The following is a 55626-nucleotide window of genomic DNA, read 5'->3' on the forward strand; positions in this document are numbered from 1 at the left end:
CGCGGTGCCGTGCAGATCATGGCCCCACCCTGGCTCGAGACCGGGGCCCGCACATGGCGGAGCATCACGAAATCCCGCACCCGAATGACGGACGCCATCGGACGCAAAAACATCGCCCGTGACGACCACTAGACGGGTCTACCCCTGGTTCACAGCAGGCTCGATCGCCGAAGGCCTTGTTGCCCTGCACTCGAGGGTCCCCCTCGCCTAGGCTGTAGGCATGGAATTCCGCTATCTCGGTTCATCAGGCCTGAAAATCTCCGAAATCACCTACGGCAACTGGCTCACCCACGGTTCGCAGGTCGAGAACGACATCGCCACGCAATGCGTGCACGCCGCGCTCGACGTGGGGATCACCAGCTTCGACACCGCCGACACCTACGCCAACACGAAAGCGGAGTCCGTACTGGGCGACGCTCTCAAGGGGCAGCGCCGCGAGAGCCTCGAGATCTTCACCAAGGTCTACTGGCCCACCGGCCCCAAGGGCCACAACGATGTAGGGCTGTCGCGCAAGCACATCATGGAGTCGATCAACGGGTCGCTCACCCGCCTGCAGACCGACTACGTCGACCTCTACCAGGCTCACCGTTACGACACCGAGACCCCGCTGGAAGAAACCATGCAGGCCTTCGCCGACATCGTGCGGCAGGGCAAGGCGCTCTACATCGGCGTCAGCGAATGGACCGCCGCGCAGCTACGCGCGGGACACGCCCTCTCGAAAGAACTGGGCTTCAGTCTGATCTCGAGCCAGCCGCAGTACTCGATGCTGTGGCGGGTCATCGAGGATGAGGTCGTTCCGACCTCCCGCGAACTCGGCGTCGGCCAGATCGTCTGGTCCCCCGTGGCTCAGGGCGTGCTCACCGGCAAGTACAAGCCGGGTCAGGCTCCGCCATCCGGCTCACGCGCCACCGATCTCAAGGGCGGCGCCGACATGATCAGCCGCTTCATGAACGACGACGTTCTCAGCCGGGTGCAGAAACTCGAACCGATCGCCGCCGACCTCAACCTGTCGATGGCTCAGCTGGCCGTCGCCTGGGTGCTGCAGAACGACAATGTCTCGGCTGCCCTCGTCGGAGCGTCTCGCCCGGAGCAGGTGCGCGAGAACGTCAAGGCCGCAGGCGTGAAGATCCCGGCCGAGAGCATGAAGGAGATCGACGACACGCTCGGCGACGTCGTGGAACACGACTCGGCGATGACCTCGGCCACCGCGCCGCAGAGTCGTCCGGCGTAGCGCTCGACGCAACAAGCACCCGACGAACATCGCCGTTCCTGCCGAGAGTCCCCCTACCAGCGGGAATTCTCGGCATGAACGGCGACGGTCGGTACGGTCTGGCGTCAGGGCGCGACGACTAGAGAACCTTCGACAGGAACGCCTGCGTGCGCCGGTGCTGCGGGTTCGTCAGGATTTCGTCCGGGTCACCTGCCTCGACCACCACACCGCCGTCCATGAACACGAGCGAGTCGGCGACCTCTTTGGCGAAGCCCATCTCGTGGGTGACCACGATCATGGTCATGCCCGATTTGGCGAGGCCCTTCATCACGTCGAGCACCTCGCCGACGAGCTCCGGGTCGAGCGCGCTGGTCGGCTCGTCGAAGAGCATCAGCTTGGGTTCCATCGCGAGTGCGCGGGCGATCGCCACGCGCTGCTGCTGACCACCCGAGAGGTGCGCCGGATAATAGTTGGCGCGCTCGGCCAGACCCACGCGGGCCAACAGGTCGAGCGCGTTCTGCTCCACCTGCGCCTTCGGCAGTCCCTTCACCCGGATCGGAGCCTCCATCACGTTCTGCAGCGCCGTCATGTGCGGGAACAGGTTGAACCGCTGGAACACCATGCCGATGTCCCGGCGCTGCCGAGCCGCTTCCTTGGGTGCCATCTCGAAGAGCTTGCCGTTGGCCTCCCGGTAGCCGATCAGCTCGCCGTCGACACTGAGTCGACCTGCGGACAGCACCTCCAGGTGGTTGATGCAGCGGAGGAATGTGGACTTCCCCGACCCGCTGGGCCCGACCAGGCACATCACCTCGCCGCGCTTCACCTCCAGTGAGATGCTCTTGAGCACCTCGTTCGAACCGAAGCTCTTCGAGACCTGCTCGGCCAGGACCATGGGCGGGACCGTGACGGATGCCCCGGCCCGCATGTTCACATCGGTCATTTCACGCCTCCGGGGTTGACTGGTGGATCGTCCTGACGCGGCGGCACGATCACTGACGGTTGCCCCGAACCGACGACGGGGACGACCCCGGTGAGGGTTCCCGTTCCGGTGCCCACGGCATCCTTACGGTCCGGCTGCCGGTCACCCACGCCGCGGGCGAACCGCTTCTCGAGGAAGTACTGGCCGACCATCAGGATGGACGTGAAGAAGAGATACCAGATCGACGCGACGATGAGAAGTGGGATCGGGTTGAAGGTCTCCGCGGAGATGTCCCGCGACCGGGTGAAGAGCTCGAAGCTGAACGGCACGGCCGTGACCAGCGACGTGGTCTTGAGCATCGAGATGACCTCGTTGCCCGTGGGCGGGATGATCACGCGCATCGACTGCGGCAGGATCACGCGCGTCATGGTCTGCGACCAGCTCATGCCGAGCGCGGTCGCCGCCTCTTCCTGGCCGCGGTCCACGGCGAGCAACCCGGCGCGCACGATCTCAGCCATATAGGCGGCCTCGTTCAGGGCCAGCCCGATGACGGCGATGGTGAACGTGCTCAGCGCCGCGTTGGTCTCGAAGGAGACCCACGGGTCCATGAACGGGATGCCGACGTCGATGCTCGAGTAGATCAGCGAGATCAGACCCCAGATCGTCAGCTGCACGTAGACCGGGGTGCCGCGAAAGATCCACAGGTAGAACCAGGCCAGGCTCTTCACCACGGGGTTCGGTGAGAGGCGCATGACGGCCAGGACCACCCCGAGGACGATCGCGATCACCATCGAGTACACGGTCAGCTGCAGGGTCACGACGGCCGCCTGCGAGATGCGGCGGTCGAAGAGGTACTTGCCCACGGCCGGCCAGTCGTAGGCCGGCCGGAGCGCGGCGTCGACGACGACGGAGACGAAGATCACGACGAGCAGAACGGCGAACACCATCCGCCACGGATGCCGCAGCTTGATGGCCTTGATGGGCGCCGATCTGGCCGGTTCCACGGCCGGGACAGTTTCCCCGCCCGTGGTCGGAGGAGTTGTGGTGCTCACGCGTTATCCGTTCGACGCCGCGTTGATCGTGATCGTCTCGATCGCACCATCCGCAACGCCCCACTTGTCGAGAATGTCACCGTAGGTGCCGTCATCGACCATTGACTGCAGTGCGGCCTGTACGGCCTTGGTCAGCTCGGAATCCTTCGCGACCACGATGCCGTACGGCGCCACGTCGAAGGTCTCGCCGGCAGCCTGCAGCTTGCCCTCGGTCTGGGCGATTGCGTAGAACGTCACGGGCGAGTCGGCGCTGAGTGCGTCGGCCTGGCCCAGCACGACCGCGTTGGTGGCCTGGTCCTGGGTGTCGTACTTCAGCTTGTCGATCGGCGGCTTGCCGGCCGCGACGCAGGCGTCGCTCTTGGCCGGCACCTCCTCGGTGTCCTCGTAGGTCGTGGCCTGCACGGCGACCTTGAGCCCGCACGCGTTATCGGGGTCGACGTCGTTACCGGTGGCGGAGGCCCACTGAATGCCGGCGACGTAGTAGTTGACGAAGTCGACCTGCTCTTCACGCTCGACCGTGTCGGTGAAGGAGGACGCCCCGATGTCGGCTTTGCCACCGGTGACGCTCGGGATGATGTTGTCGAACTTCGCGACCTGGAATTCCGCGGTCAGGCCCAGCTTGCCCGCGATCGCACTGGCGATCTCAATGCCCCAACCGATCGGCTCACCGGCTTCGTTCTTGAATTCGTTGGGCGCGTACGTAGGGTCAGTGCCGACGACGAGCTGGCCGGAGTCTGCGACCTCGGCCGGCAACAGCGCGGCCGCGGCCTCATCGACGGCGATTTCGCTGCCGGAGCCGGTTGTCGCACCGTCCGTGGCAACCGTGGAGTTGTCCACGCAGCCGGTGAGCAGGAGGACCGTGACGGCGGCGAGAGCCGGGAGCAGGTATTGAGCGCGCATTGCGAAACCTTCTTCGTGGTTGTCGGATGTTGCTGGTTCGTCTTTGAGGTCCGTTAACGGAATTCGACAAATGCGAGCATATAACAGCTCCGAGAAGCCGATTCCGTGCGCAGATAACGTTTTGGGCCAGCCCAACTGAGCGTGGACGGGCATCCTCAGGTCCCAGTATGACCGGAAGCGTGTTTCGCGCGGATTTCACGCCCACGCCTCCGGACGAACATCCGACAACCGGCGTCGGGGCTACCCGAGCGCGTCAGTCGCCGGAGCCGCTTCGGAGAGCAGCGCGTCATAGTCGTCGATGCCCCAGGTGAGAGACAACCCGGTGGGCGGCGAAACCGACGCGATCAACGCGGCACCCACCGGCGATGCGACCGCTCCATTCTGCACCTGCGGCCGGGGCTGCGCGTCGGCCGCCGATAGAAAGGACTCGGATTCTTCCGCAGTCGAACCGAAGTTGACCAGCACGTCGCTGTCGCTCTGCTCGAGCTGCTCGTAGCTCAACGTATGGTTGCAACCGGTACCGGCAGTTCGCGCAGGATCGTGTGGTCGGTCGAAGTCGGATCGGGCGCGAGCAGCGCACTCCAGACGGTCTTCAACGGGATGCCCAGAGCACCGACAGCCAGCGAGGCCACGATCGCCGCGGCCAGAACCAGCAGGGCCGACTGCAGCCCCATCGTCAGCGGGCGTGAGCGCAGGCGAACGCAAAGCCGTCAGGCCGCCGGGCCCCCGGTTTCGACCGGACGATCGGGCAGGTTGGACCACTGCGACCAGGAGCCTGGATACAGAGCCGGCTCGAACCCGGCGATGGCGAGCGCAGCCGCCTCGTGGGCGGCGGTGACACCCGAACCGCAGTAGACGCCCACGGCGCTGTGCGCCGTCAGACCGAGCGCCTCGAATCTGGCGCGCAATTCGTGCGCCGGGCGAAAGCATCCGTCGGCGGTGAGGTTGTCGGAGGTGGGCGCGCTGATCGCACCGGGGATATGACCTGCCCGAGGGTCGATCGGCTCCGCGTCACCGCGGTAGCGCTCCGCGGCGCGGGCGTCGAGGAGCGCGCCGTTGCTCGCCAGGCGGGCGGCGGCATCCGCGTCGAGCACGGGCAGAACTCCGTCCACGAGGCTGACCGTGCCCGGCCGGATCGGTTCCTCGCCGACGGTGACGGGCAGGCCCGCAGCCCGCCAGGCGGCGAGCGCCCCGTCGAGCAGCAGCACGTCGCGCACGCCCGCGTGGCGCAGCAGCCACCACGCGCGGCCGGCCGACACCCCGCCCAGGTCGTCGTAGACCACGACCGTGTCGCCGTCTGCGAGACCCCAGCGGCGCGCGGCGGCCTGCAGCGCCGAGCGGGTCGGCAACGGATGCCGCCCGTCACCCGCATCCCCGCGGGCGGCAAGCTCGGTCTCGAGGTCAACGTAGGCGGCGCCCGGGATGTGGCCGGCCAGATATTCGGCGTGGCCGGGCGGTCCGCCCAGCTTCCAACGCACGTCCAGCACTCGGATGTCGCTTCGCGCCCGGAGCGCCGCTGCCAGTTCGTGGGGCGTGATCAGTATTCGCACGCGCTCACGCTACCTCGGCGGACGTAGACTCGAGTAAGTGAGCAGCTACTGGACCCTCTTGAAGACACCGGGCGTAGCTCGCGTCATCGCCGCGCAACTGACCGCACGTTTCCCGTTCGGGATGCTGTCGCTGGCGTTCTTGATTCATATCGAGCAGGTCTACGATTCCTATGGCGCCGCCGGCCTCGTGCTCGGCGCCATGAGCATCGGCCAGGCCATCGCCGGGCCGCTGACCAGCCGATTGATGGGCCGCTGGGGCATGCGCCCGGTCATCACGGCCACCCTCGTGGTGTGCGCAACCTCCATCGTCACGATGGCCCTGGTCACCATGCCCATCTGGGCGTTGATGGCCATCGGCATGGTTGCCGGGCTGTCCACGCCGCCGATCCAGCCTGCCGTGCGCACCATCTATCCGAAGATCGTCAACTCACGCCAGCTCACGCCGCTTTTCTCGCTGGACGCGTCGGCCCAGGAGATCATTTGGGTGCTGGGCCCGGTGATCGCAACGTTCGTGGCCATCCAGGTCAGCTCGGTCGCCGGCATCCTGCTCGCCGCGGTGTTCCTGATCGGAGGCGGCATCTGGTTCCTGGTGCTGCCCGAGGTCGGCCGCGTGCGCATTCCGCGCAGCCGCCGCAAACTCGGTGTCGTGCTCAAGCGGCCAGCTGTCATGCTCAGCACAATCGTCGGCTTCATGCTGGTGGCCGCCTGCGCCGCGGTCGAGGCCGGCGTGGTAGCTGCGTTCGGCCACGGCAGTTCGGACTCCGGCTGGGTGCTCGGCATCTTCGCAACCGGATCGCTGATCGGCGGCCTCGCCCTCGGGCACGCTCCGATCGGTCCGTGGGCGCTCGCGGGACGCATGCTGATCGTCACCGTCGGCTTGGGCCTCGCCGCCATCGGCAACCTCAGCTTCTGGTGGCTCGCCGCCACTCTGCTGGTGGCGGGCATCGGCATCGCACCCGCGTTCGCCGTGCTGTTCGGCATCGTCTCCGCGAGCGTCAAGTTCAGCGATACCGCGGAAGCCTACGGCTGGGTGGGCACCGGCCAGCTGATGGGGGCAGCCATGGGCTCAGCCATCGCCGGATTCATGATCGACCAGAGCGGTGCCACGGCCGCCATCCTGGTCGCCGCCGGCTTTGCGGCGCTCGGCACGATCATCCCCGCGCTCGGCCGCCGCTGGCACCCTGACCTCCGAGGTCGCGACGCCAGCCCCCTCCCCGACACCGCCCCCATCCAGGTGCAGGTCTCCTGACCGCATCAAGCGCCGCTCGGTGAACTGGCACCTGTGAGTGGTTGGCTACCGGGCCTACCCGTCGAACGTGTCGGTTCATGCCCCGCCGGCGAGATCAACGCGAGGACGAGGTTAGATGGGTACATGACGTTCTCACCGCTGCTCGCCCTCCGTGACGGCCACCGCATCCCCCAGCTCGGGCTCGGCGTCTACAAGATTCCGGATGCCACAGCCGCCGACGCCGTGCAGGTCGCCCTGGAAGCGGGTTACCGCCACATCGACACTGCCGCGCTCTACGACAACGAGGCAGGTGTCGGCCAGGGTGTCGCCCGCTCCGGTCTGCCGCGCGAGGACGTGTTCGTCACCACCAAAGTCTGGAATGACCAGCACGGCTACGACGCCACCCTGCGCGCCTTCGACGTCAGCCTCGGCAAGCTCGGGCTCGATTACGTCGACCTCTACCTGGTCCACTGGCCCGCACCCCGGCAGAACCTCTTCGTCGACACCTGGCGTGCCCTCGAGACCCTTCGTGCCTCGGGTCGCGCCCGGTCCATCGGCGTGTCCAACTTCCATACCCACCATCTGGACCGCCTGCTCGCCGAAACGGATGTCGTTCCGGTCATCAACCAGGTGGAGCTGCACCCGTGGTTGCAGCAGTCCGCCGTGCGCGAGTACGACGCGGCCAACGGCATCCTGACCGAGGCTTGGTCACCGCTGGCCCGAGGCCGCGCGATCGGCAACGAGACCCTCGACGCCATCGGCGCCCGGCACGGGAAGTCGGCCGCGCAGGTGGTGATCCGCTGGCATCTCGAGCTGGGAAATGTGGTGATTCCGAAGTCGGTGACGCCCCTGCGCATCCGGGAGAACTTCGACGTCTTCGACTTCACTCTCACGCCCGCCGACCATGCGGCCATCGCCGCCCTCGATTCCGACGAGCGCACCGGCAAAGACCCCGACGACCTGGACTGACACCGTCACCGGATCGGGCAGGCGGCCGCACGTCGCGGTCGGCTCGTCCCGGTGCGGAGCATCCCGAGCAACGGGCGCTGTCGACCGGAACGATGACAGTCAGGTGCGGTGCTACCAGCGGGGGTGGATCTGGTCGCGCAACATCCGGTCGTAGATGTCCTGCACGCCCGCATTGAAGGCGAGACTGAGCGGGGCGACCGAGGCGGCGGCCGCGTTGCCGCGCGCCTGCTGCACGGAGCGCGCCCCGGGGATGACCGAGCTGACGCCGTCGATCTGGGCCACCCAGGCCAGAGCAGCCTGCGCGGGAGTGACCTCCCCGGGCAGAGAGCCTACGAGCGCCGTGAATTCCGCGGCGGCCGCCAGTCCGGTCTCGTAGTCAACGCCGGAGAAGGTCTCGCCCACGTCGAAGGCGCTGCCGTCGCGGTTGTAGTTGCGGTGGTCGTCCGCCGCGAAGGTGGTCTCTCGGGTGTACTTGCCGGTGAGCAGGCCACTCGCCAGCGGCACGCGGGCGATGATGCCCACCCCTGCGGCGCGTGCAGCAGGCACGACGGCCTCGAGGGGCTTGAGCCGGAATGCGTTCAGGATGATCTGCACACTCGCCAGGCCCGGGCGCTCGATCGCCGCCAGCGCCTGGTCGCAGGTCTCGACGCTCACCCCGTAGGCGGCGATTGCGCCCTCTGCAACAAGCGTGTCGAGTGCGTCGTAGACCTGGTCGGACTCGATCACGTCGGTGGGAGGGCAGTGCAGTTGCACGAGGTGCAGAGTGTCCATGCCGAGGTTCGTGCGCGACCGGTCGGTCCACGCCCGGAAGTTCGCCAGCGTGTAGTTCTCGGCCAGTTGGTCGACCCGGCGGCCCATTTTGGTGGCCACGGTGATCACATCGCCGACGTCCCTTCCGGCGAGGAAGCGGCCGATGATCTGCTCGCTGCGTCCGTCGCCGTAGACGTCGGCGGTGTCGAAGAAGGTGGTTCCGGCGTCGACGGATGCTGCGAGCACCTCGGTCGCGTCGGCCTCCGACACGTCACCCCAGTCCGCGCCCAGCTGCCAAGTTCCGAGCCCGATCACAGAGACGGTTCTGCCGGTTCTTCCGAGGATGCGTGTGTCCATTTACCCAGCCTAGCCACGGAAGCGGCGCCCGGCGGGGTAACGGATACCGTTGCATCCGCGTCGATGACGCGCGCGAGCGCCCGGGCCAATCGTGGGCGGATGAGGTGGTCGTTCGCTTCGACGCGGTGCATGGTGACGTGGCGCATTCGTTCGATCACCGTCATGGTGCCGGCGGCGATGAACGCGTCCAGGGTGCCGTAGACCACGTCGACCGGCACTCGGAGGGTCGCGATGTCGCTGATCACGGTCTGCGATTCGATGCAGTGCTCCAGCGATTTCACGAACGGGGTCCAGGTGCGCTCGGTGAGTTCAAAGATGCCCTTGGGCAGCAGCCGGGCGATGATGGCCGCGTTGGCGAGCGTGAATTCCTTGTTCAGGCGGAGGAAATCGTAGGCGCGCAGGTAGGTGCTCACGCGGGCCCGCACCCACCGGTCTCCGATATCGCTCGGCGACAAGTAGACCGGCGGACCCACGAGAACCACCCGGGACACTCGGGTACGCCGGGATGCGCGGGTGCGCGGCAACGCGGCCAGTCGGGCCGCGATCAGGCTGCCGAGGGAATGACCGACCAGGACGAACGGCTCGCGCAGCTTGAGCGCCCGGATTGTGGCGGCCAACGAGTCCACGTGGTCCTCGAGCCGGTACTCGCAGCCGTCGGGGATCGGCGATTCGCCGAAGCCCAGGATGTCGACGGCAATGACCCGGTGCCGGGGCACGAGCAGAGGCACCAGTTCGCGGAAGGTCTCCGAGGAGGACGCAATGCCGTGCACCAGGATCACCACGGGGCCGGTGCCCTCGTCGGTGGCGATGTGCAACAGCGGCGGGCGCCGCCGGCCTATCCGTTCAGAGAGGGCCGCCCACCAGGTCATGCTTCCAGTATCGCCGCGAAACGTCGCCACGCTCATTCTGCGTCGCCGGCGCAGCACCGCTCGCGCGTCTTGCCGAGACGCGATTGTGATCCAGCGGCTCCGATCGCGGCCGTACAGTGATGCCATGAAGCGATTTTCCCGAGTGACTGCTGTGCTCCTCGGCACACTGCTGCTGGCCGGCTGCTCGGTGCCCGGGGCTTCCATCGGCACCGACTCCGGCGGCTCCGCCACGGCCCCCGGCCTCGCCGAACCCGGCACCGTGAATCCAGGGACCATCGACCCCGGGACCGAGCCGGGCGTTTCCGATGAAGCGCTCGACACGCGCGCCTTCCAGGACGGCAGCACCGGAGAGATCACATCCACCCAGCGCGACGTGATCACCACCGGGATGGTGTCGATCACGGCGGACGACCCGATCGCATCCGTGCAGGATGCAGTCACCATCACCGAGCAGGCCGGCGGACGGATCGACAGCCGCACCGAGAACCCGGCCACGGACAACCAGCCGGCAAGCGCGAATCTCACCCTGCGCATCCCGTCGGACGAACTCGATCGAACGCTGGCGGAGCTCAAGCAGCTCGGCACCGTCAACTTCGTGTCGCTGAACGCGTCGGACATCACCCAGCAGACCCAGGACCTCGACGCCCGGATCACATCGCTGAAGACCTCGGTCGAACGGTTGCTGGCCCTCATGGTGGAGGCCACGACCACCGCCGACCTGATCGCGGTCGAGAACGCACTGTCCGAGCGGCAGAGCGAACTCGAGGGACTGCAGGCGCAGCGGGACTACCTGTCCGACCAGGTTGATTTCTCGACCCTCACGCTCGAGCTGTACTCGACCGGCACGGTGGATCCCGGCACCCCGGATGACTTCTGGGATGCGGTCGCGGCCGGCTGGAACGCCCTCGTGTCCGCCCTCGGCACCGCTATCGTGGGCATCGGCTTCGCGCTGCCCTGGCTGCTCGCCCTCGGACTGGTCGCCGCGATCGTCTACCTGGTGATCTGGTTGGCACGCAAGCGACACACGGCTGCGTAAACTTATTTTGTGCACACGTCTGCCGAACCCTCCCCGCTCGGCGACGAGCTTCTCGAACGCATCCGTTCCCGCGCCGCCGCCCATGACCGGGACAACACATTCCCCACCGACGATCTGGCCGAGCTGGTGGCCTGCGGCTACCTCCGATCGATTGTTCCGGTGGTCTTCGGAGGCCTCGGACGCAGCGCGCAGCAGGTCGCGCGCGACCAGGTCCGGCTCGCCGCCCACGCACCGGCCACCGCACTCGCCGTCAACATGCACCTCGTCTGGACGGGCGTGGCCCGTACCCTGCACGAGCAGGGCGACGACAGCCTGGCCTTCGTGCTGCACGGTGCCGTCACCGGGGAGATCTTCGGCTTCGGCGTCAGCGAACCCGGCAACGACCTCGTGCTCACCGACTCGATCACGACTGCCACCCCGCAGCCGGGTGGCGGCTACCGCTTCACCGGCACGAAGATTTTCACGACGCTGTCCCCGGCCTGGACCCGGCTCGGCACCATGGGCATCGACCGAGTATCAGCTGACGGCCCGAAAATCGTCTGGGCGTTCATCGACCGGGCCGACCCGGGCGTCAGCCAGAAGGATGACTGGGACACCCTGGGCATGCGCGCCAGCCAGAGCCGCAGCACCGTGCTCACCGGCGCATCCGCCCGGCCCGATCAGGTCTTCCGCCGGCTGGATCCCGGACCGAGTCCCGACCCACTGATTTTCGCCATCTTCGCCAATTTCGAGATTCTGCTGGCCGCGGTGTACATCGGCATCGGTCGGCGCGCGGTCGAACTGGCCGTTCTGGCGGCCGGGCGGCGCACCTCGTTGAAGAACGGCGGTCGCACCCTGGGGCAGGACCCGGACATCCGTTGGCGGGTCGCGGAGGCCGCGATGATGATGGATGGCCTGTACCCCCAGATCGACGCGCTGGCGCACGACCTCGACGCCCTGACCGACCACGGCCCGCGGTGGTTCTCCCTGCTGTCGGGTCTGAAACACCGTGCCACCGAGACCGCGCGCCTGGTCGTCGATCAGGCTCTCCGGGTGGGCGGCGGCTCGACCTACTTCGCCGGCGACGAACTCGGGCGCTTGTACCGCGACGTGCTGGCCGGCCTCTTCCACCCGTCCGACGCCGAATCGGCGCACGCCACCGTCGCCGCCGCCTGGCTGGGTCCGACCGATGTCTGACGTCACCCGCACGATCAACGTCTTCGACAGCGCCGCCTACACCCGCTCCGTTCTCGACCTCACCATGCGGCTCGCGGAAGTCATTTTCGCGGCCGGTGCCGGCGCCGAAGACGCCACGGCCGCCATGGAAGCCATCACCCGGGCCTACGGTCTCCGCGGCACCGAGGCCAACGTCACCCACACGATCATCGCACTCACCCACGAGGACCCGGCCACGCACGAGTCCATCACCCGAACCCGCAACGTCAAGTACCGCTCGCTCAACTACGGGAAGCTCACGGCCACCTCCGAGCTGATCGCCGAGATCCTCGACTCGCCGCCCGAGGTCGCCGACGCCCGCAAGCGCCTGGCCACCATCGTCAGCGCCAAGCCGCAGGTGCCCTCCCTCTTCCGCCGGGTGGGCTGGAGCCTCGTCGGGGCCGGGGCAGCCGTGCTCATCGGAGGAGGCGTGGTCGTGTGCATCGCGGCCTTCGTCGCCACGTTCTTCATCGACGCGATCACCACGGCGCTCGACCGGCGCCAGGTTCCCGTTTTCTACCAGAACGTGGTCGGCGGGGCGATCGGGCCGATCGTCGCCGCGATCGTCGCGCTGATCGATCCCTCAGCGAATCCGTCCCTTGTCGTCATCGCGACCATCATCATGCTCCTGGCCGGCGTCACGACGTTCGGCGCGGTGCACGACACCCTGTCGGGCTTCTACCTGACCGGCACGGCCCGGATGATGGAGGCCCTCCTGATCACGGGCGGCCTGGTCACCGGCGTGGCCGGGGCGTCACTGCTGCTGGCCCGCTTCGGGTTCCAACTGCGTGTCGACGCCAACCTCACCCCGACCCTGGCCGATCTGCCGGTGATGCTGGCTGCGGCCATGGTCATCGTCGCCGGATTCGCCCTCGGCGTGCAGGTTCCATGGCGGGCGTTCTGGGTGGTCTGCCTGCTGGGCGCCGTGGCCGAGCTGCTCTACCTGGGCGGCGCGCAAGCCGGCTTCGGGCTGGTCTGGTCGTCGGCGCTCAGCGCCGTGGGCGTGGGTCTGCTGGCCGCGATCGCCGCCCGCATCGTGCGCACTCCCCCACTGGTGATCGTCGTCTCCGCGCTCGTGCCACTGGTGCCGGGGCTGATTCTGTTCCGCGGCCTGCTGCAGCTGTCCGACGGCAACATCGACGGGCTGCTCAGCATGCTGACCGCCGGGGCCGTGGCCGCTGCACTCGCGGCGGGCGCCATCCTCGCCCAATATCTGGTTCAGTTCGTCTGGGGTCCGGCCCGGCGCCTGCAACGCCGGTTCGTGGGACCACTGATGGCCCTGCCGGTGCGGCTCGGCCGCGGGCCCGGAAAGCGTATCTAGCTCGCGCGACCCCGACTTCCCGCTAGCCCCGCCGCGGTGTCCCGACGCATCTCGTGGAGGCGGGCGCACGGTGAAGCGTGTGCCCGCCTCCACAGCGTTCCGCGCGGCGGGAACGCCGGCTAGTTGGGAATGTCAGCCTCGGCCTGGTCGTCCTGCTGGTCCTCGACGAAGCGGTAGGGAATCGGCTCTTCGGTCTCATGCCCGATCTTGAACAGGCGCCGCACGGTCTCCCCGGCCTCCACTGCCTCCAACAGGACCTCTCTCTGGTACTGCCCGTCGACGTACTCGAGTTCGCGTTCCGTTCCGGCGGCGATCACATTGGGTCCGTAGAAGATGGCCTGGTAGGTCGCTTTATCGCTCATAGGGTGTGCCTCTCTGCGCGGTGGAGACGCATGCCTCGAATTCGGGGCGCGTCCGTGCCAGCCTACGGCCGGGCTGGCAGCTTGCACAGGGCCGGGTGCCGGCGAACGCGGGAAGGTGCCGTTTAGCGGCAACCCGCGTAGGGTCGAAGTCACGGTGCCGCTGGGGCTCGGTTCGAAGGAGTACACATGGCTGACAAATCACCCAAAAAGGACGCATCCAAGAAGGTTGCCGGTAAGTCCTTGAAGGAAAAGCGTGCTGACAAGCACGCCAAGGCGAACGAGACGACCGAGAAGGCGCGCAAGGCCTAGCGCCTGCTCCACGATTAAACTCGGGGTGTTGCCGCTCTAACCGCGGCAACACCCTTTTTTTTCGTCCCGAAAGGACCCCTCGATGACCTTGCCCTCCGCGGACACCCGGGTGGAGTACCCGGCTGGTCTGACCCGAACCACCGCTTCGGTGCTGCATGTCCAGCCGCAGTCCGGCGGCCTCGTCGCCGTTCTCCTTGACACCACCCCCGTGCACCCGGTCGACGCAGGCTGGCCCGACCAGGGACCCGACAGGGCCCTGCTCTGCACCGTGGGAACCGAACTGCCGGTGCTGGACTGCATTGTGGGTGCCACCGACGGGTCCGCGCTGTACCTGGGCCGGGACATCCCCGTGCCGAAGGGCATGCCCGGATGGGCCTTCGTCGTCGTTCACCTGGTCCAGGGCGCGGCATTGGACGCAGGCACCGGGCTGGCCGAGGGTCAGACGGTCGAGGTGGTCGTCGACGCCGGCTACCGGCAACGGCTGTCCGCCGGCCACACGGCATGCCACCTCGCCTCCATGGCCCTCAACCGGGCGCTGGCCGACCGGTGGAGGAAGGAGGTGCGCGCCGACTCCCTCGGCAACCCCGATTTCGACGGCACCGCCATCGACGTGTCCCTGATCAGCGAGAACGGATCCGTCGACACGTACCGGCTCGGCAAGTCCCTGCGCCGCAAGGGTTTCGACACCGAGGGCCTGGCCGAGCAGTTGGCTGAGATCGAATCCACGATGAACACGGCCCTTGCCGAGTGGGTGGCCTCGGCCGCGAGCGTGCGCGTCGACCGGGACGGCCCGCTACTCTCCGACCGCCGGTACTGGGTCTGCGAGCTGCCCGCCCACAGCGCGCGTATCCCCTGCGGTGGCACGCACGTGTCCTCGCTGGTCGAACTCGGCGCCGTGCGCGTGGCTCTGTCCACGACCGATGTTGAGGGCACGAGCGTGCTAACCATGGAGACCGTCGTCGGCTGAGCTGTCCCCGCATGCACGCACGCCCACAGGCACGTACGCAGGCAGGCAGGCACCCACGCACGCACTTACGCAGGCACGCAGGCACCCACGCACGCACTTACGCAGGCACGCAGGCACCCACGCCAGCACGCACCCACGCGCGCGCGCACGCCAGCACGCACGCACGCGCTGAATCACTCACTCACTCACTCACTCACTCACTCACTCACTCACTCACTCACTCACTCACTCAAGCGCGTCTCCACCCCTGCCGTACCGCGGATCTCCCCAGCAGCTCCATGATGTGGTCGACGACATTTACCGATATCCCGGGGCACGCGATGCTGTGGGAACCGAGCTCGCTCAAGCCGCCGACCCGAACCCGGATCACCGCCCAGCCAACATCGGCCAGCACAGCGTCTTTCTCGCCCTCTGACGCCTTATTCAGCCCGGATCGGAGCGGTCGTCGCGGTCGGTATCGTCGTATTCCATCACCACCTTCAGGACGGGAATGATGATGTTCGGCCAGGCCTCCGGCATACCGTTCACGGTCTGGCTGATGCACACGGCGTTGACGGTCTACGGCAGAGCACCCGGCGTTGACCTGGTGCGGCTGATGCACCCGGCGTTGACGTGCTCCGGCCGACGGATGCGTTGCCCAGCAGCATCCGCAGCCATTGTTCGGTCATGAATGTGCCCAGCCTCAATCCGGGCTTCATGAATGCCACTCCGCCCTCGAACCGGGCGCTGGGTGCTTCGGCGTTGACCTTGCACTTCGGGCAGCCGAAGCCCACGAGGGCAGCCCGCACTGTGGTGACATAGCGGGAGTGGCCGCGATCGCAGAACCACTCGTAGTCGACTCCGATCTGCGTCTCCTGCCCGAGGTCATCGCGACGCCCCGCGGCCACCGTACGCAAAAGCTGACCTTGGCTGCACTGCGTCTCCGCAAGGAGCGTGCAGATCGGACAGTCGCAGTAGCAAGGCCACGCGGGCATCCGTCGTCGACGCCCCGTGCCCGCAGCGGAAGCACCCGGCCGTGCCACCACCGTCTGCCACACCGGCCACAGTGCCGCCTGCCACACCTGCCGCACCGGCTGCACCGGCCACACCGGCCACACCGGCCACACCGGCCACAATGCCGCCTGCCACACCTGCCGCACCGGCTGCACCGGCCACACCGGCCACACCGGCCACAATGCCGCCTGCCACACCAACAGTCAGGCCAGCCACCCGCACACTCCGCCCTGCGCCTGAGTCGACGCAGGCCCACGCTATCCGCGGCAACTGACACTCGACGATCAGGGGACGCTGTGCGCCAGGGACTTGACCACAGCCCCGCGCGCAAAAGAAGGAGATTTTCGCGACACGCCGGTCGCCCAAGGCACAACACGCCACGACGCCCAAAAAACTCCGCATTTACGTTCGGGCGGAGGCGTTCGGAGGCCAATGCGCGGCCTTCGTGACGGGAGGAAAAAGAAGAAGGCCCCCGGTTTCCCGGGGGCCTTTCAATAATCTATCTCGGTGGAGCTAAGGAGATTCGAACTCCTGACCTTCTCATTGCGAACGAGACGCGCTACCAACTGCGCCATAGCCCCCAACCGCTTATGCAGAATATCACGCGCGGCGACCGAGTTGTGTCAACCCGCTCGGGAGAGCCCGATCCGGTGCGCATTCGTCTGGTGCAGACGCAACCGGTGCAGACGCGACCGGTGCGCATTCGTCTGGTGCAGACGCGACCGGCGCGCATTCGACAACTGCAGATGCGACCGGTGCGGATGCGACTAGCCGACGGCGCGGCGACGGCGCAGCACGTCGTCGAGGTCGCTCATGCCGGGCGCGGTGTCGCCGACGACCCCCATCGACGCGAACCGGCTCGCGGCAGGCGCGGCGAGCGGCGCCGCGGCAGGCGCGGCAGGCGCGGCAGCAGGCGCCGCGACCGTCACACGTTTCAGAGGGGTGACCGCGACCTCGAGGGCCGCGGCGCGGCGGGCGAGTTCAGCCTCGGCGGCAACCCGGCGCAGTTCGGCGGAGGCGTCCACAGATGCCATCGCTGCCTGGGCGACGGATCCGCGCGACAGATGCATCGGCCGTGGCAACGGGAGCGGCGTCCAGCTCGAGGCGACGACGGGCGTCTCATCCAGCTGAACCGGCTCGAACTTCTGACCAACCCGCACGTGAGTCTTGACCCCGGACCCGGCGGCCGCCGCCAACCGGTTGGCCCGGCGTGCCGTGCGCGCCAGTCGGGAGAGGGCGCCGAAAGCGAGGGTGGAAACGACCAAACCGCTGACCAGGGCCGTCCAGGCTCCACCGGTCGCCACCGCGACGATCCCAGTGACGAAGAGCACAGTGCCGACCAGAAGGGTGAGTGAAGTCAGCGCGCGCACCCGACGCAGGCGACGGCCACGCTCGGCCGCCGCAGACAGGGTAGACCCGGACGCCGCGATCTGAGTGCGCACTGTGGCAGCCTGGGCTGCAACGGCCTGTGCGGCGGCGGCACGGTTCGCAGCCGCCAGGGCTGCGGCCGACCGCCGGGCGGCTACCGCGGCATCCGTCACGGCCTTGGCCTCGGCGCGGGCGTCGTCCTCGGCCTGGGCCAGCAGCTTGCGTTGGGTCATCACGGTGCGAGCGTTCGCTTCGAGACGCACCTGCTGCGGCACCTCGGACGTTTCGGCGAGAATGCGCATGGTCTGCTGCAGCCGCACGGCGTTGCGCTCGGTGGCCAGATACTGGCGTCGGCGCGCCCAGGTCGGCATGAGGTAGGTCACCCACAAGGCAGCGGCAACCGCAATCATCACTCCCCCGCCGAGAACCTCGCTACTCATAGTTTCTAAGGTAGGAGGGGCACGGCGTTGCGGGGATGATTACCGAGGGTGTGTCACGGCCAATTACCAGTCTCACCGGTCAGTCACCGTCAACGGATGCGCCGCGGCCGTCCGATCGACGTCCGTCACCCGGGCAGCGTCAGCCGGCACCTGGCCCGACTTCCACCGGCGCAGCACACCCTGACGCACTTCTTCGGCCACCAGACCGAAACAGAAGTGGTCGCGCCAGTCACCGTTGATGTGGATGAACCGGCGGCGCAGGCCCTCGTAGCGAAAGCCGAGCTTTTCCACGACCCGCAGCGACGGCACGTTCTCGGGACGGATGCAGATCTCCATTCGGTGCAGCTCCAACTGGCCGAAGCAGTAGTCGGTGGCCAGCGCCACAGCCGTCGGCGTGATCGCCTTGCCCGCGAATTCCTCGCCCACCCAGTACCCGATGGTGGCCGACGACAGCGAGCCCCAGGTGATCGAGGAGACGTTGAGCTGACCGGCCAGTTCGCCGTCGTATTCGATCACGAACGGCAGCCCGCTGCCGGTGCGCGCGTGCGCGAGCAGGCTTCGGATGCTGGAACGCGTGTCGAAGGACATCGGCGCGTAGGGGCTCGTGGCCTCCCAGGTGCGCAGCCAGCTTCGGTTCTCCATCAGGGAGTGCTCGAGGTTCCTGTCGTCGCGCAACCGGATCGGCCGCAAAGTGACCGGCCCGTCATGAAGCGTCGGTAGTGCGATCGCCACAGTGTGCCCGTCTACTCAATCCCGTAATGGTGTTCCCTTAATGTAGCCGCACACTCCTACTCCAGGGTGGCGACGAACTCGTGCAGCCACGGCCGCAGGTCGGGTCCAAGGTCTTCGCGGTCTACCGCGAGCTGAACGATGGCCTTGATGTAGTCGAGGCGGTCGCCCGTGTCGTAGCGGCGGCCGCGAAAGATGACACCGTACACGCCGCCAGTGGCATCCGGGCTCGCCGCCATCTCTTGCAGCGCGTCGGTGAGCTGGATCTCGTTTCCCTTGCCGGGCAGGGTGTGCTCGAGCACCTCGAACACATCGGGGCGCAGCACGTAGCGGCCGATGATGGCCAAGTTCGACGGGGCATCCGCCGCGTCCGGCTTCTCAACCAGTCCGGTCACCCGAACCACGTCGGGGTCGTCGGTCGGCTCGACTGCGGCGGCGCCGTAGAGGTGGATCTGTGAGGGATCGACTTCCATCAGGGCGATGACGCTCGTGTTGCGGTTGCCCTGCTCGGACAGCATCTTCGCGAGCAGCGGGTCGCGCTCGTCGATGATGTCGTCACCGAGTAGCACGGCGAAGGGCTCGTTGCCCACGTGCATTTTGGCCCGAAGCACCGCGTGCCCGAGACCCAGCGGGTCGCCCTGGCGCACGTAGTGGATGTCGGCGAGGTCGGTGGCGTGGTTGACCTTCGCGAGGCGGCTCTGGTCGCCCTTCTTCTTCAGGATCGCTTCAAGCTCGGTCATCCGGTCGAAATGGTTCTCCAGCGCGTTTTTGTTGCGACCGGTGACCATCAGCACGTCGGTCAGGCCAGCTGACACGGCTTCCTCCACCACGTACTGGATTGCCGGCTTGTCGACGACCGGCAACATTTCCTTCGGCATGGCTTTGGTTGCCGGAAGGAAGCGCGTGCCCAGTCCTGCAGCAGGAATGACGGCCTTGGTAATTGTTGTCCCCATGGTCCCTACGATATCGGCATCTAGGATGAGATATATGGACTCCGACATCGGTCATCGAAAGCGCGCGCTCCGCGCCGAGCTGCGGGAGCGCCGCCAGAACATGACTTCGGTGGAGCGGGATGCAGCCGCAGCCGGCCTCACCCAAAACCTGCAGAGCATCACCCTGGACCTCTCGGCCCGGTCGATTTCCTGTTACCTGTCGAGCCGCAACGAACCGGACACCCGGCCGTTCGTGAACTGGGCGGAGGCCCAGGGAATCCGTGTGCTGTTCCCGGTCTCCCGAGATGATGGCCTGCTCGACTGGACCGTGGGCGAAGACCAAACCGAGTTCGAAGGCCTGTCAGGGGCCCCCGAGGCCGCCGGCAGCCTGCTGGGACCGATCGCGATCAATGACGTCGACCTGATCATCGTGCCCGCCGCCGCCATCGACGCGTCCGGCCTGCGCATGGGCTGGGGTCGCGGCTACTACGACAAGACCCTCGGCTCGATGGATAAGTGCCCTCCGGTGTACGCCGTCGTCTTCGACAACGAGTTCGTCGACGAGGTGCCCCGCGAGGTGCACGACCAGCCGGTCGACGGCCTGGTCACCCCCACGCGCATCATCGCGTTCTAACCTTCACCCACTCCTCTTTTCCACAACTGCCCGTTCCACGAAAGCCATTTCACAATCGGAGATTCCGGCCCTCGAGCCGGTTCCCCCATCGGAGTTCCAGTGCCTACCTATTCCTACCGCTGCACCGAGTGCGACACCGCGTTCGACATCCAGCAAGCCTTCACCGACAACACGCTCACCGATTGCCCCACCTGCGGTGGCAAGCTGCGCAAGGTCTTCTCATCGATCGGCGTGACCTTCAGCGGGTCCGGCTTCTACAGCAACGACGCCCGGTCAGATGCGAAGCGCTCCCTCGAGCGCTCGTCGAAGACGTCGGACACGAAGTCCGAGACCAAGTCGGGCGACGCGGGTTCCAGCTCCTCCAGCTCCTCCAGTTCTTCCAGTGAGAAGTCCGCAGCCCCCACGAAGGACAGCTCGGCCCCCGCGGCGAAGGCCACGGCCAGCAGCAGCACCTCCGCGCCCGCCACGAAGTCTTCATAACCCTCCACTCTCATCCTTCGCCTGTCCCGGCGCCGAAACACCACCGGAGTATCTCCATGATTCAGGGCTTCAAAGAATTCATCATGCGCGGCAATGTCATCGAGCTGGCCGTCGCCGTGGTGATCGGTGCAGCGTTCACGGCGGTGGTCAAAGCCATCGTCACGGGCATTTTCAACCCGCTCATCGCGGCGATCTTCAATTCGGAGAGCCTGGCCGGCACTATGGTCGTTGAGCTTCCGGGCGGCGGGGAGCTGTCGTTCGGGATCGTGCTGGCCGCGGCCATCCAGTTCATGCTGGTCGCGGCCGTCGTCTATTTCGTCTTCGTGATGCCGCTCAACCACGTCAAGCACGCCCAGGAGCGCCGACGTGCAGCCGGGCTTCCCACCCCCACCGAGGCAGCCGCCCCGGAGACCGAACTCGATCTTTTGATGGAGATCCGCGACCTGCTGGCCTCCGGCGCCACCATCGAGCAGGGTCCGAAGCACACCCTTTAGCCGGGCGAGTCCCGACCGCACGGCGGGGCGCTCGCACGCTGATTCCGCCCGGTCCTGTGGACGTGGGACACGACCGAGGCGCGGGCGGGTTGTGGCCAACTCAGGAGATACGTGCGGCCACGCCGAACATCCACTCTGGTTCCGCGCTGGTGCGTGACGGCCGGTGCGGGCGGGCGACGGATGTCCTGAGGTAGCCACACGAGCACGCTCGGCTCAGACCAAGCCGACTCAGTGCAGCCCGAGCCGACTCAATCCGCCCGACCCCCGGGAGAGTCAGGCAGTCGCGCAACGCCTGCGGCCTACTACCAGTGCGGCGGACGGTCCTGTCGAAGCCGGTCGTCGTTGACACCATGGGTTCCCGGTCCACCAGGCTTGGCAGGCACGATACCGCCCTCCTCGCGCAGGACCGGGGGATGTGGATTCGGGTCGGTGTCAGGGGCCGGCGTCAGTCGGGCGCGCCGCGAGATGCCGACCGACTTGACGACCGATTGCCGGGGTACGACGACCGCCGACGTCCGGGCCGCGGCGGATGCCGACGTTCGGGGTTCGGGTTCGGCAGGACCGAGACGCGCGTCAGCCCCCACGGGTTCCCGACGCTCAGACACCAGGTCGGCGCACCGTGCCGGATGGACCAGGCGCGGACGGACCATGCGGTGCCGAACCACGGGGCGCTGAGCCGCCGGCAGCTGGCGGCACCGCCACCCCAGCGAGGGCGGCCACCCGCGCGGCCACCGCATCCGGGTTGCTGAACAGTTCGAAGCTGTGCACACGCAGATAGTGCCAACCGAGACGGCGCAGTACTTCGGGGCGGAGCCTCAGGGACTCGCGCAGGCTCGACCGTCCGACGACGGCATCCGTTTCGACCACGACGGCGCGGCCCGCGTGCGAGCCGGCCAGGGCCAGCTTGCCGCGGTGCCCAAGCGACACGGTGAGGCCGAGCCGCTCGAGCCGGTGCGCCAGGTCGACCAGCATGGCCTCGCTCGCGTCGGGAACCTGTGCCTCGTTGCGGCGGGCCTCGGTCTCGCTGAGCACCTGGGAGAGAGCGAGGATGCCGTGACGCTGGCGGTCCGCATCGATGTCGGATGGGCGGAAGCAGGAGACGATGTCCATGGCACGGCGGGCGCGGGTCATGCCGATGGCGAGGAGCCGTTCACCGCCCGGTTCGCCCAGTGATCCGAAGTTCGTCAAAAGCCGGCCATGCGGGGTGCGGCCGTAGCCGATGGAGAAGATCACGCGGTCGCGGCTCTGCGCCACGGCCTGCTCGAGAGTGAGCACCGTGAACGGCTCGGCGCGGTCTTTCAGGATGAAGTCGGAGAGGTCGGTGCGCTTGGAGAAGGCGGAGAGCACGGCCTGATGCACGCGCACGGAATGGCGCGCGCTGGCCGTGATCACCATGAGCGATTCCTTGGGGCGTTTGACGGCGTGGTCCATGACGAGTTCGACGACCTTGGCGACTTCGGCGTCGACACTCTCCACGGCCCCGGAGTCCGCGTCGGGCATGCCGTGCCCGCCGGCGACGTAGTTGATGGTGAGGCTGCCGTGGCCGAGGTAGCTCCCGGCCCACGGCAGGGAGTCGATCCGCCCGCCATAGAAACGGTGGTTGACCAGTTCCGCGAGGTCTTCGCCGCCGGCGCGGTAGCTGCGGGTGAGCGTGAGGGTCGGCAGCAGCTCGCCGAGCCGGGCGAGGGCCGAGTCGGCGTGCAGAGCGTCGACGTTGGTCTCCTGCGCCGCGCGTTCGTCGGCCGTGGCCGTGATGCCGGTCTCGAACGATGATGGCGTCTGCGTGACCGGGTCGCCGAACGCGACGATCTGTCGGCCGCGACGGATGGCGCCCACGTTCTCGGCCAGGGTTGTCGCACCGGCGTCGACGAGCAGCACGGTATCGAAGCTCATCAGGTCGTCCAGTCCCGCAACCTCATAGGGCGAGGCCAGCCAGACCGGGGCGAGCACGCGGCCCAGATGCGGGGCGGCCTTGTGCAGTCGGGTCGGCGTGGCCCGGTCGGCGCGCAGCAGGCGCCTCAGGTTGTCGGCCTCTTCGGGCCAGTCGACAACACCGATCTTCCAGGTCTCGGAGAGCAGCCAGGCCAGCAGCTGCCCCGTGGTCGAGGCGTGAGCCTCGTCGACCAGGCGGAAGTCCGCTTCGAGCCGGTCGAGCACCTGGGTGTTCGCGTTCAGGAGGGCCTTGTCACCGCTGAGCATGGTTTCGAGAACGGACTGCCACCAGGCGAGCTCGAGCTCGTCGGCGACGTCTTTCTCGGACACATGCCGCTGGGCCAGGTCGGTCATCAGCGGATCGAGATTGTGCTCCCGCAGGGTGGCCAGCAGGGCGGTGCGTTCGTGAAGATTTGCGAGCACCTCACTCTCTGCGGCCAGCCCGGAGATGGCGTGGATCAGTTCCTTGACCGGGCGGTTCGACAGCTGGCGGGTCGTTCCGGCCGCGCCGAGCGGGATGTCGAGGCTCGCGAGGTCTTCGGAGACGCGCTGGTAGGCCACGTGCACATCCGAAATGCCCACCGGAACCTCGGGGGTGACACCAGCCACCACGAACCGCTGCCACAGGGTGCGCTGCTGTTGGATACGACGCAGGCTCTCGTTCATGTCGCTCACGTGCACGCCGGGGCGCAGGTACTCCACGGCGAGTTTGCGCAGGCGGCGGCGGTTGGCGCCTGTCATGTCGGGCGACTCCCGACGGGACGCGGTCGCCGTGATCAGTTCGGTCAGCGACCGGTCGAACACGGCGGGCTGGAACTTGTCGAGCGTTTCCCGGATGTCCAGCAGGAGGCGCAAGTACACACCGAGTTCGGCGATGGTTTCGAACGGGCGCAACCGGGTCTGGCCGACGAGTCCGGCGGCGCGCTCGAGCAGGCGGGGCAACTCGACCTGGTTGACGCGTTTGGCGAGCTGATGGGCTCCCGAGGCGTCGGCCGGGGAGGTGAAGGAGGCTCCGTACCAGGGCGAGTCGCCGGGTCCGTAGCGGAACTCGCCGAGCGCAGCGGCTTTGATCAGAGTGGCGGCGGCGAGTGGCCGGCCCTGGGCCAGACGCTCAAGCGCGTTGCGGTCAAGGCGGGCCGTGGTCGAAGGCGGGGACGGCAGCTGCGCGAGACGCGCCAGCTCGCCGAGGGCGTCGAGCACGGACACCCCGAGGGCCGGGTCGCGCCGGGTGAGCGCCGACCGGTAGTCGAGCAGCACCTTGCGCAGGCGCACGAGCGCGTCATCCACGTCGCCGACCATGGGCTGGGTGGCCTTCTCGTTGCGGGTGATCGACTGGATCAGGTCCCGGCGCAGGGTGCGTGGGGTCACGGCGACCCCGGGCAACCCGACCTGCACCAGGCGGTGTGCGATGCCGTCGAGGCTGGAGCGGCGGGCGCTGACCACGAGCACGCGCTTGTGCTGCGCGATGAGCGAGCCGATCGCGTTCACGATTGTCTGAGTGCCGCCTGTCCCGGGGAGCGTCTTGACGACCAGGGAGTTGCCCGCCGCGATCTGCGCGACAACGTTCTCCTGCTCGGAGTCGGCGTCGAGCAGCAGGGTGTCGGTGGCCGGGGGACGGGAGTCCTGACCGATCGGGACGACGGGGTTGTAGGCGGTCTCGATAGCGCGGCGGGCGTTGTTGTTGCCGGCGACCGCGTCGAGCAGAGGATGGTCCAGCTCGGCTGCATCCGCGGCGAGCGCGCGCCCCACGTCGGCGAACGAGGACGCTACGAGGCGCGGCACCACGTTGAACCAGGGCAGGTGCGAAGTGAGGCCGCGCAGGCGGTCGATCACGGGCTGCGGTTTGAAGGCGCCGTTGGTGACGGCCAGTGCCACGAACGCGTCGGCATCCAGGACGATCTGAAACTGGTCGTTCAGTGCGCGCGCCAACTCCGGGTTCAAAAACGGCTGGCCCTTGAGCTTGAGTTCGAAGTCTCGGCCGTACCGGCGGATCGCGAGCGGGCGCAGCAAAACGGGAGCGCTGTAGTCCACGTCGTTGTGACGCCACTCGGCAAGGCCGATGGCAAGGTTCACCGACTCGATGCCGCGCATGGAGCGCAGTTCGATGCCCTTCTGGGTGATCTCGCCGGCCGCCAACCTGGCGTTCCGCAGGGCGAGCTCGTCGCGGATCAGGTTGGAGAGCAGAGTCGTCTTGCCGGTGATGAACTGGGGCAGGCCGCCCGGGTGCGTGGCACTGAGTTCGATGCGGGTGCGGGGGCCGTCGCTGAAGTGCAACAGCGGGGAACGGCCACCCACCTCGGCGAGTTCGTCGCGCCAGCGCTGCCAGACCGGGTCGGCCACATTGCCCACCGTGAGGGACGGATCGCCCAGGCTGACCGCGTGCGCAGCCACGGAATTGTGCGGGTCGGCAGACGGAGCATCCTGAATCTCCGTCAGGAAGCCGTCGTCATCTAGTTTCTTATCGAGGCGCCACACACTCGACACCATAAGCCAATCACCTCCGATTCCCCGGCAAGCGGCCCGGGATTGCGGGGATTCGGGCCCGAATTGACCTAAATCGGGGCTTCCGGATGCGCGTGTGGCCTCGTTCGATTCCGCTTGCGAGAATGGTGCAATGAAACTACCCCTCGTCGAACTCCACCTGCACATCGAGGGAACTCTGGAACCGGAGTTGCTCTTCGAGCTGGCCGAGCGGAACGCGGTCACGCTGCCGTGGGCCTCGCTGGCGGAACTGCGCGCCCAGTACGATTTCACCGACTTGCAGTCGTTCCTGGATCTCTACTACCGGGCGCTGGACGTGCTGCGGGAACGGGTCGACTTCACCGATCTGACCTGCGCCTACCTCGCCCGGGCGCGCACCGCCGGGGTGCGGCACGCGGAGATCTTCTTCGACCCGCAGGCGCACACGAGCCGGGGAGTGCCGCTCCGGACGGCCCTGGCCGGGGTGCGCGACGCACTGGAGCGGTCAGTCGACGAGTGGGGCATCAGCACACAGCTGATCGTGACGTTCCTGCGCGACCGACCGGCCGACGAGGCGCTGCAGATCCTGCGCGAGATCCTTGCCGGCGAGATTCCGATCGACGGCATCGGCCTGGACTCGGCCGAGGTCGACTATCCCCCCGAGCTGTTCACCGAGGTCTTCGACCTGGCCCGTGCCCACGGTCTACGCCTGGTGGCGCATGCCGGCGAGGAGGGCCCGCCCGACTACGTCTGGCAGGCCCTCGACCTGCTCGGCGTGGAGCGCGTCGACCACGGCATCCGCAGCCTGGAAGACGAGGCGCTCCTCGACCGGCTCGTTCGGGACCGCATCCCGCTCACCGTCTGCCCGTTCTCGAACGTGCGACTGCGCGTGATCGACACCCTCGCCGATCACCCGATCGTGCGGATGATCGACCGCGGGCTGCTCGTCTGCATCAATTCCGACGACCCGGCCTACTTCGGCGGCTACATCGACGACAACCTGGCCGCGCTCGATGCAGAATTCGGCCTGGGCCCGGACCGGCTCGCCCTCCTCGCCCGGAACGGGATCGAGGCGTCGTTCTTGACACCCGCCGCGAAGGCGGCCCTGGCCGACGAGGTCGAGACCTGGCTGGCCACCCAGCGGGAGGCGGCGGGGCCGGCTACAGCCATCCGTTCTTCTTGAACACTCCGTAGAGGCCCACGCCCATCACCAACATCAGGGAGAGGGCGAACGGGTAGCCGAACACCCAGCTGAGCTCCGGCATATGCGTGAAGTTCATGCCGTAGATGGTGCCCACGAGAGTCGGGGCGAAGAGGATAGCCGCCCAGCTGGAGATCTTCTTGACCTCTTCGCTCTGCGCCAGGCTGGTCTCGGACAACCGACGAGTCTCCTCATTCTGGCGCTGGGTGACAAGCGTGCTGTGCACCGTGAGGGCATTGTCGAGGAGCTGGCGGAACGCGTCGCCGCGCTCCACGACCCGCAACGTGTGGTCGAGTACGTCCCGCAGGTGATGGTTGAGTTCCGCGGGGACCTGGTGGGTGGCGAAACCCTTCTGCAGTGACTCGAGCATGCCTACGAGCGGCTGCGTCGCGCGCTGGAACTCGATCACCTCGCGGGAAAGGTCGTAGATGCGCCGCGCCACGGCCTGGTCACCGTCGAAGAGCTGGTCCTCGATCTCGTCGATGTCGTTCTCCAAACCGGCGACGACCGGCCCGTACTCGTCGACGATCTGGTCGAGGATGGCGTAGAGCACGGCCTCCGGCCCGAGGGCCAGCAGCTCCGGCGTCTTCTCCATGCGCTCGCGCACCTTGGCGAGGTCTGGCGACTCGGCGTGGCGGATGGTGGCCACGAAGTCCGGTCCCACGAAGACGTGCAGCTCGCCGAACTCGACCCGTTCTTCCTGATCGAGGTAGCGGGCCGGGCGCAGCACCACGAACAGGATGTCGTCGAATCGCTCCAGCTTCGCCCGCTGATGGCCCTTCAGCGCGTCTTCGACGGAGAGGTGGTGCAGGCTGAATTCGGTCGCGACCGAGCGCACCTCGTCCGGCGAAGGCCGGTACATCCCGATCCAGGCGAAGCCGTGGTGGGCCTTCATCATTTCGAAGGTCTCGTCGAGCGACTCCGGGTTCGCCGCCCGGTGGCCGTTCACATATACAGCGTTGTCGATCAGTGCCACGCGCGCTCTCCTTAGATAACAGCTACCAGTGTCGCACCGGGGGCGTCACCCGCTGACCGGACTCCGGCGGCGGGGAGGTAGGTTGGGGGCGTGAACCCCGACCGAGCCGGCGACGTCGTGGTGGTGGTCGGCGCGCGCAGGACCACGGATGCCGCTGATCGGCTGCTACTGGCCGCCACTGCCGCGTGGGTGCTCGGCGTTGCTCCGCACTCGGTGCAGATCGAGCGCAGCTGCCCGCACTGCGGCGGACGGGACCACGGCCGGCCGCAGGTGGCGCTGTCGTTCGAGACCGGGACCGAGACCGGGACGGGGACCGGCCACCTGACCGCCTCACGACCGCTGCACGTCAGTCTCAGCCGCGCGGGCGGAGTGGTGGCCCTCGCCCTGACATTCCTCGGCCCGGTCGGCGTCGACGTCGAGACCCTGGCGGCCGTGTCCCGAGCCGGGTTCGACGCGGTCGCGTTCGGGACGGCCGAGCTCGCCGCCCTGGCCGGGGTGCCGAGCGCCGACGCCGTGGCAGCCCGGGCCCAGTTGTGGACCGCGAAAGAGGCTGCCCTGAAGTGCACGGGCGACGGGCTCCGGGTGGACCCGCGCGACCTGACCGTCGCACTGCCTGGCAGCGACGGCCCGGGCAACCCCGGCCTGACCGCCTGGCGCGGATCCGCCTTCCCTGTTGACGCCCTGCGATTGCGCGGCTTCGAGCCGGGTGCCGGGCTCGTCGGCACGGTGGCCGTGCTCGCGGAGGACGGGTTCGCCGCGGACGGGCCGACCGTGCGGGTGGTGCCGGCCGCCGACATCCGTCGGTGACACCGAACCGAACGACTCGACGCCGGCTGCGCTCATCCGTCTGCAACGGCGACAACCGTACGGACCGGCCTAGAGCTTGGGCAGCGCCGTCCGGTAGATCCAGCGGTCCACGATGCGGCGGATGTCGCTGCTGTCGGTCTGCACGGTGAAGAACTCGACGAGGTCCTCCGTGGAGACGGAACCGTGGTGGCGTGCCCGCGTGTAGGCGCGCACAGCGCCGAAGAAGACCTCGTCTCCGAGCGACCGGCGCAGCGCGTGCAGGGCCAGCGCGCCGCGCTTGTAGACCCGGTCGTCGAACATGTCGTGCGGGCCCGGGTCGCCCACCACTATGTCGCTCGGCAGCGCCTCGATCTCGGCGCGGTGCACGGCGGCGCTCGCATCCGCGGAGAGTCCCCCGCTGGCCTCCGCCCACAACCACTCGGCATAGCAGGCGAACCCCTCGTGCAGCCAGATGTCCTGCCATCGGGACACGGTGAGACTGTTCCCGAACCACTGGTGGGCCAGCTCATGGGCGATCAGCCGGTCACTGCCGTGCACACCATCGACGTGGTTGCGGCCGAAGATGGCGAGACCGTGCGCCTCGAGCGGGATCTCCAGCTCGTCGTCGGTGACCACGACGGAGTAGCCACCGAAAGGGTAGGTACCAAAGAGCCTGTCGAAGAGGGAGATCATCTCGGGGAGTCGAGCGAAGTCCACGGCCACCTCGCGGGCGAGATTGGCCGGGAAGAAGATGCGCTGGGCCACCGGCGCCGCCACCACGTCGGCACGGCGATACCGACCGATCAGAACCGTGGCCAGGTAGGTGGCCATCGGTTCCTTCACCTCGTAGGTCCAGCTGGTGCGGCCTGACCGGGTTGTGCGGGCGATCAGAGCGCCATTCGACACGACCGTGTACGGGTCTTCGCAGCTGACCCGGATGCGGAACGAGGCCTTGTTGCTCGGGTGGTCGTTGCAGGGGAACCACGACGCCGCGCCAGTGGGCTGCCCGGCAACGAGCACGCCGTCGTCCAGTTCCTCCCAGCCGACCTCACCCCAGATGCTCTTCAACGGATGCGGCGTGCCGCGATACCGCACGGTGACCTCGAACCGCTCCCCCGCTTCGATCGTCGTGGCCACCGTGATCGTGAGCTTGCGCGAGTTCTGGCTGACCTTCTGCGCCCGCACCCCGTCGACGGTGACGCGGTCCACGGTGAGGCCGTCGAAGTCGAGGCAGAATCGGTCCAGGCTCATGGACGCCAAGCCGGTCATGGTCGCCGTTCCGCGCAGCTGGTTGGTCGACACCCGGTAGTCGAGGTCGAGGTCGTAGTGCAGGGCGAGGTACCCGCCGTTGCCGTTGCCCGGCAGGTAAGGGTCGCCCGCCGAGGCAGAGCCGTGGGTCGCGCCGCCCGCGGGCAGCGCCGGCTTGGGCGGCAGGGAGGTGAGACTCTTGGCGGGACTCTTGACAGAAGTCTTGGCGGGACTCTTCGGCGGGGTGCGAGGCATGGGCATCAAGTCTGCCACGGAGGGGCGCGCCAGGGCGAAATCGGGTTGCCCGACCACACTGAGCCGGCCGGCACGCGCTCGCCGCGCATCACCAGCGAGGCAGGTCCCACGGTCGCTCCCTCGCCGATGCCGGCGGCGGGCAGGATCACACTGTGGGGCCCGAGCGTCGCCCCGGCCGCCAGGGTGACCCGGTCAAGCTGCATGATCCGGTCGTGGAACAGATGCGTCTGAACAACGCAGCCCCGGTTGACGGTGGAGCCATCCCCGATGGTCACCAGGTCGGCCTCGGGCAGCCAGTACGACTCGCACCAGACCCCGTGCCCGACGTTGGCGCCGAGGCTGCGCAGCCACACGGCGAGCGCCGGCGTTCCGGCCGCCTTCGCGGCGAACCAGGGTCGGGCGACCATCTCCACGAAGCTGTCCGACACTTCGTTGCGCCAGATGAATGATGACCAGAGCGGATGCTCCGTGGCGTCGATGCGGCCGATCAGCAGCCACTTCGCGACCGTGGTCACAACGGCGGCGACGGCCCCCGCGGCCAGCAGCACCAGGCCCGAGAGCGCAATGGTCCAGCCCACGCCGAGCAGAAGCCAGAGCGCTTCGAGCGCGGCGAGCACCCCCAGGCCGATCAGTGCGGTGACGATGACCGGCACGATGCGCAGTAGCTCCCACAGTGCACGCCAGGTGACGAGCCGGGCCGGCGGGTGGAAGGTGCGGGCTTCGTCGACATCCGTTGCCGTGCGACGCAGCCGTTCGGGTGGGTTGCCCAGCCACGACGACCCGCGCTTCGCTTTGCGCGGGGTGGAGGAGAGCACGGCGACGAGCCCGTTGCGTGGCACGGTGCGCCCGGCACCCGCGATGCCGCTGTTGCCGAGGAAGGCCCGACGACCGACCTTTGCCGGCCCGATGCGCAGCCAGCCGCCGCCGAGTTCGTAGCACGCCACCATGGTGTCGTCGGCCAGGAAGGCGGCCGGCGCGATGGTCGTCAGGGCCGGAATCAGCAGCACGGTGGACGCTTCCACGCCCGCGCCGACCTTCGCGCCGAGCAGGCGCAGCCAGATCGGGGTGAGCAGGCTCGCGTAGACCGGGAACAGCAGCGTCCGGGCGCTGTCCAGAATGCGTTCGGTCATCCAGACCTGCCAGCCGATGCGGCTGCGCACCGGGTAGTACCCCTCACGTAGGCCCACACCGAGCGCGCGCACGGCGAGGAGTACCAGTCCCGCGTAGACGAGGCCGGCGACCGGCACCGCGACCAGGGTCGCCGGGGCGGCCCGGTCGACTGCGTCGGCCAGGGTGGCGGCGTCCCCGATCGCGACGCCAACGAGCAGTGCGCCGACGAGCACCGCGGTCACGGGCAGGGCCGTCATCACGATGGCCCCGGCGGCGAAAGCGGTCAGCCAGCGGCGTCCCCGCGGCGGGCGTTCGGCCGGCCACCCCCCGTGGGCGGCGCCCACCCGGGCGGCCGGGGATCCGGCCCAGCGTTCGCCCGGTGGAATTGGTCCGGACACGGCCGAGCCGGTTTCGATCACGGCACCGGCCCCGATGCGGGCCCCGCCGAACAGGGCGCTTCGTGAGCCGACCGTGGCGCCGGCGCCGATCCGTACCGACCCGATGCGCAACACATCGCCGTCGATCCAGTAGCCCGACAGGTCGGTCTCGGGTTCGATGGCCGCTCCCGAACCGATCGTGAGCATCCCCGTCACCGGCGGCAGGGCGTGCAGGTCGACGTCGGTGCCGATGCGGGCGCCGAGGGCCCGCGCGTAGTAGCTGATCCAGGGGGCACCGGAGAGGCTCACGGCGTCCGAGAGCAGCGCCACCTGTTCGGCCAGCCACAGGCGCAGGTGCACGGAGCCACCCCGGGGATAGTTGCCCGGCTCCACCCCGCGCAGCAGCAGTCGCGCGGCGACGACGGAGACGGCCATCTTGCCGGGCGGCGTGACGAACAGCAGGAACCCGAGAGCCACCCACCACCAGGAGATCGTGGGTGCGAAGGATGCTCCACCCCAGTCGGAGAGCAGGTTGTTCGCCGCCGCAAGGTAGACCAACCATCGCGCGCCAACCAGCACGTGCAGAGGAACCCCCAGCAGGGTGAGGGCCAGCTGGCTGCGCCGGGGCACCGGCAGCACCGTGCGGCCGCTGCTCGGCGCCGTGGGCGCACGCCCGTCGAGTTCGTCGGCGAGGGACCCGATCCGGGGGTAGTCGTAGATGTCGGAGACGCGCGTGTCGGGGAAGCGCTCGCGGATCGTCGACACGAATTGCGCGGCCGAGAGCGAGCCGCCGCCATGGGCGAAGAAGTCAGCGTCCGGGTCGTCGGCCGGCACGCCGAGGATAGCGGCCCAGCCGCCGGCGAGCCAGGCCGCCGTGGGTGTGAGGGCATCCGTTCGCTCGCCGCCCGTGGTCGGCAGCGGCCAGGGCAGGGCAAGGCGATCCACCTTGCCGGAGGTGCGCGTGGGTAGCTCGTCTACGATGTGCAGCAGCGGCACGAGCGCGGCCGGCAATTCCTCGCGCAGGCGGATGTTGGCAGCCGACCGATCGAACACCGCCCCCTCCCCCTGGGCTAGGTAGCCGACCAGAACCTGATTGCCCGCGGGGGTGGTCTGCACGACCGCGGCCGCCCCTGCCACCCCGGGGAGGGCGCGCAGGGCTGCCTCGATCTCGCCCAGTTCGATGCGCCGTCCGCCGAGCTTGACCTGGTCGTCGGCACGCCCGACGAACACGAGTCCCTCACGTTCGTAGCGCACAAGGTCCCCGCTGCGGTAGGCGCGGTGCCAGCCCAGGTCGGCGTGCGGGGCGTACTTCTCGGCGTCTTTGGCGGCGTCGAGGTAGCGGGCCAACCCGACCCCGCCGATGATGAGCTCCCCCGTTTCACCGTGGGCGACGCGGGCGCCGGCGGCATCCACCACGGCCAGGTTCCAGCCGGCGAGGGGAAGCCCGATGCGCACTGGCCCCTCACCGTCGAGCCGGGCCGCGCAGGCAACGACGGTGGCCTCAGTCGGACCGTAGGTGTTCCAGACCTCCCGGCCGCGAACGGCGAGGCGGGCGGCGAGTTCGGGCGGGCAGGCCTCGCCGCCGAAGATCAGCAGACGCACCCGTTCGAGCGATTCCTCCGGCCACAGCGCGGCGAGGGTGGGCACGGTCGACACCACGGTCACCCCATGCTTGATCAGCCACGGTCCGAGGTCGACGCCCGAACGCACGAGCGATCGAGGCGCCGAGACGAGGCAGGCGCCGTTCCGCCAGGCCAGCCACATCTCCTCGCAGGACGCGTCGAAGGCGACCGACAGTCCGGCCAGCACCCGGTCCGCGGGACCGATCGGCTCCGCCTGGAGGAACAGGTCGGCCTCGGCGTCAACGAAGGCGGCGGCCGAGCGGTGCGCCACCGCGACCCCCTTGGGCACGCCCGTGGATCCGGAGGTGAAGATCACCCAGGCGTCGTCGTCGGGGGTGGGCATGGTGCCGATGGTGCCGGCGAGGGCCAGGTCGTCGCCGGGTGCGAGCATCCGTTCTTCGAAGATTTCAGCGTCGATGCCCTCGCGCACGTCGAAAACACCACCGGCTCCGATGACCCCCACGACCCGGGCCTCGCTGAAGACGAGCCGCGCTCGCTCCTCGGGGTCGTCGGCGTCGACCGGCACGTAGGAGGCGCCGACCAGGAGCGTCGCCAGAATGGAAAGGTACAGCTCCCGGGTTCCCGACGGGATCCGGATGCCCACAGTGTCGCCGCGACGCACCCCCCTGCGGCTGAGCTGCTCGGCCTGTTCGGTGACCAGCCGGATCAGGTCGCGATAGTTGACGGCGCCGTCCACGTCTTCCAGAGCCAGGGCGGTCGGATACCGCGCGGCAGTCATGAGCAGGATGTCCACGAGAGTGCGAGCGCGGGGGGTGCGGTCCCCGGCCTCGAGCACGTCCTGGCCGGGCTGAATCGGGGTCAGGGTCACGCAGGCTCCTCAGACGATCGCGGTGCCAGCCACCGCGAGCCACCAGTTTAGAACCCGGAGGTAACGGCAAGGTGTCCTGCTACGTCATCATCAACGACGCATACCGCGGCCTATCGACGCCGTCGTGGTCTGCCCGGCGGCCGGTGTGCCCGGCGGTCAGATCAGACCGTGGCGGCGGAAGGCGTTCCAGACGCCGTCGTGCCGCACCGAGGTGGTGACCTCGTCGGCGTGGGACTTGACGGCATCCGTCGCGTTGCCCATCGCGATGCCCACGCCGCAGACCTGCAGCATCTCGATGTCGTTGCTGCTGTCGCCGATTCCGAGGGCGGATACCGCGTCGAGACCGAGCCTGTCGAGCAACTGCAGAATCGTGGAGCCCTTGTTCACGCCGTTCAGCGTCACCTCGCCACTGCCCCGACCCATGTGCGGGATGGTGCCGGTGATCACATGGAAGTCCGCGCTGAGTGCGGCCGAAACGCGATCGTACGCCCGGAGGTCACCGGCGAGGAACACCGATTTCGCGATGCCCGTGTAGCTGTACGGTCGCACATTGGCAAACGCCTTCAGTTCCGGGTGGTCATCGGTGGCGGTGACGGATTCCGGTATAGCCCCGATTCCGGCCGCACGAACGCTGTCGGCCGCGTAGTACTCCGCGAAACGGTCGCGAACGCCGGGACTCGGGTACAGCTCGTCGAAGGACTGCAGGTAGAAGTCGTACCCTGACTCTTCGTAGAATCCGATCATGCGTGCCACCGCCGCCGCGGGCATGGTGCGTTCGATCACGAGCTCATCGCCGATTTCCGCGAACCCGCCGCCGGAGGTGATGGTGCCGTCGAAGCCGATGTCGCGGATCGCGGGGTAGATCTCGACCGAAGCCCGTCCGGTGCTGAGATAGACCAGATGCCCGTTGCTCCGGGCGGTGCGCACCGCTTCGACGGACGACTCCGCGACCACTGAACCGGTGTCGAGGAGGGTGCCGTCTACGTCAACGAAGGCGATGCGGGGGGAGATCATGGTGCTCCAGACAGGTGTTCTCCGGAACATTGCTTCATCGGAGGCGACCGGAATGGTACGAGCGGCAGTTCGTGTTGGTGCCCCTGGAGGGATTCGAACCCCCAACCGTTTCCTTAGGACGGAACTGCTCTTCCGTTGAGCTACAGAGGCTGGCCAGCCCAGTTTAGCGGTTGTCCGCCAGCGCCGCAGCGCCGCCACCGTGCCGCGGCAGGGGTGGCGGTTACGCCGGCGGGTATAGGAAGAGCGGGACCTCGCTGGGCGAGACAGTGCGCGTGTGGTAGGCGTGACTGCTGTTCCAGTTGTATTCCTCGAGCACAACCGAGCCGTCGCTGTTGACGGATTGCACGTACGCAACGTGGTTGTAGTTGAACCAGGCGACCGCGCCGACGACGGGAGCGTCGCCGGTAGCCCAGCCGTGTTCGGCCCACGCATTGGCCCAGTTGCTCGCGTTGCCGCCACTGGGCGTGAGGTTGCTCCATGTGTAGTTCCATGGGGAGCCGGTCGACCCGGCGTCGCGGTTGAGCCGCCAAGCCACGAAGTCCACGCATTCGCGATAGTAGTAGCCGAGGGGGGACAGCCCGCCGCCCTGATTGTCGGTGGCCTGGTCGAACCAGGGGTAGTCGTCGCCCTCGGCCCGAACGGTGTAGACCGCGAAGTTCGCGGATGCCGACCGGGTCACAGACGCTGCCGCCTCCTCGGCCTGCTTCGCGGAGAGCGCATCGGCGTCCCGCTGGGCCAGCTCTTCGGACGTGGTGGCCGTGAAGCCGTCCCTGGCCACGGTGATGGCGGTGACGCCACTGGCCACCGTGACGCCCTGCGCCTCGCCGGCGACCCGGGTTGAGGTGGCTGCGGCATCGCTTCCGGGCGAGAACGCGTAGGCCGGCAGGCCGGCGGTGAGGAGCATCCCCGGAATGGCGAGAAGGGTCACCGCGATCTTCAACGGGCGTCGGATCCGCGATGTGCGCACCGGACGGCTGATGCCGCGGGGTGCCTGCGACGGAGCCACCGGGTTGAGCCGGCTGGGCCGCGCGACGAACGAGGCGACATCGATTCCCACGGCCTCAGCCCGAGGGACAGCGACCTCTACCGAGAGCAGGGTGTCCCTGCTCACCGGCGTGCTCACGGCGGTGTCGGACTGAGCCTCGGCAGCTTCACGCTGGGCCCGCAGTTCGCGGCGCGAAAGAGGGGAAATCGGGGTCTCTGGCGAACCAGGAGTGCCGGGTACGCCGGAATAGGGCAAGAGAAAATCCTCTGTGGCACCGAGATCGGGGATCGGCGCCTTCCCAACACTAGAGGACGGGAGCGGGGAAGTCACCCTCCCGCGTTACATTTCCGTTACATCCGTCACATTCACAGATCAGGCGGCCGGCGCCAGGAATTCATCCCACTGCGGCAGCGGACGTTCAGCCCCGCGAACCACCCAGGTGGTCCCCGCCGGCAGCCCCGGGTGGAACAAAAGATTCCACCCCATCTCGGCGGGCGTGCGGTCGCTTTTGAGGTTATTGCACCGCAGGCAACAGGCCACGAGGTTGTCCCAGGTGTCCCGACCCCCGCGGGAACGAGGCTGTACGTGGTCGATCGTGCTCGCCGATTTGCCGCAGTACCCGCAGCGGTGTTCGTCGCGGCGCAGCACCCCGCGTCGGCTGACGGGCATGGCACGGGACCGCGGGATGCGCACGTAGCGCGTGAGCAGGATGACGCTGGGTCGATCCCAGGACCCGGAGGCGGCACAGATCGGATGCCCCGAGTCGGCCTGCACGATCGTCGCCTTGTGATTCATGACCAGCACGAGTGCCCGTTTGAAGGACACCACGGCGAGGGGCTCGTAGCCCGCGTTGAGGACCAGTGTGCGCATGCGTTCCCTTTCGAAAAGGGCTGGACGGCTTCCAGCCATTCGAACTACGACGGTCGGCAACAAGGGAGCGAACAGGGAACAAAAAAAGGCGCCGTCACAATGACAACGCCCGACAGGCCACGCAACGTGCTCGACACGCGCAACTCAGATTTGCTCGACTGATCCGCCGCAACGCGAAGCGGCAGCGCACATCCATGGTGTGGATCGTGCGCCGCTCGCGCATTGGCTCTCCCGAAAACTCGCAGAACATCAGAGCATCAGGTTAACCCAGATTCGGCACCCCGCGAAGCGTGGGGCGCCGAATCGGGCGGGTGTTACGAAACATTCACATTCGGATCGGTCGGGCTCAGATGCCGAGGCGAACGATCGTGTACGAGCTGGTCCAGATCGGCTGCACCCGCACCGACGCACCCTCATACGGCGCGTGCAGGATATTGCCGTCGCCAGCGTAGAACCCGTCGTGGCCGTCCATGATGACCAGGTCCCCCGGCTGCGCCTCTGACACGGGAATCTGGGTGCCCGCGGAGCCCTGCCCGGTCGAGGAATGCGGCAGTGAAATGCCGAATTGAGCGTAGACGTACATGATGAATCCGGAGCAGTCGAAGCCCGCCGGGGTGGCCCCGCCGTAGACATACGGAACGCCCTCGTACTGCATGGCGACGCTGAAAACGGATGCGAGGTCGAAACTCGGGTAGGCGGGCGCAGCCAGGTAGTCCGCCGTGGACGGCCCGGAATAGGAGGCGGCGTACGTCGTCATTGCGGCGGCCGCCTCCTGCCGGCGTTCCTCGGCGGCGACAGCCTCGGCGGCGGCTGTAGCCGCGGCCGAGGCCGCAGCGGCCAGTTCCTCGGGCGTCGTGGCCGTGAACCCGTCCCGGGCGACACTGACGGTCGCCGCCTGGGCCGCGACCGCCACGGACTGCGCGCCCGATTGGGTCAACGCGGTCGTGGCGGTGGCACCGTGATCGCCTTCGGAGGGGGCGAACGCATAGGCAGGGATCGCCATGGTCGCGACCAGTCCGCCGGCGAGGGTCATGAACACGATGTTCGCCACCGCGCCACGACGACGGGACCGTTTCGCGGAACGAGGCGGTGACGCTCGATAGTGACTGAGCTCCGCGTGCTGCGAACCGATTGTGATGGAAGCCGAGTTCGGGGCTCGACGGGACAGCTTGTTTCCTGATGCAGCCAAAGTGTTTACCTCCGGCACCTCGACAACACTAGGGAGTTGCCCCGTCCACTGCGCTCATCGCGGGTGAGAAACCGGAGCAAGAGACGGGAGTTAAAGGCGTCTTGATCCGTGCCCGTCGACCGGAATCTGGCCTGTGGGACGATTCCACGCTACGTGACAGTCGGTCGTTTGTCACTCAAAACGCGGTTTTTCCTAACATATTGATAACGAAAACGTGGTCGGCCCGCGCAGTCGGTCGACGAGCGATCAGGCGGATGACGACGGCGTGGCCACGAAGATATGGCCGGCGACCTCACCCGGCAGTTCCAGCCCGTCGGTGAAGCCGTTCACCTGCACGCGCACGTAGGACCCCACGGCGGAGAAGACCCCGGCGGCACCCGGGATTACCCCCGCGCCCTTCAGCTGGGCCAGTAATTCGGGGTCAACCTGCACCGGTTCGCCCAGTCGGCGCACCACGGCCGTGACCGGGGCGCCGGCGCCGGCGACAAGGTCGACCAGGCTGGTGACTCCCGCCATGAAGGCCATGGCCGGTGAATCGCCGAGCTCATCGAGCCCCGGAATCGGGTTGCCGTACGGCGATTCGGTGGGGTGGCCGAGGATTTCCAGGATTTTCCGCTCGACGCGCTCGCTCATCACATGCTCCCAGCGGCATGCCTCGTCATGCACGAACTCCCATTCGAGGCCGATCACGTCGCTGAGCAGGCGTTCGGCCAGCCGGTGCTTGCGCATCACGTGCACGGCTTTACTGCGCCCGTCCACGGTCAGCTCGAGGTGGCGGTCGCCGGAGACAACCACCAGCCCGTCCCGTTCCATGCGCGCCACCGTTTGGGAGACCGTGGGTCCGGAATGCCCGAGGCGCTCGGAGATGCGCGCTCGAAGGGGCACGATGTCCTCCTCCTCGAGGTCCAGGATCGTGCGGAGGTACATTTCGGTGGTGTCGATCAGATCCGTCATGTCCAGCTTTCCTCTCGGCTCTCCACGTACTGCCCAACCTTATCGCCGTGACAGCGGCCATTAGAATCGCCGTATGTCGAACCTGATAATTCCCCCGGAACTTCTGCCTGCTGATGGACGTTTTGGCTGCGGCCCTTCGAAAGTCCGTCAAGAACAACTCGATCACCTCATTAAATTCGGTACGAGCATCATTGGCACCTCCCATCGCCAAGCACCCGTTAAAAACTTGGTCGGGCGCGTGCGCACCGGCCTCGCGGATCTGCTCCGCGCTCCCGACGGTTATGAAGTAGTCATCGGCAACGGCGGGTCCACCGCGTTCTGGGATGCCGCCGCGTTCTCCCTTATCCTCCGACGCAGCCAGAACCTCGTCTTCGGCGAGTTCGGAGGCAAGTTCGCCGCCGCCGCGGCCGCTCCGTTCCTCGAAACGCCCGATGTGATCAAGGCTCCGGCCGGCTCGCGCAGCGAGTTCGTCGTGACCGAAGGCGTCGACGTCTACGCCTGGCCCCAGAACGAGACCTCGACGGGTGTCATGGCACCGGTCACCCGTGTGGTCGCCGACCCCGGCGCCCTGACCGTGATCGACGCCACCAGCGCGGCGGCCGGCATCGACTACGAGGCCGACCAGGCGGATGTCTACTACTTCGCACCGCAGAAGAACCTCGCCTCCGACGGCGGACTTTGGATGGCCCTCTTCTCCCCGGCCGCGATCGACCGGGTGGAGCAGATCGCTGCGAGCGGTCGTTACATCCCCGAGTTCCTCAGCCTCAAGAACGCGATCGACAACTCGCGCCTCAACCAGACCCTGAATACCCCGGCCGTGGCCACCCTCCTGCTGATCGAGAACCAGCTGGACTGGATCAACGACAACGGCGGCCTGGCCTGGGCGTCCGCTCGCACCCGTGACTCGTCATCCGTTCTCTACGACTGGGCCGAAAGCGTCTCGTTCGCGACGCCGTATGTCGTCAATCCGGAGCACCGGTCACAGGTGGTCGCGACGATCGACTTCGACGACGCGATCGACGCCGCCGCCGTGGCCAAAACGCTGCGCGCCAACGGGATCTCCGACACCGAGCCCTACCGCAAGCTCGGTCGCAACCAGTTGCGCGTGGCCACGTTCACCGCGATCGAACCCGACGACGTGCGCCAGCTGGTTGCGTCCATCGAGTTCGTGGTGCAGAACCTGGGCAAGTAGCTCGGCATGCGGTTCTGGCTGAAGGACAGTGAGCGTCGGCCAGACCCGCTGCCGGCCCGCACGGATGCCCGCATGGCTTTCCTTGCGGGCTCCGCCGCCTGGTCAGTGGCGATCGTCCTCGCGGTCGTCTTCCGCGGCGAGCTCGCCGCCGCGGGGGTCGGCTGGTGGCTCTGGGCTGCCGTCATCGGCCTCGGCCTGGGGCTGGCCGGCCTGGCCTGGGTGGCCCTCCGGCGGCGTTAGGCCTTCACCGAAGTCGATCCCGTCGAGCACGTCTTCGCCGCGGTCGTCGTCGAAGTCCTCGTCGCCGAGGGCTAGCGGGTCGCCGTCCGACTCATGATCGTCGTCGTCATCGTCGTCGTCATCGTCGTCGTCATCGTCATCGTCGTCGTCGTCATCCGTTTCGACGTCATCCGATTCATCGTCCTGAACATCCAGCGCGTCCGCTGCGGCTCCGGCCGCCGCGAGTTCCTGTGCCATGCGGTAGTCGGCGAGGCGGTCAGACCACGGCACCCACTCGGGCGCGATCAGAGCCTCATCGCCCGGCGTGAGCTCAGCTTCCAGCACCGTAGGGTCGTCCGCGTCGACGCGAGCCAGGGTCACCGTCCAGCGCCACCCAGGGTAGCCGGCCAGGGTGCAGTCGAACAGCAGCGAGAGCACCTGCTCGCCTTCGACGATATGCCCGAGGGGTTCGCCGATAGTGTGATCCGGTGTGATTTCCAGGAGCGCCGCGCGCGCTTGGTCGACGGCGGCCAGCAGGCGCTCGTCAGCGATCGACTCATGCATCGAGTTCCTCGGCTACCTTGCGCAGCACTGCCGCGATCTTGTGGCTGTGGGCGCTGTCGGGGTAGCGGCCGCGGCGCAGGCTCGCACCGATTCCGTCGAGCAACTTCACGAGGTCCTCGATGATGATGGCCATGTCGTCGGCCGGCTTGCGGCTGAGTTTGACCAGGCTCGGCGGCGCCTCGAGAACGCGAACGGACAACGCCTGGGCGCCCCGCTTACCGTCGGCAATACCGAATTCGAGCTTCGTTCCCGCCTTGACCGTGACGCCGGCGGGCAGTGCAGAAGCGTGGAGAAAGACCTCATGGCCCTCGTCGGAAGTGATGAAGCCGAAACCCTTCTCCTCGTCGTAGAACTTGACCTTGCCGGTGGGCATCTGGACCTCGCTGAATTCCGGGCGCGCGGAATGCGCGCCAACCAGACCCAGCCTATTCGGTCCTACCGGTTCCCGCCCCGTATCCTTGGGTCTGTGACCAATCAAACTCCACACGCCGCGAGCCGGCTCGAACGCATCCTTGCTTACATGGTTGCGGGTGTGGTGGGTGCGTCCATCCTCGCGTTCTTTGCCGTCATCATCGGCACGGCAGTCGGCGCAGGGGCGGACAACGGTTTCGGCCAGGGGGTCTGGCCGGCGGTGCTTGCTTTGCCGCTGTTTGGATTGCCTCTCGGATTCGTGCTGATCATCGTCCTCATGGTGATGACCGGCATGCGTCGCGCTCGTGAGGCACGACAGAATATGGAGTAGCAATGCTCACTCTCGCTTCGCGCCTTCGGGCGCTGGATGACGCAGCGCTGCGTCGCACGATCGATCTCCGCACGGTCTCAGCCACGGGCATCCGTGATTTCTTCGATCTGGCCGAGGCTCTCCTCGAGCCGGACGCAATCCAACGAGTACTGTCGAGGCTCGACCGGGCCACGCTGGCGGTTCTCGCGGTCGCCGGTGAGTCCAGTCAGGGCACAGATGCCGCGCCCTCCCTGTTCGACCTCGCCGAACGCCTCTCTGAGTTCGCGGGTTCGCCCATGGACGTCGCCGAGGTTGCCGGTCGCGCCGCCGAACTTGACGCGCTCATGCTGGCCCGCCTGGCCGACGGGCGGTTCGCCCCGTACTCCGCGGTGACCACGCAACTCCTGTCCTGGCCGACACTCGGCTTGCCGAACGCGCTGGAACTCGCGTCCACGCCCGCGCCCGCCGCGCTGGCCAGCGTCGACAACACCGACACCCGGTTCACCGACCGGCTCGCGGCCGAGCGTGCCTTCGCCGCGGTGTCGTCAATAGCCGAACTGGTCACCGAACTCGCCCGCGAGCCGGCCCGCGAGCTCAGTCGGGGAGGACTCGGTCTGCCCGACACCAAGCGCCTAGCCGCCGTGATGAACGTGGACCTCGAGGCCGTGCCCTCATTCGTGGCCACCGCGTCCCGCGCGGAACTGATCGCCCACTCCGAGGGCTACTGGAATGCGACGGAGGCCGGCGAAGCCTGGCTGCTCGAAGGCACCGCCCGCCGCTGGGCGACCCTCGCCGAGGCCTGGCACGCGGCCCTGCCACCGGATGTGCGGGGCATCCTCGCCCACCGGCCAGGCGTGTCCTGGGGCGAGGTGCTGCGCAGCTACGTGGCGTGGCTCTACCCGGCCGGCGGCCAGTGGATGGACGACCGGGTCACCGAATTCGCCGATGACGCGGAACTGATCGGCGTCACGGCCCACCAGACCACAAGTCCGGCCGGCGCCGCGGTACTGGCCGGTGACCTCGAGGGTGCCATCTCCACGATGTCGGCCTCGCTGCCGGCCACCGGTGGCGCCGTCTACCTGCAGAACGACTTGTCGATCGTGTCCCCCGGCCCGCTCGCCCCGTCGATCGACACGCGCCTGCGCGGGCTCGCCGACGTCGAGAGCCGGGAGCTGGCCCTCAGCTACCGCATCACCGCCACCTCCGTGAATCGCGCCTTGGCGGCCGGGGAGAGCGCAGAGTCTCTGCTGGAGTTCCTGCGCACGGTTTCCCTGACCGGCATCCCGCAGCCCGTCGACTACCTGATCCGTGAGTCCGCCGCCCGCTACGGGCGGGTGCGCGTCGGTCCGGCCGACCCGGCGGATGCCCCGGCCCAGTCGTATGTCCAGTCCGACGACGCAGCGCTGCTGAGCACCATCGCCGTCGACCAGACCCTCGCCTCCCTCGGGCTCATCGCCGCCTCGGGCAGCCGGTTGACCAGCCGGTTTCCTGCCGATGTGGTGTTCTGGGCGCTCAGCGATGCCCGCTACCCCGTCGCAGCCGAGGACAAAGCTCACGAGATCGTGCACCTGCGCCGCCATCAGAGCGGCGCCCGGGTCGTTCCCGTCGAGACGCCCGACCCGGCCATCGCCCTGGTGGAGAAGCTCCGGGCCGCCGACGGTGGCGAGGGCCAGGCAGCGGATGCCTGGCTGGCCCGCCAGCTCGACTCGGCGATCAAGGCGAAACAGACCGTCGTCGTCAGCATCGCGATGCCCGGCGGCGTGGTGGTCGACTACCTCCTCGAACCGGCGAGCGTGGGCGGCGGGCGATTCCGCGCCCGGGACCGCCGGGCCGACATCGAGCGCACCCTTCCCCTGTCCAGCATCATCAGCATCACGCCGGCTCCGTAAGCGGTGCGAGCCTTCTCGCTGACCGGGCGTAGGATTGACGGCTATGTCTGATGGCCCGCTGATCGTCCAAAGTGACCGCACGGTTTTGCTCGAGGTCGCGCACCCTCTCGCCGAGGATGCGCGCCACGACCTGGCCGTCTTCGCCGAGCTGGAGCGTGCCCCCGAGCACATCCACACCTACCGAATCACCCGGCTCGGCCTGTGGAATGCCCGCGCTGCAGGGCACGACGCCTCCAATATGCTGGCCACGCTCGAGAAGTATTCGAAATTCGCGATCCCGCAGACCGTCAGCGTCGACATCACCGAGACGGTCGGCCGGTATGGCCGGCTCGTCATCGAGCGCGACGTCGAGGGTCAGCTCATCCTGCAGAGCAACGATGAGGCCGTTCTCACCGAGATCGCCGGCGCGCGCCGCATAGCCCCCCTCTTGATCGGGCATCCATCACCGGATTCGTTCCTGGTCGAGCCGTGGGCCCGCGGCCAGCTCAAGCAGGAACTGGTGAAGCTCGGCTGGCCTGCCGAAGACCTCGCCGGGTACACGCCGGGCACGCCGCATCCGATCGCCTTGAAGGAAGACGGCTGGGCACTCCGCGACTACCAGAACAAAGCCATCTCCAGCTTCTTCGAAGGCGGGTCCGGCGTGGTCGTGCTGCCCTGCGGGGCCGGCAAGACCCTGGTCGGCGCCGGAGCCATGGCCACCGCCAAGACCAACACGCTCATTCTCGTCACGAACACTGTCTCGGCCCGCCAGTGGCGCGATGAGCTGCTCAAGCGCACGACGCTGGCCCCCGACGAGATCGGCGAATACTCCGGCCAGGTCAAAGAGGTCAAGCCGGTCACGATCGCGACCTACCAGATCCTCACCGCCAAGCGGAAGGGAGAGTACGCGCACCTCGAGCTTCTGGACGCCATGGACTGGGGTCTGGTCATCTACGACGAGGTGCACCTGCTGCCGGCGCCCGTCTTCAAGCTCACCGCGGAGCTGCAGGCCCGCCGTCGCCTCGGCCTCACGGCCACTCTGGTGCGCGAGGACGGTCGCGAGGGTGACGTCTTCAGCCTGATCGGACCCAAGCGGTTCGACGCGCCGTGGAAGGAGATCGAGGCCCAGGGCTTCATCTCCCCTGCCTCCTGTTACGAGGTGCGGATCGACCTGCCGCAATCCGAGAGGCTCAGCTATGCCGCCGCTGCCGATGACGAACGCTATCGGATGGCCGCCACCGCGCCCGCCAAGCTCGACGTCGTGAGGCGGCTCGTCGCCAAGCACCCCGGGGAACGCATCCTCGTGATCGGCCAGTACCTCGACCAGATCGATGAGCTCGCTGACGCCCTGAATGCCCCCAAGCTCACGGGAGCGACCCCAGTCGACGAACGCGAACGCCTCTACCAGGCGTTCCGGGTCGGCGAGGAGAACCTGCTCGTGGTCTCAAAGGTCGCGAACTTCTCCGTCGACCTGCCGGAGGCCACCGTCGCGATCCAGGTGTCGGGATCGTTCGGCTCGCGCCAGGAGGAGGCCCAGCGCCTCGGCCGACTTCTCCGGCCGAAGGAATCCGGCCTGTCCGCGAACTTCTACACTCTGGTCGCCAGGGACACGGTCGACCAGGATTTCGCCCAGAACCGTCAGCGTTTCCTCGCCGAGCAGGGCTACTCCTACACGATCCTCGACTCCCAGAACCTGGACGCTCAGACCGCAGCCGTCTAGCCCTCTCCCCACAGAGAAAAATGGTGTGTGCGGCGGTCAGGATGCGCGTCGGCGGGCGTAGCGCAGGAAGAGCATGTCGCCGGCGGTCAGTACGTGCAGCAGGGACATGTCCCTGCTTGCGGTGTCTCTGCCCAGGGCGATCCGCCCGGCCGGGCCGCCCTCGAGCACGGGGCTGACGGTCAGGCACAGCTCGTCAATGCAGTCCGCCTCGATCAGTGCGCCGAACAGGTGCGGCCCACCCTCGCAGAGAACCTGCACCAGCCCGCGCTCGGCCAGCGCCGCCACCATTTGGCGCGGGTTTACGGCGTCCTCCCCGCACACCAACACGTCGGCCACTTCGGCCAAATCGCGGCGTCGCTGCAGCGGCGATGCCGCGTGCGTCACGACCAACGGGCGCACCGCGGCGTCGGCGAAGAGCGGATGCGACGGGTCGAGGTCCAGCCTCGAGGAGACCACCGCGACCGGCGGCTGGGCACCGAGCCCGGCACCGACCCGCCAGGCGGCATCCGCCGGATCGAGACGGATACCGCCGTACCCCTCGGCGCGCACCGTTCCCGCACCGACCACGATCACGTCGGTGAGTGTCCGGAGGGTGTCGAAGACGAGCTTGTCGTCGGTGTTCCCCAGCCCGCCGCTCATCCCCGCCCGGGTGGCCGCGCCGTCAAGACTGGCGATGAAGTTCACCCGCAGGTGCGGAACCGCCCGGTCCATCACCGCATAACGGATGATCAGCTCCTCACGCTCGAGCATCGTCAGGCCAGGTTGTGGCGCAGATACGCCGGTTCGCGGAAGCCCAGCATCGCCTCGGTCATCCGCACGGCGTCGACTGCGGCGCTCACGTTATGCATGCGCACGATGCGGGCCCCCTGCAGGATGCTGAACACGGCGGCGGCCAGCGACCCCTCCACGCGGGCCCCGCGTTCCCGGTTCAGCGTCTCCCCGATGAAGTCCTTGTTCGACACGGCCACCAGGGTCGGATAGCCGAGCGCGGTGATTTCGGAGAGCCGGCGCGTCAGCTCCAGCGAGTGGCGGGTGTTCTTGTTCAGGTCGTGACCCGGGTCGACGAGGATCCGAGCTGCCGGCACGCCCCGCCCGAGCGCCAGCTCGACCCGCTCACGCAGGAACGCCCCGACCTCGTCCACGACGTCCCCGTAGGCCGGCGCCGGCCACGGTGTGCGCGGCGGCGCCAGGCTATGGGTGATCACGAGCGTGGCGTCGCTGTCCGCGACCACATCGGCCATGACGGGATCATGCACCCCCGTGGTGTCGTTGATCACGTGGGCGCCGGCAACCAGGCTCGCCCGCGCCACGGCGGGATGGAACGTGTCCACGGAGATGACGGCGCCCGAACCGCGGAGCGCCTTGATCACCGGCACGACCCGATCGATTTCCTCCTCGATCGGGATGGCCGGACCGGGCGCGAACTTCGCACCGCCGATGTCGACCCAGTCGGCGCCGTCGGAGATCGCACGCCGCGCGGCGTTCACAGCTTCATCGAGGGCGAAGGTCGCGCCCCTGTCGTAGAACGAGTCCGGCGTGCGGTTGACGATGGCCATCACGGCGACTTCCCGGGAGAAGTCGAACATGCGCCCGCCGATCAGTCGCTGCGGGTGGATCAGGTAGGGCAGCGACGGGCCGGGCCGGGTGATCGCGTTGTCCATGTCAGGTCCTTCAGTCGGGTGCACCGGCGAGTAGTTCGTCAAGTGCAATGCTCTCATCCGCGAGCCGGGACGCGTCGACCCGCACTCCCGTCCGAATGAAGCGCTGCACGGTCTCGTTGACATTCCAGACATTCACATTCAGGCCGGCGACGACCTGCCCGTCCGCCACCCAGAAGGCCATGAACTCCCGGCCGGCCCGGTCGCCGCGGAACACCACCTCCGCGCCCCGCGCCAGGGTTCCGTACCCCGAGTATTCCATCCCGAGATCGAACTGGTCCGTGTAGAAGTACGGAATGGCGTCGTAGCTCACCGCCTGGTCGAGCATGGACCGCCCCGCGGCAGCGCCGGCCCGCTCGGCGTTGTCCCAGTGTTCGAGGCGCAGGTGGTGCCGGAGCACGGGGTGGAAGACGGATGCGACGTCGCCGACCGCGTAGACATCCGGGTCGATCGACCGGAAGGCCGCGTCGACCACGATGCCGTCGTCGACCGCCATGCCCGCGTCCCGGGCCAGCTCCGTGTTCGGCTCGGCGCCGATGCCCACCACGACGACGTCGGCCGGGACGACCTCTCCGTCGCTGAGCAGCACTCCCGTGACATGCCCCCCAGCCCCCATCAGATCCACGGTCCGAGTGCCCGTACGCAGCTCAACACCATTCACGCGATGCAGCTCGGCGAACACTGACCCAACCTCGGCGCCGATCACGGCGGCCAGCGGAGCACCCTCCCGGCCGAGGACCGTGACGGCGTTCCCATATCCGCGGGCGGCGGCGGCGACCTCCAAGCCGATCCAGCCCGCCCCGACGATCACCACGCGCCGGTTGCCCGGCTCGAGTTCGGCTCGCAGCGCCTGTGACTCCACGACCGTGCGCAGGTGGTGCACACCATCCAGTGCGGCACCCGAGCCGGGGAAGCGCCGGGACGACGCACCGGTGGCCAGGAGCAGCTTGTCGTAGCGCACCGCACGTCCCTCCTCCAGGGTGACCTCGTGGGTGTCCAGGGCCAAGCCGGTCACCCGGTTCCCCAGCCGCACGTCGATGCCGCGGTCCCGGTACCATTCGGCCGGGTGCACGTCGATCGTGTCCCGCGCCGAAGTGCCGGCCAGGTAATCCTTGGACAGGGGCGGCCGCACATAGGGGTGCTCGTCTTCCCCGGCGAGCAGCACGATGCCTCCGTCGAACCCTTCCGAGCGGATGGCCTCGGCCGCCCGGGCCCCGGCCAGCCCGGCCCCCACAATTACAAAGATCGGTACGCGCATCTTGGTCTCCCAACCCCGCATCGGCCTGATTTGCCCACCAATCTACCCACCTCGGCGCACCCTCGCCCTTTTCAGTGAACTTCCAGCTAACACGCAGATACTAGGGTCATGACTGACGGTCCCCGCATCCTTATTGTCGACGACGAGCCCAACATCAGGGATCTCCTCACCACGAGCCTTCGTTTCGCCGGCTTCGCCGTTCGCGCCGTCGGCAACGGCGCCCAGGCGATCTCTGCCGTGCTCGAGGAAGAACCCGACCTCATCATCCTTGACGTCATGCTGCCTGATATGAACGGCTTTGGGGTGACCAAACGCCTGCGTTCCGCCGGCTACACCGCCCCCATCCTCTTCCTCACGGCAAAAGACGACACGGAAGACAAGATCACCGGCCTGACGGTCGGTGGCGACGACTACGTCACCAAGCCGTTCAGCCTCGACGAGATCGTGGCCCGGATCAAGGCGATCCTGCGTCGCACCATGCACGCCGACGAAGACGCGGTCATCCGGGCCGGCGAACTCACCATGGACCAGGACACCCACGAGGTCCTCGTGGGCGAGGCACCCATCGAGCTCAGCCCCACCGAGTTCAAACTGCTGCGTTACCTGATGCTGAACCCGAACCGGGTGCTGTCCAAGGCCCAGATCCTGGACCACGTGTGGGAATACGACTTCAACGGGGACGCCGGCATCGTGGAGTCCTACATCTCATACCTCCGCCGTAAGGTGGACGCGCACTCGACGGAACCCCTCATCCAGACCAAGCGTGGCTTCGGCTACATGCTCAAGGCCACCAAGGCGTAGTCCCAGGCAGCGCCCATACACTGGCAAGCCTGATGCATCAGTCACTTACGGAGCGGTGGAGCCGCGTTTCCCTGCGGTCCAAGATCACGGGTGTCACGGTCCTGATGCTCACCCTCGGACTTCTCGTCTCCGGGATCGGCACCATGGCGATGCTTCGTCAGTATGTGGTCCAGCAGGTCGATTCCCAGCTTCAGGTTGACGCCCAGTCCGCCTCGAACAGCTATTCGGCGGCGGCACTCGGCCAGGGCACCACAGCCGTGGTGTCCTCCGACTACTACGTCGCCCTCTACGACGAGCACGGTCGCCTCAAGGACCACACGTGGCGCGATCGCCCCAGCGACGAGCTCCCCCACGTGACGGGCTCGCTCGACCTGCAGACCGTGATGGAACTCGACGGCAGGACGATGACGCTGACGGGCGCGGCGCACGACACCGAATTCCTCGCGGTCGCCGTCCCTCTCGTGATCTCCCCCCAGGGGACCCTGGGAACCCTCGTCATGGCGGTCTCGCTGAAACCGACCGAGAACACCATGGCCACCTACCTCACCATCTTCCTGGGCTTCGGCCTCGGAGTCGTGCTCGTGGGCGCCCTGCTGACCCGGCTTCTGGTCACCACCACCTTCGCCCCCCTGCGCGAGGTTGAGCGCACGGCCGCCGCCATCGCCGACGGCGACTTCAGCCAGCGCCTCGGCGGCGCCACGCCCAATACCGAGGTCGGGCGTCTCAACCGGTCCCTCAACACCATGTTGAGCCGCATCGACCGTCTGTTCAAGGACCGCGCTCGCACCATCGACCAGATGCGCCGCTTCGTCGGTGATGCCAGCCACGAGCTGCGTACTCCCCTCGTGTCGGTGCGGGGATATGCCGAGCTCTACCGGATGGGCGCCCTCCAGTCGCCTGAGGAGATCGCGCAGGCCATGGAACGGATCGAGAAGGAAGCGATCCGCATGGGGGGGCTGGTCGAAGACCTGCTGGAGCTGGCCCGACTCGATGAGACGAAGCCGCTCGCGCCCGCTCCGGTCGACCTGATCCCGCTTGCCCGCGACGCCGCCCTCGACGCCATGGCCTCCTCCCCCGGTCGCACCATCACGGTCATCACACCTATTCCCGCAGAGTTCGAGGACACTACCGATCGCCCGGCCATCGACCTCGCGCACTCCACGGGCGAGGTTCCCGCAGCAAACGCATCGGGTCCGAAGACCGAGGAGACGAGCCCACCGGCGAGCGGTTCCGTCTCCTTCGCGGGCGCCACCCTGGCCCGGCTGCGCACGCGCAAGCCACGCAAGACGGATGTACCGGCATCCATCCCGGAACCGACAGCCGTCGCCGAGCCTGCCACCGTACAGGCCGTGGTCATGGCCGAGGAGAACAAGATCCGTCAGGTCATCACCAACCTGATGGGCAACGCCCTGCGATTCAGCCCGGCAGACAGTCCGGTTGAACTCGAGGTTGCCGTGGACCGACGCAACCAGCGGGCCTCCATCGCCGTCATCGACCACGGCGAAGGCATCCCACCCCAGATCCGCGACAAGATCTTTCAGCGATTCTGGCGTGCCGACACCTCCCGGGCCCGCGAAACCGGCGGCAGCGGCCTCGGCCTGGCCATCGTCGCCTCGATCGTGGCCAGTCACAACGGCACTGTGCAGGTCGTGGACACCCCCGGCGGCGGTGCGACCTTCCGGGTCTGGTTCCCGCTTGCCTGCTCCCCGAGCGCACCCCAACGCGTCGCCCCTGTCCCCACCTCGTAGGGATCAGTCGTCAGCTCGTGACGATCACGGGTGCGCCGCCCACGGCACTCCTCCCCAAGGTCGTGTCGCGCCACGGATGCGACGTTGCGGAGCCATCCCGGCCGCACGCTCAGGTCGGCTCGTAGTCTGCTCTGCACACCCCTGCCGAAAGGACTCCTCATGACCCGCTACCAGGTCGACAGCGAAGCCGTGCTCCACACCACCGCCGTGGCCCGTGCCTCGATCGGACGCATCCAGAGCGAAGTAGCCGGGCTCATCGCCCAGCTGACCGCCCTGGAGGGGTCGTGGTCGGGGCAGGCAGCGACCGCGTTCCAGACAGCCGTCACCGATTGGCGGGCCACTCAGCAACAGGTGGCCCAGAGCGCCGAGGCTCTCAACATGGCTCTGAACCAGGCCGGCCAGCAGTATGCGGAAATCGAACAGGCGAACGCGCGCCTGTTCCTGCGTTGAAGGCACCTTAAACGACGCAGGGCGCCCCCGAAGGAAGCGCCCTGTGTTGTGGAACGGTGAAACAGTCGAACCGTGAAGCAGTCCGGCGGTGGGGACCTAGAAGTCCATTCCGCCGCCCTGGTCGCCGGCCGGAGCCGGGTTCTTCTCCGGCTTGTCGGCGACGACGGCCTCGGTGGTGAGGAACAGCCCGGCGATCGACGCGGCGTTGAGCAGCGCGGAGCGGGTGACCTTTACCGGGTCATTGATTCCGGCGGCGAGCATGTCGACGTACTCGCCGGTCGCGGCGTTGAGGCCCCAACCGATCGGCAGGTTGCGCACCTTGTCGGCGACAACGCCCGGCTCCATGCCGGCGTTCAGGGCGATCTGCTTGAGCGGAGCGTCGATGGCAACCTTGACGATGTTCGCGCCCGTTGCCTCGTCGCCGACCAGTTCGAGCTTCTCGAACGCGGTCTTGCCGGCCTGGATGAGTGCAACGCCACCACCGGCGACGATGCCTTCTTCGACGGCAGCCTTCGCGTTGCGGACGGCGTCTTCGATGCGGTGCTTGCGCTCCTTGAGCTCAACCTCCGTCGCGGCGCCGGCCTTGATGACGGCAACGCCACCGGCGAGCTTGGCGAGACGCTCCTGGAGCTTCTCACGGTCGTAGTCGCTGTCGGTGTTCTCGATCTCGCTACGGATCTGCTGGACGCGTCCGGCGATCGCCTCGGGGTCGCCGGCACCTTCGACGATGGTCGTCTCGTCCTTGGTGATAACGATCTTGCGGGCGTTGCCGAGAAGGTCGAGCGTGACGTTCTCGAGCTTGAGGCCGACCTCTTCGCTGATGACCTGCCCACCAGTGAGGATGGCGATGTCCTGCAGCTGGGCCTTGCGACGGTCACCGAAGCCGGGAGCCTTGACGGCGACCGACTTGAAGATTCCGCGGATCTTGTTCACAACGAGCGTGGCCAGGGCCTCGCCGTCGACGTCCTCGGCGATGATGAGGAGCTGCTTACCCGTCTGGATGACCTTGTCCACGATGGGGAGCAGGTCCTTGATGTTGGACACCTTGGAGTTGACGATCAGGATGTAGGGGTCTTCGAAGACCGCTTCCTGACGGTCGGGGTCGGTCACGAAGTACGCGGACAGGAAGCCCTTGTCGAAGCGCATGCCCTCGGTGAGCTCCAGCTCGGTGCCGAGAGTGTTCGACTCCTCGACGGTGACAACACCCTCCTTGCCGACCTTGTCGATGGCTTCGGCGATGATCGCGCCGATTTCGGCGTCTCCGGCAGAGATGGACGCGGTGGCCGCGATCTCTTCCTTGGTCTCGACCTCTTTGGCGTTGGCGATGAGTTCGGCGATCACGGCAGCCGTGGCCTTCTCGATGCCGCGCTTGAGGCTGATGGGGTCTGCGCCGGCCGCGACGTTGCGCAGGCCTTCGCGAACGAGCGCCTGAGCCAGGACGGTGGCGGTGGTGGTTCCGTCGCCCGCGACGTCATCGGTCTTCTTGGCGACCTCTTTGACGAGCTCGGCACCGATCTTCTCGTACGGGTCGTCGAGCTCGATCTCTTTGGCGATGGACACGCCGTCGTTGGTGATCGTGGGGGCGCCCCACTTCTTCTCCAGCACCACGTTACGTCCGCGCGGGCCGAGGGTGACCTTGACAGTGTCAGCGAGGATGTTCAGGCCACGCTCAAGGCCGCGACGGGCCTCTTCGTTGAAAGCAATGATCTTTGCCATATGTGTTTCTCGTCCCTCCCGGACGTTACCAAAACGGTGATGGGTTGGCACTCAAACAGAGAGAGTGCCAAGTCGATTCTGGCACTCTGGGGTCGAGAGTGCAAGTGAACGACAGGGGCTACGGCACGAGCACGACCGAGCCCCGGTCCGTCGGGACCAGCTCGATCCACGTGTTGCCGGCAGCGAGTCGGATCGTCACCCCGAAGTCGTCGACCAGACGGATGGGCGCGGTCTGGTCGGCCTTGGACCAGACCGCGTGCAGCGACTTGCCGCCCGACGCGACCCAGGCCTCCCCCGACCCGATCATTGTCGTCTTGGGAACGTCCGGGTAGGTGTCGTCGATGGCGACGCGCAGAACCACCACGTTGGTAGCCCGGAGCTGCGCGCCCGTGGAGTCGAGGTCGGGCGCACCCTCCTGCGAGCGCAGGAACACGGCACTGGGCGCGTCCCACGTCCAGCTGGGCCAGCGGGAGGTTGAGAATGTGGAGTCGATCGCCGAGACGGGGTTACCGTCTACGGCGGCAGAGGAGCCCTGGGCGGTTGCGGCGTAGGAGAACTGTTGTGGCGGCGGCAGCAGGGTGGAGTTGCGCTCCACCAGCTCGGACGCCTCCAGAATGACGTCATGCGGGGCATCCCTGTCGTCCGCTCGGGCGAAGAGGCCGGTGTCATCGTTGTCGAATGCGGCATTGAGCACAGTGGTCGCTCGCATCATGTCGATGAACTGCTGTTGTCCGCCGGAATAGGCGACGATGCCGCCGAAGGGAGCAACGATGTCCGGATCCATCGGACGGATCGAGCGCACAGGACCAACCAGGTCAGGGATATCGGACTGCCACACGGCGACGTACCGGGTCAGGCCACCCTCGACGAGTTCCTCGAAGACGAGGTCCGTGCGCTCCAGCGCCAACTGAGGCCTGGCCTGTTCGTGGTTATCGATCTTCGCGGCGAGTGCCGGGTGCGCCAGGCTGCCGACAGCCACACTCGTTCCTCGCAGCGGCGCCACGTCCGTGGCGGCGGGAGCATCGTAGGTGGAGTCCCACGGAAGGCCTCCTGCGCTCCCCGACGACGTCGGCGCATCATCGCCTCCGGCGCACGCGGTGAGCAGCATGAGGGAGGGAAGCAGTACGGCACCGAGCATCCGGAGGTACCGAGATGCCGGTGCCGCACGACGTCGCTGCGGGTGGATCACAATTCTGGCTGCCACGTGTTTCGATGTCACGCCCCACACACTAACCCGGCTTCAACACCGCGTCGGTTCGACCCGAGGCGCAATCCGAAAATGCTGTTCGAACTGCAACTCACGACACCGAATCGGTGTCGACCGCTGCCTCCCCCCGCTGGATCAGACCGGACGAACTGATTCTGCTTGGGGCCCCTTCGCCCCGGTACCCAGTTCGAAGATGACGTGCTGTCCTTCTTCGAGAACCTTGTAGCCGTGCATGTCGATGGCCGAGTAGTGGACGAAGACATCCTGGCCACCTCCATCAACCGTGATGAAGCCGAAACCCTTTTCAGCGTTGAACCATTTGACGGTTCCGTTCGCCATGTGTAACTCCCTGTTGCTGTGAATTCGTCGACACGCGCCCGCTGGCCGTACCGGGCCTGGCGCAGTGACTGCGTCCATCACGTCCGACCAGTGGAATACGCCTCTTGCGAGGGCGTCAGGATGAACGCATGAGCGACCAATATCCAACTTACGGAAGCCGGGAGAGAACGAAAGGGGGTTGACGTGCGATCGTCGGACGTATAGGCGAAGGGCTATTCGAGAGGCTGATAGTCATTTCCGACGACGACCGTCAGAGGGGCAGCGGAATCGGCGAATTCGCTGGAAAGCAGCACCTCGGATCCGGGGAGAGAGGCGGCGACGCCACGGGCCGCGCCTTCCAGTGTCTCGTCGGCGTAGTACACGATCGTGGTCGGAACATCCTCCGTGCTCGCGTTGTCGAGTTCACCGAGGGTCCAGCCCTCAGCCTCGAGCAGCTCCCCCACCGACCGCGCGACACCTTCACCTGCCGTTCCGTTCAGTACGGTCACGGCCAGGGTCGGGTCCACCGTCGCGGCAGGACCAGGCACGGGCGCCTCTGCGGTGCTCGCGGGGTCACTGGTCTCGGCTGTGCTCGGTGCGGTGCTCGTGCCCGGGAGCTCGAAGTTCAGGCTGCTGTTCAACATGGCCAAGCCGGCGACTCCGGCGCCGACCAGCACCACTGTGGCTCCGAGAGCCCACCAGAAAGCGATCCAGCGACGTCCCTTCTTTCCAGGGGCGCGGTGAGCGCCCACCCGGTCCAGGGGGTGCGGGAGGTGGTCGAAGCGGTCTTTCGCGTAGGAAGTCGGCATCGTCAGGCTGTGTCAATCCTCTGGGAGCTCATCTGGGAGCTGAATGTCAATGTTGGCAGCATGCTGGTCAGGGCGTCACTCGGCGGGGCGCAGCGACCGGTCGGCGCGCGCGCGCGACCGGGCGTCTCGCATCCGTTGCAGGCGTTTCACCAGCATCGGGTCGTGAGCCACCGCGAGCCGAGAATCGATCACAACTCCCAATATTTGATAGTACCGGGCGGCCGAGAGACCGAACTCAGCCCGGATCGCCTGCTCCTTCGCTCCCGCGTGCTTCCACCACCGCCGTTCGAAGGCGAGCATCGACTGGTCGCGAACGGTGAGTGCCGCCGGCTCGGCCGGGTCGGGAATCGAATCAGAACCGGATGTCCCGTCCATCTGCCACCTCCCTCATCCCGCCCAGTCTATTTGCCCTGGTCTCCGCACTCGCTGAGTCCACGGTCACCGCGGTTCGGTCGCCGTGCCCGGGAACGCTTCCGGATCAAGGAATACTGCCACGGCGCGTTGAG

The 55626-nt window shown here is 67.6% G+C and carries 53 protein-coding genes, 2 tRNA genes and 2 pseudogenes; 22 read left to right on the forward strand and 35 right to left on the reverse strand.

Translation table 11 applies throughout. From position 1 onward, the window contains the following. Nucleotides 1-220: 220 nt before the first annotated feature. A complete protein-coding gene (locus E3O65_RS02520; RefSeq protein ID WP_134362188.1) occupies nt 221-1231 on the forward strand; it encodes an aldo/keto reductase family protein in 1011 nt (336 codons plus the stop codon). Between the two features lie 118 nt (nt 1232-1349). Here E3O65_RS02520 and E3O65_RS02525 read toward each other — a convergent pair whose 3' ends face one another. The 6 genes from E3O65_RS02525 to E3O65_RS02545 all read right to left on the reverse strand — a co-directional run bounded on the left by E3O65_RS02525 (nt 1350) and on the right by E3O65_RS02545 (nt 5631). Further along, nucleotides 1350-2150, reverse strand: coding sequence for an amino acid ABC transporter ATP-binding protein (locus tag E3O65_RS02525; protein WP_479684270.1), 801 nt, complete (start codon nt 2148-2150; stop codon nt 1350-1352). Then, entirely contained in the window at nt 2147-3181 is a 1035-nt protein-coding gene (locus tag E3O65_RS02530; protein ID WP_422386394.1) for an amino acid ABC transporter permease, read from the reverse strand. The genes E3O65_RS02525 and E3O65_RS02530 overlap by 4 nt, the downstream gene beginning before the upstream one ends. Nucleotides 3182-3184: 3 nt before the next feature. Next, nucleotides 3185-4081, reverse strand: a complete 897-nt coding sequence (locus E3O65_RS02535) for an ABC transporter substrate-binding protein (protein ID WP_134362189.1) — start codon at nt 4079-4081, stop codon at nt 3185-3187. A gap of 240 nt (nt 4082-4321) precedes the next feature. Then, entirely contained in the window at nt 4322-4582 is a 261-nt protein-coding gene (locus E3O65_RS02540) for a hypothetical protein (protein ID WP_134362190.1), read from the reverse strand. After that, nucleotides 4579-4755, reverse strand: a complete 177-nt coding sequence (locus tag E3O65_RS16565; RefSeq protein WP_166785627.1) for a hypothetical protein — start codon at nt 4753-4755, stop codon at nt 4579-4581. Before E3O65_RS16565 ends, E3O65_RS02540 begins: the two co-directional genes overlap by 4 nt. A 36-nt stretch (nt 4756-4791) precedes the next feature. Beyond that, the gene (locus E3O65_RS02545; protein ID WP_134362191.1) at nt 4792-5631 is read right to left on the reverse strand and encodes a sulfurtransferase; all 840 of its coding nucleotides are present in this window, start codon (nt 5629-5631) and stop codon (nt 4792-4794) included. A 37-nt stretch (nt 5632-5668) separates the two neighbouring features. On the opposite strand from E3O65_RS02545, the gene E3O65_RS02550 reads away from it, so the two are divergent. Both E3O65_RS02550 and E3O65_RS02555 read left to right on the forward strand, forming a co-directional pair. Beyond that, nucleotides 5669-6880 (forward strand): MFS transporter, encoded by a 1212-nt coding sequence (locus E3O65_RS02550; RefSeq protein ID WP_134362192.1) that lies wholly within the window; start codon nt 5669-5671, stop codon nt 6878-6880. A gap of 123 nt (nt 6881-7003) precedes the next feature. After that, on the forward strand, nt 7004-7828 hold the full coding sequence (locus tag E3O65_RS02555) for an aldo/keto reductase (protein WP_134362193.1): 825 nt from the start codon (nt 7004-7006) through the stop codon (nt 7826-7828). A gap of 111 nt (nt 7829-7939) precedes the next feature. Here the strand turns inward: E3O65_RS02555 and E3O65_RS02560 are convergent, their stop codons facing one another. Together E3O65_RS02560 and E3O65_RS02565 are read right to left on the reverse strand one after the other, a co-directional pair. Next, nucleotides 7940-8935, reverse strand: a complete 996-nt coding sequence (locus tag E3O65_RS02560) for an aldo/keto reductase (RefSeq protein ID WP_134362194.1) — start codon at nt 8933-8935, stop codon at nt 7940-7942. Then, nucleotides 8890-9804 carry an alpha/beta fold hydrolase gene (locus E3O65_RS02565; RefSeq protein WP_134362195.1) on the reverse strand — a complete coding sequence of 305 codons (915 nt, stop codon included), beginning with the start codon at nt 9802-9804 and terminating at the stop codon, nt 8890-8892. The genes E3O65_RS02560 and E3O65_RS02565 overlap by 46 nt, the downstream gene beginning before the upstream one ends. A 124-nt stretch (nt 9805-9928) precedes the next feature. On the opposite strand from E3O65_RS02565, the gene E3O65_RS02570 reads away from it, so the two are divergent. From E3O65_RS02570 to E3O65_RS02580, 3 genes are read left to right on the forward strand one after another with little or no spacing between them, the layout of a single operon-like run. Continuing rightward, complete coding sequence (locus tag E3O65_RS02570; RefSeq protein WP_166785628.1) at nt 9929-10840, forward strand: DUF4349 domain-containing protein; 912 nt, start codon at nt 9929-9931, stop codon at nt 10838-10840. A gap of 9 nt (nt 10841-10849) precedes the next feature. Beyond that, entirely contained in the window at nt 10850-12016 is a 1167-nt protein-coding gene (locus E3O65_RS02575) for an acyl-CoA dehydrogenase family protein (RefSeq protein WP_134362197.1), read from the forward strand. After that, nucleotides 12009-13355, forward strand: a complete 1347-nt coding sequence (locus E3O65_RS02580; RefSeq protein WP_134362198.1) for a threonine/serine exporter family protein — start codon at nt 12009-12011, stop codon at nt 13353-13355. Before E3O65_RS02575 ends, E3O65_RS02580 begins: the two co-directional genes overlap by 8 nt. A 119-nt stretch (nt 13356-13474) precedes the next feature. Here E3O65_RS02580 and E3O65_RS02585 read toward each other — a convergent pair whose 3' ends face one another. Next, a complete protein-coding gene (locus E3O65_RS02585; RefSeq protein ID WP_134362199.1) occupies nt 13475-13717 on the reverse strand; it encodes a hypothetical protein in 243 nt (80 codons plus the stop codon). Nucleotides 13718-13903: 186 nt separating this feature from the next. Between E3O65_RS02585 and E3O65_RS17370 the strand changes: the two genes are divergently transcribed. Continuing rightward, complete coding sequence (locus E3O65_RS17370; protein WP_255408599.1) at nt 13904-14026, forward strand: hypothetical protein; 123 nt, start codon at nt 13904-13906, stop codon at nt 14024-14026. 82 nt (nt 14027-14108) lie between these two features. Continuing rightward, a complete protein-coding gene (locus tag E3O65_RS02590) occupies nt 14109-14993 on the forward strand; it encodes an alanyl-tRNA editing protein (RefSeq protein ID WP_134362200.1) in 885 nt (294 codons plus the stop codon). A 423-nt stretch (nt 14994-15416) separates the two neighbouring features. On the opposite strand, the gene E3O65_RS17375 is transcribed toward E3O65_RS02590, so the two are convergent. Beyond that, entirely contained in the window at nt 15417-15539 is a 123-nt protein-coding gene (locus tag E3O65_RS17375) for a hypothetical protein (RefSeq protein WP_277870438.1), read from the reverse strand. Nucleotides 15540-15983: 444 nt separating this feature from the next. On the opposite strand from E3O65_RS17375, the gene E3O65_RS16570 reads away from it, so the two are divergent. Next, a complete protein-coding gene (locus E3O65_RS16570) occupies nt 15984-16226 on the forward strand; it encodes a hypothetical protein (RefSeq protein ID WP_166785629.1) in 243 nt (80 codons plus the stop codon). A 268-nt stretch (nt 16227-16494) separates the two neighbouring features. Here E3O65_RS16570 and E3O65_RS02600 read toward each other — a convergent pair. The 4 genes from E3O65_RS02600 to galU all read right to left on the reverse strand — a co-directional run bounded on the left by E3O65_RS02600 (nt 16495) and on the right by galU (nt 19476). Then, nucleotides 16495-16567, reverse strand: a tRNA-Ala gene (locus tag E3O65_RS02600). Nucleotides 16568-16753: 186 nt separating this feature from the next. Continuing rightward, the gene (locus tag E3O65_RS02605; RefSeq protein WP_134362201.1) at nt 16754-17794 is read right to left on the reverse strand and encodes a hypothetical protein; all 1041 of its coding nucleotides are present in this window, start codon (nt 17792-17794) and stop codon (nt 16754-16756) included. A 72-nt stretch (nt 17795-17866) separates the two neighbouring features. After that, nucleotides 17867-18526, reverse strand: coding sequence for a GNAT family N-acetyltransferase (locus E3O65_RS02610; protein WP_134362202.1), 660 nt, complete (start codon nt 18524-18526; stop codon nt 17867-17869). 56 nt (nt 18527-18582) lie between these two features. After that, entirely contained in the window at nt 18583-19476 is an 894-nt protein-coding gene (galU, locus tag E3O65_RS02615; RefSeq protein ID WP_134362203.1) for a UTP--glucose-1-phosphate uridylyltransferase GalU, read from the reverse strand. Between the two features lie 34 nt (nt 19477-19510). Here galU and E3O65_RS02620 point away from each other — a divergent pair, with 34 nt between their 5' ends. After that, a complete protein-coding gene (locus E3O65_RS02620) occupies nt 19511-20089 on the forward strand; it encodes a 5-formyltetrahydrofolate cyclo-ligase (protein ID WP_134362204.1) in 579 nt (192 codons plus the stop codon). Between the two features lie 99 nt (nt 20090-20188). Next, nucleotides 20189-20329, forward strand: a pseudogene (locus E3O65_RS17075) (FmdB family zinc ribbon protein); the annotation flags it as partial. Between the two features lie 14 nt (nt 20330-20343). Here the strand turns inward: E3O65_RS17075 and E3O65_RS17080 are convergent. Next, nucleotides 20344-20577: a hypothetical protein gene (locus E3O65_RS17080; RefSeq protein ID WP_241985625.1), complete on the reverse strand. Its 234-nt coding sequence runs from the start codon at nt 20575-20577 to the stop codon at nt 20344-20346. Between the two features lie 48 nt (nt 20578-20625). Between E3O65_RS17080 and mscL the strand changes: the two genes are divergently transcribed. Further along, entirely contained in the window at nt 20626-21063 is a 438-nt protein-coding gene (gene mscL, locus E3O65_RS02630) for a large conductance mechanosensitive channel protein MscL (protein ID WP_134362206.1), read from the forward strand. Between the two features lie 597 nt (nt 21064-21660). Here the strand turns inward: mscL and E3O65_RS02640 are convergent. Next, complete coding sequence (locus E3O65_RS02640; RefSeq protein ID WP_241988655.1) at nt 21661-25482, reverse strand: AAA family ATPase; 3822 nt, start codon at nt 25480-25482, stop codon at nt 21661-21663. Between the two features lie 127 nt (nt 25483-25609). Here E3O65_RS02640 and E3O65_RS02645 point away from each other — a divergent pair, with 127 nt between their 5' ends. Beyond that, the gene (locus E3O65_RS02645) at nt 25610-26638 is read left to right on the forward strand and encodes an adenosine deaminase (RefSeq protein WP_134362208.1); all 1029 of its coding nucleotides are present in this window, start codon (nt 25610-25612) and stop codon (nt 26636-26638) included. On the opposite strand, the gene E3O65_RS02650 is transcribed toward E3O65_RS02645, so the two are convergent. After that, entirely contained in the window at nt 26616-27632 is a 1017-nt protein-coding gene (locus tag E3O65_RS02650; RefSeq protein WP_134362209.1) for a magnesium and cobalt transport protein CorA, read from the reverse strand. The genes E3O65_RS02645 and E3O65_RS02650 overlap by 23 nt on opposite strands. A 90-nt stretch (nt 27633-27722) precedes the next feature. Here E3O65_RS02650 and E3O65_RS02655 point away from each other — a divergent pair, with 90 nt between their 5' ends. Continuing rightward, nucleotides 27723-28439 carry a 4'-phosphopantetheinyl transferase family protein gene (locus tag E3O65_RS02655; RefSeq protein ID WP_134362210.1) on the forward strand — a complete coding sequence of 239 codons (717 nt, stop codon included), beginning with the start codon at nt 27723-27725 and terminating at the stop codon, nt 28437-28439. A gap of 69 nt (nt 28440-28508) precedes the next feature. On the opposite strand, the gene E3O65_RS02660 is transcribed toward E3O65_RS02655, so the two are convergent. The 8 genes from E3O65_RS02660 to E3O65_RS02695 all read right to left on the reverse strand — a co-directional run bounded on the left by E3O65_RS02660 (nt 28509) and on the right by E3O65_RS02695 (nt 38871). Beyond that, nucleotides 28509-29921, reverse strand: a complete 1413-nt coding sequence (locus E3O65_RS02660) for a M1 family metallopeptidase (RefSeq protein ID WP_134362211.1) — start codon at nt 29919-29921, stop codon at nt 28509-28511. Between the two features lie 5 nt (nt 29922-29926). Next, entirely contained in the window at nt 29927-33859 is a 3933-nt protein-coding gene (locus E3O65_RS02665) for a Pls/PosA family non-ribosomal peptide synthetase (protein WP_422386395.1), read from the reverse strand. A gap of 156 nt (nt 33860-34015) precedes the next feature. Continuing rightward, on the reverse strand, nt 34016-34873 hold the full coding sequence (locus E3O65_RS02670) for a Cof-type HAD-IIB family hydrolase (RefSeq protein ID WP_166785630.1): 858 nt from the start codon (nt 34871-34873) through the stop codon (nt 34016-34018). 75 nt (nt 34874-34948) lie between these two features. After that, nucleotides 34949-35023, reverse strand: a tRNA-Arg gene (locus tag E3O65_RS02675). 70 nt (nt 35024-35093) lie between these two features. Next, nucleotides 35094-36113, reverse strand: coding sequence for a CHAP domain-containing protein (locus E3O65_RS02680; RefSeq protein WP_134362213.1), 1020 nt, complete (start codon nt 36111-36113; stop codon nt 35094-35096). Between the two features lie 117 nt (nt 36114-36230). Further along, nucleotides 36231-36728 carry an HNH endonuclease gene (locus E3O65_RS02685; protein ID WP_134362214.1) on the reverse strand — a complete coding sequence of 166 codons (498 nt, stop codon included), beginning with the start codon at nt 36726-36728 and terminating at the stop codon, nt 36231-36233. A gap of 346 nt (nt 36729-37074) precedes the next feature. After that, entirely contained in the window at nt 37075-37761 is a 687-nt protein-coding gene (locus tag E3O65_RS16955) for a C40 family peptidase (RefSeq protein WP_198411651.1), read from the reverse strand. A gap of 402 nt (nt 37762-38163) precedes the next feature. Next, nucleotides 38164-38871 (reverse strand): iron-dependent transcriptional repressor DtxR, encoded by a 708-nt coding sequence (locus E3O65_RS02695; protein WP_134362215.1) that lies wholly within the window; start codon nt 38869-38871, stop codon nt 38164-38166. Nucleotides 38872-38944: 73 nt separating this feature from the next. On the opposite strand from E3O65_RS02695, the gene serC reads away from it, so the two are divergent. Then, on the forward strand, nt 38945-40063 hold the full coding sequence (serC, locus tag E3O65_RS02700; RefSeq protein WP_134362216.1) for a phosphoserine transaminase: 1119 nt from the start codon (nt 38945-38947) through the stop codon (nt 40061-40063). Nucleotides 40064-40069: 6 nt separating this feature from the next. Further along, nucleotides 40070-40240: pseudogene (locus tag E3O65_RS17465) on the forward strand (DUF2530 domain-containing protein); the annotation flags it as partial. Here the strand turns inward: E3O65_RS17465 and E3O65_RS17470 are convergent. After that, the gene (locus tag E3O65_RS17470; protein ID WP_134362217.1) at nt 40166-40846 is read right to left on the reverse strand and encodes a DUF3027 domain-containing protein; all 681 of its coding nucleotides are present in this window, start codon (nt 40844-40846) and stop codon (nt 40166-40168) included. The pseudogene E3O65_RS17465 and the gene E3O65_RS17470 overlap by 75 nt on opposite strands. After that, entirely contained in the window at nt 40839-41219 is a 381-nt protein-coding gene (locus E3O65_RS02710; protein WP_134362218.1) for a cold-shock protein, read from the reverse strand. The genes E3O65_RS17470 and E3O65_RS02710 overlap by 8 nt, the downstream gene beginning before the upstream one ends. Nucleotides 41220-41312: 93 nt before the next feature. On the opposite strand from E3O65_RS02710, the gene E3O65_RS02715 reads away from it, so the two are divergent. From E3O65_RS02715 to E3O65_RS02725, 3 genes are read left to right on the forward strand one after another with little or no spacing between them, the layout of a single operon-like run. After that, entirely contained in the window at nt 41313-41588 is a 276-nt protein-coding gene (locus E3O65_RS02715) for a hypothetical protein (protein WP_134362219.1), read from the forward strand. Nucleotides 41589-41590: 2 nt separating this feature from the next. Next, complete coding sequence (locus E3O65_RS02720) at nt 41591-43456, forward strand: helicase-associated domain-containing protein (RefSeq protein ID WP_134362220.1); 1866 nt, start codon at nt 41591-41593, stop codon at nt 43454-43456. A 43-nt stretch (nt 43457-43499) separates the two neighbouring features. Next, entirely contained in the window at nt 43500-45155 is a 1656-nt protein-coding gene (locus E3O65_RS02725; RefSeq protein WP_134362221.1) for a DNA repair helicase XPB, read from the forward strand. Nucleotides 45156-45191: 36 nt separating this feature from the next. Here the strand turns inward: E3O65_RS02725 and E3O65_RS02730 are convergent, their stop codons facing one another. Genes E3O65_RS02730 through E3O65_RS02740 form a run of 3 tightly spaced genes read right to left on the reverse strand, consistent with a single transcriptional unit; the run spans nt 45192 to nt 48071 of the window. After that, nucleotides 45192-45905, reverse strand: coding sequence for a pyrimidine reductase family protein (locus E3O65_RS02730; protein WP_134362222.1), 714 nt, complete (start codon nt 45903-45905; stop codon nt 45192-45194). A gap of 2 nt (nt 45906-45907) precedes the next feature. Then, complete coding sequence (gene folP, locus E3O65_RS02735; RefSeq protein WP_134362223.1) at nt 45908-46816, reverse strand: dihydropteroate synthase; 909 nt, start codon at nt 46814-46816, stop codon at nt 45908-45910. Between the two features lie 10 nt (nt 46817-46826). Then, nucleotides 46827-48071: an NAD(P)/FAD-dependent oxidoreductase gene (locus tag E3O65_RS02740; RefSeq protein WP_134362224.1), complete on the reverse strand. Its 1245-nt coding sequence runs from the start codon at nt 48069-48071 to the stop codon at nt 46827-46829. Nucleotides 48072-48179: 108 nt separating this feature from the next. Between E3O65_RS02740 and E3O65_RS02745 the strand changes: the two genes are divergently transcribed. The 3 genes from E3O65_RS02745 (at nt 48180) to E3O65_RS02755 (ending at nt 51070) form a co-directional block, all read left to right on the forward strand. Continuing rightward, nucleotides 48180-48872: a response regulator transcription factor gene (locus E3O65_RS02745; protein WP_134362225.1), complete on the forward strand. Its 693-nt coding sequence runs from the start codon at nt 48180-48182 to the stop codon at nt 48870-48872. Nucleotides 48873-48904: 32 nt separating this feature from the next. Next, nucleotides 48905-50620: a sensor histidine kinase gene (locus tag E3O65_RS02750; RefSeq protein ID WP_134362226.1), complete on the forward strand. Its 1716-nt coding sequence runs from the start codon at nt 48905-48907 to the stop codon at nt 50618-50620. 159 nt (nt 50621-50779) lie between these two features. Then, entirely contained in the window at nt 50780-51070 is a 291-nt protein-coding gene (locus E3O65_RS02755; protein WP_134362227.1) for a WXG100 family type VII secretion target, read from the forward strand. A 96-nt stretch (nt 51071-51166) separates the two neighbouring features. Here E3O65_RS02755 and groL read toward each other — a convergent pair whose 3' ends face one another. From groL to E3O65_RS02780, 5 genes are all read right to left on the reverse strand, one after another. Continuing rightward, nucleotides 51167-52786, reverse strand: a complete 1620-nt coding sequence (groL, locus tag E3O65_RS02760; RefSeq protein ID WP_134362228.1) for a chaperonin GroEL — start codon at nt 52784-52786, stop codon at nt 51167-51169. Between the two features lie 118 nt (nt 52787-52904). Further along, the gene (locus E3O65_RS02765) at nt 52905-54005 is read right to left on the reverse strand and encodes a DUF3048 domain-containing protein (RefSeq protein ID WP_134362229.1); all 1101 of its coding nucleotides are present in this window, start codon (nt 54003-54005) and stop codon (nt 52905-52907) included. Between the two features lie 123 nt (nt 54006-54128). Beyond that, on the reverse strand, nt 54129-54332 hold the full coding sequence (locus E3O65_RS02770; RefSeq protein ID WP_134362230.1) for a cold-shock protein: 204 nt from the start codon (nt 54330-54332) through the stop codon (nt 54129-54131). A gap of 212 nt (nt 54333-54544) precedes the next feature. Beyond that, on the reverse strand, nt 54545-55120 hold the full coding sequence (locus tag E3O65_RS02775) for a LytR C-terminal domain-containing protein (protein ID WP_134362231.1): 576 nt from the start codon (nt 55118-55120) through the stop codon (nt 54545-54547). Nucleotides 55121-55195: 75 nt separating this feature from the next. Further along, the gene (locus tag E3O65_RS02780; RefSeq protein ID WP_134362232.1) at nt 55196-55495 is read right to left on the reverse strand and encodes a DUF3263 domain-containing protein; all 300 of its coding nucleotides are present in this window, start codon (nt 55493-55495) and stop codon (nt 55196-55198) included. Nucleotides 55496-55626: the final 131 nt, after the last annotated feature.

This window comes from Cryobacterium breve (assembly GCF_004402375.1).
Classification (GTDB): Bacteria; Actinomycetota; Actinomycetes; order Actinomycetales; family Microbacteriaceae; genus Cryobacterium; species Cryobacterium breve.

Excerpts from the sequence above, each read along its gene's own strand:
- E3O65_RS02520 (WP_134362188.1), top strand. The coding sequence starts at position 221 with ATGGAATTCCGCTATCTCGGTTCATCAGGCCTGAAAATCTCCGAAATC.
- E3O65_RS02525 (WP_479684270.1), bottom strand. The coding sequence starts at position 2,150 with ATGACCGATGTGAACATGCGGGCCGGGGCATCCGTCACGGTCCCGCCC.
- E3O65_RS02535 (WP_134362189.1), bottom strand. The coding sequence starts at position 4,081 with ATGCGCGCTCAATACCTGCTCCCGGCTCTCGCCGCCGTCACGGTCCTC.
- E3O65_RS16565 (WP_166785627.1), bottom strand. The coding sequence starts at position 4,755 with ATGGGGCTGCAGTCGGCCCTGCTGGTTCTGGCCGCGGCGATCGTGGCC.
- E3O65_RS02555 (WP_134362193.1), top strand. The coding sequence starts at position 7,004 with ATGACGTTCTCACCGCTGCTCGCCCTCCGTGACGGCCACCGCATCCCC.
- E3O65_RS02560 (WP_134362194.1), bottom strand. The coding sequence starts at position 8,935 with ATGGACACACGCATCCTCGGAAGAACCGGCAGAACCGTCTCTGTGATC.
- E3O65_RS02565 (WP_134362195.1), bottom strand. The coding sequence starts at position 9,804 with ATGACCTGGTGGGCGGCCCTCTCTGAACGGATAGGCCGGCGGCGCCCG.
- E3O65_RS02570 (WP_166785628.1), top strand. The coding sequence starts at position 9,929 with ATGAAGCGATTTTCCCGAGTGACTGCTGTGCTCCTCGGCACACTGCTG.
- E3O65_RS02580 (WP_134362198.1), top strand. The coding sequence starts at position 12,009 with ATGTCTGACGTCACCCGCACGATCAACGTCTTCGACAGCGCCGCCTAC.
- E3O65_RS02585 (WP_134362199.1), bottom strand. The coding sequence starts at position 13,717 with ATGAGCGATAAAGCGACCTACCAGGCCATCTTCTACGGACCCAATGTG.
- E3O65_RS17370 (WP_255408599.1), top strand. The coding sequence starts at position 13,904 with ATGGCTGACAAATCACCCAAAAAGGACGCATCCAAGAAGGTTGCCGGT.
- E3O65_RS02590 (WP_134362200.1), top strand. The coding sequence starts at position 14,109 with ATGACCTTGCCCTCCGCGGACACCCGGGTGGAGTACCCGGCTGGTCTG.
- E3O65_RS02605 (WP_134362201.1), bottom strand. The coding sequence starts at position 17,794 with ATGAGTAGCGAGGTTCTCGGCGGGGGAGTGATGATTGCGGTTGCCGCT.
- galU (WP_134362203.1), bottom strand. The coding sequence starts at position 19,476 with ATGGGGACAACAATTACCAAGGCCGTCATTCCTGCTGCAGGACTGGGC.
- E3O65_RS02620 (WP_134362204.1), top strand. The coding sequence starts at position 19,511 with ATGGACTCCGACATCGGTCATCGAAAGCGCGCGCTCCGCGCCGAGCTG.
- mscL (WP_134362206.1), top strand. The coding sequence starts at position 20,626 with ATGATTCAGGGCTTCAAAGAATTCATCATGCGCGGCAATGTCATCGAG.
- E3O65_RS02640 (WP_241988655.1), bottom strand. The coding sequence starts at position 25,482 with ATGGTGTCGAGTGTGTGGCGCCTCGATAAGAAACTAGATGACGACGGC.
- E3O65_RS02645 (WP_134362208.1), top strand. The coding sequence starts at position 25,610 with ATGAAACTACCCCTCGTCGAACTCCACCTGCACATCGAGGGAACTCTG.
- E3O65_RS02660 (WP_134362211.1), bottom strand. The coding sequence starts at position 29,921 with ATGCCTCGCACCCCGCCGAAGAGTCCCGCCAAGACTTCTGTCAAGAGT.
- E3O65_RS02670 (WP_166785630.1), bottom strand. The coding sequence starts at position 34,873 with ATGATCTCCCCCCGCATCGCCTTCGTTGACGTAGACGGCACCCTCCTC.
- E3O65_RS02685 (WP_134362214.1), bottom strand. The coding sequence starts at position 36,728 with ATGCGCACACTGGTCCTCAACGCGGGCTACGAGCCCCTCGCCGTGGTG.
- E3O65_RS16955 (WP_198411651.1), bottom strand. The coding sequence starts at position 37,761 with ATGACCCTCGCCGGCGGACTGGTCGCGACCATGGCGATCCCTGCCTAT.
- E3O65_RS02695 (WP_134362215.1), bottom strand. The coding sequence starts at position 38,871 with ATGACGGATCTGATCGACACCACCGAAATGTACCTCCGCACGATCCTG.
- serC (WP_134362216.1), top strand. The coding sequence starts at position 38,945 with ATGTCGAACCTGATAATTCCCCCGGAACTTCTGCCTGCTGATGGACGT.
- E3O65_RS17470 (WP_134362217.1), bottom strand. The coding sequence starts at position 40,846 with ATGCATGAGTCGATCGCTGACGAGCGCCTGCTGGCCGCCGTCGACCAA.
- E3O65_RS02710 (WP_134362218.1), bottom strand. The coding sequence starts at position 41,219 with ATGCCCACCGGCAAGGTCAAGTTCTACGACGAGGAGAAGGGTTTCGGC.
- E3O65_RS02720 (WP_134362220.1), top strand. The coding sequence starts at position 41,591 with ATGCTCACTCTCGCTTCGCGCCTTCGGGCGCTGGATGACGCAGCGCTG.
- E3O65_RS02725 (WP_134362221.1), top strand. The coding sequence starts at position 43,500 with ATGTCTGATGGCCCGCTGATCGTCCAAAGTGACCGCACGGTTTTGCTC.
- E3O65_RS02730 (WP_134362222.1), bottom strand. The coding sequence starts at position 45,905 with ATGCTCGAGCGTGAGGAGCTGATCATCCGTTATGCGGTGATGGACCGG.
- folP (WP_134362223.1), bottom strand. The coding sequence starts at position 46,816 with ATGGACAACGCGATCACCCGGCCCGGCCCGTCGCTGCCCTACCTGATC.
- E3O65_RS02740 (WP_134362224.1), bottom strand. The coding sequence starts at position 48,071 with ATGCGCGTACCGATCTTTGTAATTGTGGGGGCCGGGCTGGCCGGGGCC.
- E3O65_RS02745 (WP_134362225.1), top strand. The coding sequence starts at position 48,180 with ATGACTGACGGTCCCCGCATCCTTATTGTCGACGACGAGCCCAACATC.
- E3O65_RS02750 (WP_134362226.1), top strand. The coding sequence starts at position 48,905 with ATGCATCAGTCACTTACGGAGCGGTGGAGCCGCGTTTCCCTGCGGTCC.
- E3O65_RS02755 (WP_134362227.1), top strand. The coding sequence starts at position 50,780 with ATGACCCGCTACCAGGTCGACAGCGAAGCCGTGCTCCACACCACCGCC.
- groL (WP_134362228.1), bottom strand. The coding sequence starts at position 52,786 with ATGGCAAAGATCATTGCTTTCAACGAAGAGGCCCGTCGCGGCCTTGAG.
- E3O65_RS02770 (WP_134362230.1), bottom strand. The coding sequence starts at position 54,332 with ATGGCGAACGGAACCGTCAAATGGTTCAACGCTGAAAAGGGTTTCGGC.
- E3O65_RS02775 (WP_134362231.1), bottom strand. The coding sequence starts at position 55,120 with ATGCCGACTTCCTACGCGAAAGACCGCTTCGACCACCTCCCGCACCCC.
- E3O65_RS02780 (WP_134362232.1), bottom strand. The coding sequence starts at position 55,495 with ATGGACGGGACATCCGGTTCTGATTCGATTCCCGACCCGGCCGAGCCG.